Origin of the sequence: Clostridium sp. AUH-JLR23 (assembly GCF_964238065.1) — a bacterium.
GTDB classification, from domain to species: domain Bacteria; phylum Bacillota_I; class Bacilli_A; order Erysipelotrichales; family Coprobacillaceae; genus Allocoprobacillus; species Allocoprobacillus merdigallinarum.
In genome coordinates, this window is record NZ_CAXSKY010000018.1 from 1 (window position 1) to 54,864 (window position 54,864).

50 protein-coding genes, 1 tRNA gene, 1 pseudogene and 1 other annotated feature are annotated in these 54,864 nt (G+C 32.1%); of the genes and pseudogenes, 46 read left to right on the forward strand and 6 right to left on the reverse strand.

The genetic code is table 11. From position 1 onward, the window contains the following. Window positions 1–180: 180 nt before the first annotated feature. From ACESR5_RS09265 to ACESR5_RS09280, 4 genes are all read left to right on the forward strand, one after another. Window positions 181–768 (forward strand): ECF transporter S component, encoded by a 588-nt coding sequence (locus ACESR5_RS09265; protein ID WP_168083040.1) that lies wholly within the window; start codon window positions 181–183, stop codon window positions 766–768. Window positions 769–807: 39 nt separating this feature from the next. After that, window positions 808–884 (forward strand) — tRNA-Thr (locus ACESR5_RS09270). Between the two features lie 46 nt (window positions 885–930). Further along, window positions 931–1,800 (forward strand): YitT family protein, encoded by an 870-nt coding sequence (locus ACESR5_RS09275; protein ID WP_373155224.1) that lies wholly within the window; start codon window positions 931–933, stop codon window positions 1,798–1,800. Window positions 1,801–1,868: 68 nt separating this feature from the next. Continuing rightward, the gene (locus ACESR5_RS09280) at window positions 1,869–2,711 is read left to right on the forward strand and encodes an HAD family hydrolase (protein ID WP_373155225.1); all 843 of its coding nucleotides are present in this window, start codon (window positions 1,869–1,871) and stop codon (window positions 2,709–2,711) included. A gap of 288 nt (window positions 2,712–2,999) precedes the next feature. Here the strand turns inward: ACESR5_RS09280 and ACESR5_RS09285 are convergent, their stop codons facing one another. Further along, entirely contained in the window at window positions 3,000–4,214 is a 1,215-nt protein-coding gene (locus ACESR5_RS09285) for an O-antigen ligase (RefSeq protein WP_087298194.1), read from the reverse strand. Between the two features lie 147 nt (window positions 4,215–4,361). On the opposite strand from ACESR5_RS09285, the gene ACESR5_RS09290 reads away from it, so the two are divergent. Further along, window positions 4,362–5,228: a TRM11 family methyltransferase gene (locus ACESR5_RS09290; RefSeq protein WP_373155226.1), complete on the forward strand. Its 867-nt coding sequence runs from the start codon at window positions 4,362–4,364 to the stop codon at window positions 5,226–5,228. Window positions 5,229–5,239: 11 nt separating this feature from the next. Continuing rightward, window positions 5,240–6,103, forward strand: a complete 864-nt coding sequence (locus ACESR5_RS09295) for a diacylglycerol kinase family protein (RefSeq protein ID WP_373155227.1) — start codon at window positions 5,240–5,242, stop codon at window positions 6,101–6,103. 203 nt (window positions 6,104–6,306) lie between these two features. Here the strand turns inward: ACESR5_RS09295 and asnB are convergent, their stop codons facing one another. Further along, window positions 6,307–8,133 (reverse strand): asparagine synthase (glutamine-hydrolyzing), encoded by a 1,827-nt coding sequence (gene asnB, locus ACESR5_RS09300; protein ID WP_191492515.1) that lies wholly within the window; start codon window positions 8,131–8,133, stop codon window positions 6,307–6,309. 77 nt (window positions 8,134–8,210) lie between these two features. Next, window positions 8,211–8,402, reverse strand: a complete 192-nt coding sequence (locus ACESR5_RS09305) for a hypothetical protein (RefSeq protein WP_087243864.1) — start codon at window positions 8,400–8,402, stop codon at window positions 8,211–8,213. A 150-nt stretch (window positions 8,403–8,552) separates the two neighbouring features. Between ACESR5_RS09305 and ftsE the strand changes: the two genes are divergently transcribed. From ftsE to ilvB, 31 genes are all read left to right on the forward strand, one after another. Further along, window positions 8,553–9,245 (forward strand): cell division ATP-binding protein FtsE, encoded by a 693-nt coding sequence (ftsE, locus tag ACESR5_RS09310; RefSeq protein WP_087243863.1) that lies wholly within the window; start codon window positions 8,553–8,555, stop codon window positions 9,243–9,245. Further along, complete coding sequence (ftsX, locus tag ACESR5_RS09315; protein ID WP_087243862.1) at window positions 9,232–10,137, forward strand: permease-like cell division protein FtsX; 906 nt, start codon at window positions 9,232–9,234, stop codon at window positions 10,135–10,137. Before ftsE ends, ftsX begins: the two co-directional genes overlap by 14 nt. A gap of 40 nt (window positions 10,138–10,177) precedes the next feature. Beyond that, window positions 10,178–10,681: an AAA family ATPase gene (locus ACESR5_RS09320; protein ID WP_373155228.1), complete on the forward strand. Its 504-nt coding sequence runs from the start codon at window positions 10,178–10,180 to the stop codon at window positions 10,679–10,681. 63 nt (window positions 10,682–10,744) lie between these two features. Continuing rightward, complete coding sequence (locus ACESR5_RS09325; protein ID WP_373155229.1) at window positions 10,745–11,302, forward strand: CDP-alcohol phosphatidyltransferase family protein; 558 nt, start codon at window positions 10,745–10,747, stop codon at window positions 11,300–11,302. 64 nt (window positions 11,303–11,366) lie between these two features. Continuing rightward, a complete protein-coding gene (locus tag ACESR5_RS09330) occupies window positions 11,367–11,768 on the forward strand; it encodes a hypothetical protein (protein WP_168082283.1) in 402 nt (133 codons plus the stop codon). A 29-nt stretch (window positions 11,769–11,797) separates the two neighbouring features. Further along, entirely contained in the window at window positions 11,798–11,977 is a 180-nt protein-coding gene (locus ACESR5_RS09335) for a hypothetical protein (RefSeq protein WP_373155231.1), read from the forward strand. A 68-nt stretch (window positions 11,978–12,045) separates the two neighbouring features. After that, window positions 12,046–13,563, forward strand: a complete 1,518-nt coding sequence (gene gpmI / locus ACESR5_RS09340) for a 2,3-bisphosphoglycerate-independent phosphoglycerate mutase (protein WP_373155233.1) — start codon at window positions 12,046–12,048, stop codon at window positions 13,561–13,563. Between the two features lie 113 nt (window positions 13,564–13,676). Continuing rightward, on the forward strand, window positions 13,677–14,288 hold the full coding sequence (locus ACESR5_RS09345; RefSeq protein WP_191341507.1) for a hypothetical protein: 612 nt from the start codon (window positions 13,677–13,679) through the stop codon (window positions 14,286–14,288). After that, complete coding sequence (locus tag ACESR5_RS09350; RefSeq protein ID WP_373155235.1) at window positions 14,285–15,673, forward strand: hypothetical protein; 1,389 nt, start codon at window positions 14,285–14,287, stop codon at window positions 15,671–15,673. Before ACESR5_RS09345 ends, ACESR5_RS09350 begins: the two co-directional genes overlap by 4 nt. Before the next feature lie 169 nt (window positions 15,674–15,842). Further along, the gene (locus tag ACESR5_RS09355) at window positions 15,843–16,352 is read left to right on the forward strand and encodes a hypothetical protein (RefSeq protein ID WP_373155237.1); all 510 of its coding nucleotides are present in this window, start codon (window positions 15,843–15,845) and stop codon (window positions 16,350–16,352) included. Between the two features lie 3 nt (window positions 16,353–16,355). Further along, window positions 16,356–17,159, forward strand: a complete 804-nt coding sequence (locus ACESR5_RS09360) for a zinc ribbon domain-containing protein (RefSeq protein WP_087297229.1) — start codon at window positions 16,356–16,358, stop codon at window positions 17,157–17,159. A gap of 190 nt (window positions 17,160–17,349) precedes the next feature. Continuing rightward, window positions 17,350–18,153: a Cof-type HAD-IIB family hydrolase gene (locus ACESR5_RS09365; protein ID WP_129736130.1), complete on the forward strand. Its 804-nt coding sequence runs from the start codon at window positions 17,350–17,352 to the stop codon at window positions 18,151–18,153. Then, window positions 18,137–19,192 (forward strand): histidinol-phosphate transaminase, encoded by a 1,056-nt coding sequence (hisC, locus tag ACESR5_RS09370; RefSeq protein WP_373155239.1) that lies wholly within the window; start codon window positions 18,137–18,139, stop codon window positions 19,190–19,192. The genes ACESR5_RS09365 and hisC overlap by 17 nt, the downstream gene beginning before the upstream one ends. A gap of 50 nt (window positions 19,193–19,242) precedes the next feature. Further along, window positions 19,243–19,896 (forward strand): pyrophosphatase PpaX, encoded by a 654-nt coding sequence (ppaX, locus tag ACESR5_RS09375; RefSeq protein ID WP_373155241.1) that lies wholly within the window; start codon window positions 19,243–19,245, stop codon window positions 19,894–19,896. Further along, window positions 19,893–20,795, forward strand: coding sequence for a thioredoxin-disulfide reductase (gene trxB, locus ACESR5_RS09380; RefSeq protein ID WP_373155243.1), 903 nt, complete (start codon window positions 19,893–19,895; stop codon window positions 20,793–20,795). Before ppaX ends, trxB begins: the two co-directional genes overlap by 4 nt. Before the next feature lie 95 nt (window positions 20,796–20,890). Beyond that, window positions 20,891–21,739, forward strand: coding sequence for an RNase adapter RapZ (gene rapZ, locus ACESR5_RS09385; RefSeq protein ID WP_087243848.1), 849 nt, complete (start codon window positions 20,891–20,893; stop codon window positions 21,737–21,739). A gap of 12 nt (window positions 21,740–21,751) precedes the next feature. Next, window positions 21,752–22,699, forward strand: a complete 948-nt coding sequence (gene whiA / locus ACESR5_RS09390) for a DNA-binding protein WhiA (protein WP_087243847.1) — start codon at window positions 21,752–21,754, stop codon at window positions 22,697–22,699. A 2-nt stretch (window positions 22,700–22,701) separates the two neighbouring features. Further along, entirely contained in the window at window positions 22,702–22,938 is a 237-nt protein-coding gene (locus ACESR5_RS09395) for a helix-turn-helix domain-containing protein (RefSeq protein WP_087243846.1), read from the forward strand. A gap of 43 nt (window positions 22,939–22,981) precedes the next feature. After that, entirely contained in the window at window positions 22,982–23,257 is a 276-nt protein-coding gene (locus tag ACESR5_RS09400; protein ID WP_087297224.1) for a DUF4834 domain-containing protein, read from the forward strand. Between the two features lie 12 nt (window positions 23,258–23,269). Next, window positions 23,270–24,463 (forward strand): DUF5050 domain-containing protein, encoded by a 1,194-nt coding sequence (locus tag ACESR5_RS09405; RefSeq protein ID WP_373155246.1) that lies wholly within the window; start codon window positions 23,270–23,272, stop codon window positions 24,461–24,463. Window positions 24,464–24,630: 167 nt separating this feature from the next. Further along, window positions 24,631–25,983, forward strand: coding sequence for a UDP-N-acetylmuramoyl-tripeptide--D-alanyl-D-alanine ligase (gene murF / locus ACESR5_RS09410; RefSeq protein WP_373155248.1), 1,353 nt, complete (start codon window positions 24,631–24,633; stop codon window positions 25,981–25,983). Further along, complete coding sequence (locus tag ACESR5_RS09415) at window positions 25,980–27,017, forward strand: D-alanine--D-alanine ligase family protein (RefSeq protein WP_373155250.1); 1,038 nt, start codon at window positions 25,980–25,982, stop codon at window positions 27,015–27,017. Before murF ends, ACESR5_RS09415 begins: the two co-directional genes overlap by 4 nt. A 690-nt stretch (window positions 27,018–27,707) precedes the next feature. Further along, a complete protein-coding gene (locus tag ACESR5_RS09420; RefSeq protein WP_373155252.1) occupies window positions 27,708–28,598 on the forward strand; it encodes a hypothetical protein in 891 nt (296 codons plus the stop codon). A 547-nt stretch (window positions 28,599–29,145) separates the two neighbouring features. Continuing rightward, window positions 29,146–29,400 (forward strand) — a binding site (T-box leader). A 59-nt stretch (window positions 29,401–29,459) separates the two neighbouring features. Next, complete coding sequence (gene leuA, locus ACESR5_RS09425) at window positions 29,460–31,145, forward strand: 2-isopropylmalate synthase (protein WP_373155254.1); 1,686 nt, start codon at window positions 29,460–29,462, stop codon at window positions 31,143–31,145. Between the two features lie 3 nt (window positions 31,146–31,148). Beyond that, on the forward strand, window positions 31,149–31,664 hold the full coding sequence (gene ilvN / locus ACESR5_RS09430; RefSeq protein ID WP_087935617.1) for an acetolactate synthase small subunit: 516 nt from the start codon (window positions 31,149–31,151) through the stop codon (window positions 31,662–31,664). Between the two features lie 4 nt (window positions 31,665–31,668). Beyond that, window positions 31,669–32,685 (forward strand): ketol-acid reductoisomerase, encoded by a 1,017-nt coding sequence (ilvC, locus tag ACESR5_RS09435; RefSeq protein WP_087297218.1) that lies wholly within the window; start codon window positions 31,669–31,671, stop codon window positions 32,683–32,685. Window positions 32,686–32,767: 82 nt separating this feature from the next. Then, complete coding sequence (leuC, locus tag ACESR5_RS09440; protein WP_373155257.1) at window positions 32,768–34,039, forward strand: 3-isopropylmalate dehydratase large subunit; 1,272 nt, start codon at window positions 32,768–32,770, stop codon at window positions 34,037–34,039. A gap of 1 nt (window position 34,040) precedes the next feature. After that, the gene (gene leuD / locus ACESR5_RS09445; RefSeq protein ID WP_087243837.1) at window positions 34,041–34,535 is read left to right on the forward strand and encodes a 3-isopropylmalate dehydratase small subunit; all 495 of its coding nucleotides are present in this window, start codon (window positions 34,041–34,043) and stop codon (window positions 34,533–34,535) included. A 3-nt stretch (window positions 34,536–34,538) separates the two neighbouring features. Beyond that, entirely contained in the window at window positions 34,539–35,621 is a 1,083-nt protein-coding gene (gene leuB, locus ACESR5_RS09450) for a 3-isopropylmalate dehydrogenase (protein WP_373155259.1), read from the forward strand. Between the two features lie 11 nt (window positions 35,622–35,632). Beyond that, window positions 35,633–37,300 carry a dihydroxy-acid dehydratase gene (gene ilvD / locus ACESR5_RS09455; protein ID WP_373155261.1) on the forward strand — a complete coding sequence of 556 codons (1,668 nt, stop codon included), beginning with the start codon at window positions 35,633–35,635 and terminating at the stop codon, window positions 37,298–37,300. Between the two features lie 10 nt (window positions 37,301–37,310). Beyond that, window positions 37,311–38,987, forward strand: a complete 1,677-nt coding sequence (gene ilvB / locus ACESR5_RS09460; protein WP_373155263.1) for a biosynthetic-type acetolactate synthase large subunit — start codon at window positions 37,311–37,313, stop codon at window positions 38,985–38,987. 174 nt (window positions 38,988–39,161) lie between these two features. On the opposite strand, the pseudogene ACESR5_RS09465 reads toward ilvB, so the two are convergent. Further along, window positions 39,162–39,500: pseudogene (locus tag ACESR5_RS09465) on the reverse strand (5'-methylthioadenosine/S-adenosylhomocysteine nucleosidase); the annotation flags it as partial. 628 nt (window positions 39,501–40,128) lie between these two features. On the opposite strand from ACESR5_RS09465, the gene ACESR5_RS09470 reads away from it, so the two are divergent. From ACESR5_RS09470 to eno, 4 genes are all read left to right on the forward strand, one after another. Continuing rightward, window positions 40,129–42,450 (forward strand): HAD-IC family P-type ATPase, encoded by a 2,322-nt coding sequence (locus tag ACESR5_RS09470; RefSeq protein WP_289527277.1) that lies wholly within the window; start codon window positions 40,129–40,131, stop codon window positions 42,448–42,450. Between the two features lie 202 nt (window positions 42,451–42,652). Further along, a complete protein-coding gene (locus ACESR5_RS09475) occupies window positions 42,653–43,546 on the forward strand; it encodes a haloacid dehalogenase-like hydrolase (RefSeq protein ID WP_373155265.1) in 894 nt (297 codons plus the stop codon). Window positions 43,547–43,656: 110 nt separating this feature from the next. Then, window positions 43,657–45,246, forward strand: a complete 1,590-nt coding sequence (pckA, locus tag ACESR5_RS09480; RefSeq protein WP_191340889.1) for a phosphoenolpyruvate carboxykinase (ATP) — start codon at window positions 43,657–43,659, stop codon at window positions 45,244–45,246. 189 nt (window positions 45,247–45,435) lie between these two features. Next, window positions 45,436–46,728 carry a phosphopyruvate hydratase gene (gene eno / locus ACESR5_RS09485; protein WP_373155267.1) on the forward strand — a complete coding sequence of 431 codons (1,293 nt, stop codon included), beginning with the start codon at window positions 45,436–45,438 and terminating at the stop codon, window positions 46,726–46,728. 64 nt (window positions 46,729–46,792) lie between these two features. Here eno and ACESR5_RS09490 read toward each other — a convergent pair whose 3' ends face one another. Beyond that, window positions 46,793–47,086, reverse strand: coding sequence for a rhodanese-like domain-containing protein (locus ACESR5_RS09490; RefSeq protein ID WP_158093943.1), 294 nt, complete (start codon window positions 47,084–47,086; stop codon window positions 46,793–46,795). Between the two features lie 230 nt (window positions 47,087–47,316). Between ACESR5_RS09490 and pgk the strand changes: the two genes are divergently transcribed. The 4 genes from pgk (at window position 47,317) to ACESR5_RS09510 (ending at window position 53,735) form a co-directional block, all read left to right on the forward strand. After that, the gene (gene pgk / locus ACESR5_RS09495; RefSeq protein WP_373155269.1) at window positions 47,317–48,501 is read left to right on the forward strand and encodes a phosphoglycerate kinase; all 1,185 of its coding nucleotides are present in this window, start codon (window positions 47,317–47,319) and stop codon (window positions 48,499–48,501) included. Window positions 48,502–48,517: 16 nt separating this feature from the next. Continuing rightward, window positions 48,518–49,261 (forward strand): triose-phosphate isomerase, encoded by a 744-nt coding sequence (tpiA, locus tag ACESR5_RS09500; protein WP_087244921.1) that lies wholly within the window; start codon window positions 48,518–48,520, stop codon window positions 49,259–49,261. A gap of 231 nt (window positions 49,262–49,492) precedes the next feature. Further along, window positions 49,493–52,168, forward strand: coding sequence for a bifunctional acetaldehyde-CoA/alcohol dehydrogenase (adhE, locus tag ACESR5_RS09505; protein WP_373155272.1), 2,676 nt, complete (start codon window positions 49,493–49,495; stop codon window positions 52,166–52,168). 97 nt (window positions 52,169–52,265) lie between these two features. Then, window positions 52,266–53,735, forward strand: a complete 1,470-nt coding sequence (locus tag ACESR5_RS09510) for a glycoside hydrolase family 1 protein (RefSeq protein WP_087244332.1) — start codon at window positions 52,266–52,268, stop codon at window positions 53,733–53,735. Window positions 53,736–53,799: 64 nt separating this feature from the next. Here the strand turns inward: ACESR5_RS09510 and ACESR5_RS09515 are convergent, their stop codons facing one another. Then, complete coding sequence (locus ACESR5_RS09515) at window positions 53,800–54,120, reverse strand: PTS sugar transporter subunit IIB (RefSeq protein ID WP_087244331.1); 321 nt, start codon at window positions 54,118–54,120, stop codon at window positions 53,800–53,802. Between the two features lie 156 nt (window positions 54,121–54,276). Between ACESR5_RS09515 and ACESR5_RS09520 the strand changes: the two genes are divergently transcribed. Further along, window positions 54,277–54,627 (forward strand): NusG domain II-containing protein, encoded by a 351-nt coding sequence (locus ACESR5_RS09520; protein WP_087297206.1) that lies wholly within the window; start codon window positions 54,277–54,279, stop codon window positions 54,625–54,627. Window positions 54,628–54,864 lie beyond the last annotated feature (237 nt).

Sequence of the window (54,864 nt, forward strand, 5' to 3'; positions counted from 1 at the left end):
TAGCTACCATAATCAAATCATTTAACATTTTCAAACTTTTTCATCAAATGACTTGAATTTTATATAGTTAGCTCCTTGATATTATTATACTCAATCTGGATATATAAAAAAATACAAAACTGGATATTTTCATAAGGCCAATAATCATATATACTGTTAGTCATATAGGGAGTGATAGATATGAATACAAAAATATTGAAAATTGTTTTAGTTGGTTTAATGGCTGGCTTATGTTATATATCATTTATGTTTTTACAGATTAAGATTCCCACACCAGGTGGTTTTACATCTTTTCATTTAGGAAATACTTTTTGTGTGTTGGCAGCTTTATTGCTAGGGGGATTACCTGGTGGTATTGCAGGTGCTATTGGTATGGGAATTGCAGATTTGTTGGATCCGGCTTATGTGATTGTAGCGCCTAAAACAATTATTTTGAAATTAGGGATTGGTATCATAACTGGTTTGGTTGCACATCGTATTTTTCATATCCAGCATAAGCAAGGGAAAGCGTTATGGAAAGCAGTTATTTTATCAGCTACAGCAGGTATGTTATTTAATGTGATTGGAGAACCTATTTTTTCTTATTTTTATACTGCTTTTATTTTAGGTGCTCCTGATAATGCAGCAAAAGCATTAGCTTCATGGAATGCTATAACAACGACAGTGAATGCTTTGATGGCCATTGTTATTTCATCAATCCTGTATATGGCTATGGCTCCAAGATTACGAAATAATGGTTTATTAAAGAAAATTGCGCCAAAGGAATAGTAGAAATCTATTCCTTTTTGTATTATAATAATACAGGATGCCGACATAGCTCCAATCGGTAGAGCAGGCCACTCGTAATGGTCAGGTTGCAGGTTCAAGTCCTGTTGTCGGCACCATATGTAAAAACGCAACTGCGTTTTTTTCTTTATAAGGGGGATCGATATGATTTTGAATCAGGAAAGTAAAAGATATTTTTTCATTATATTAGGGGCATTTATTTTTGCATTGGGAGTAAATTTATTTGTAGTACCTGTGCAATTATATAGTAGTGGGGTATTAGGAATTGCTCAAATTATAAGAACACTATTAGAACAAATCAGTAATGGCATGTTTCCATCTTCAATAGATATATCAGGAATGATTAACTTTGCGATTAACATACCTCTATTTATGTTAGCTTATCGTACCATTTCTAAACGTTTTTTTGTCAGAACGCTATTATCTGTTATTTCTCAAACTATCTTTTTAACATTCATCATGATTCCAACAACACCACTTGTTGATGATATTCTTACCAATTGTATTATTGGTGGAATTGTGACTGGATTTGGTATAGGTCTAACATTACGCTGTTCTGGAAGTGGTGGAGGATTAGACATTTTAGGTGTCTATTTTACAAAAAAGTTACCACATTTTTCAGTAGGAAAATTATCATTATTTATTAATTTATCAATCTATGTTGTGTGTGCATTTTTATTTCATATTGAAATAGCCATTTATTCTGCCATTTATACGACATGTTTTACACTTGTTTTAGATAAAACTCATTATCAAAATATCAATGTAACATGTGTTATTTTTACAAAACAATTAGAAATTCAAAATAAAGTTTTATCTGAAATGGGACGTGGAATGACTTTTTGGCAAGGAAAAGGTGCTTATACAAAAGAAAATACTTATGTTATGGTAACAGTGATTAGTAAATATGAAGTGAATCAACTCAAACATATTATTAAAGGTCTTGATCCACAAGCATTTACTTTATTTTTTGAAGGTATGTCAGTGGATGGACACTTTGAAAAGAGATTATAGATTTGCAGTATTTGAAACAAATTTGGTTTTTATAGAGATTTGATTATAATGAAAATAGGGGGGATTTGATGGACAAGAAATTAATCTTTTTAGATGCAGATGGAACATTGACATTGCCAGATGGACGAGTATCACCAAAGGTGCAAGAAGCTATTCATCAAGTTCAAGAAAATGGACATGAAGTCTTTTTATGTACAGGAAGAAGTTATGCAGGAGCTAGACCACTTTTTCCAATTGGTTTCGATGGTATTATCAGTAGTGCGGGTGGATATATTGAGGTGCATGGTCAAAAAATCTTTGAATCATGTTTGAGTCAAGAAGATATTCAACTGGCAAGACATATTTTTGATCAGCATCACATTTTATATAATTTAGAAGCTAATCATATGACTTTTCAAGATGAAAAGATGAATTATGAATTTGTAAAACATCGTTTAAAAGATGGAGAAAATTTAAATTCTGAATTACAGAGATTATTAAATGAACAAAAAGAACATTTTAATATTCATCCATTAAAGGAATATGATGAAAATCCTATTCCTATTCAAAAGCTATGTTTTATGTGTGAAAAAGAGGAAGATTTAGAAGAACCTAAACGTGTTCTATCAGATAAATTTCATTTTGTCATTCATGAAATCTTTTCTCAAGATGTCATTAATGGTGAAATTATTATGAAAGGAACAGATAAGGGAACAGCTGTTGAAAAGGTATGTGAATATTTAAATGTTCCTATTCAAAATACAATTGCTTTTGGAGATAGTATGAATGATTATGCGATGATTCAGACTTGTGAATATGGTGTTGTCATGGCAAATGGATCAAAAGAACTCAAACAATATGGAAATGCTATATGTGAAAGTGTACAGGATGATGGAATTTATCATGAATTGCATCGTTTAGGTTTATTTTAAAAAGTTGTCATAAAACGTTTATAACGTCTTTTGACAACTTTTTCTTTCTTTATATGCCATAGCTTCTCTTTGAAAATGTTTATAACCAAGATATGAAAAAATAATGAGGACAAGAGAATAACCAAGTGCAATTATCAAATCGAACTTAATGAAAAGCACAATGATAGCAAGAATCAAAAGCCAAAGTGAATGTTTATAACGCTGAAATTTTTCTTCAGGGTTTAAAAAATACCAGAACCATTTATGCATAGATATCGCACTCCTCTTATTTATTATAACATAAAAAACCTACTTACGTAAGCTTTCATAAGCTTTTAAAGCATGTTTATGAACATCAAAAGAGCTGGCAATTAAAAGGTATAAAAATCCAGTCTGAACAAAGAAAATAGTATAATCTAATATCCCGTGAATAAAGATCATCACTGTAAAGGATACAATCAATGCAACCAATGTCTTATCAACTTTTAATTTCCATAAACGATATAATCTTTGAATATTAGAATAAATATATGGAGCAATAGTTAATAATCCGACAATTCCAAAACAAAGCAATGGATCCAAATAAATACTATGAGCATGTTCGGTTGGATGACCATGATATAATGGATAGATATGCATATAAGTCATAGGGCCTTCACCAAACAAAGGATGTGTTATAATATTTTGAATAGCAACTTCCCAGATACCAGCACGTGTCATGAAATAAGCAACAATATTATCAACACGTGGGAATTTTGATGGATTTAATAGGAAATAAATACAAGCCACAATAACAAGAGCTAATATGCATGCACATGTTTTATGATGCTTGTCTACAATCAACATAATTAAAATGCCACCAGCTAATGCAGGCCATGCAGTTCGACAGGCAGTCAATAATAAAACAAAAAGATTTAATCCAATGACTGCGACATAATAAATAAATTTTTTCCATTCTAATTTTATATCTTTAATTTTTAATATTTTATAGAAAGTTAAACAAACAAAGAATTCAATCATCATAGCATAGTAATTAGCATTAAAGAAAACGGAATTAATACGATCTTGAGGACGATTGAATATCATGATTTCAAACTGATCAATATTGTAAGAATTCAAAATACCAATATATTCAATTAAACCATATAAAGCTGCAAAAATACTTAAAACAATAATACAGTTTGTTATATATTCAAATAATCGTGAATCAATATGAATACGATAATATAAAACAAAAGATAAAATCACTAAAATACCAATGCTACAAACAAAACCATAATAGTTTTGATAAAACAGAGAAACAATAGCACTTAATAAACTAAAATAAATAATAAAACGACTTTTAGGTATTTGTCTATAAGCTTCCTGTATTTCCCCTTTCCATAATAAACGAAGTGTTAAAAATATTAAAATCCCTCCACACATATAAAAAGGTAAAAACATTGAAAAAACAGCAACAATGATATATCTTTGATGATGTGTAAAATGTGTTTTTAAATACTGAATCCCAAAAATAAAAAACACCTCCCAAACGTATCTCTATTTTACAACATTTCTAAATTTATGTATACTATAAATAATCAAGATAACAAAAATGTAAGAAATGAGGGAAACAAGCTGAAATATTTATATATTTATAATTATTCGCCACATGAACAGAACTTATGTGAAATGGAATTTAGACATATTTTTCATGAAGATATGCAAACAAAATATTATATAACGAATCAGGATTTTGATTATTCCAGAAGTGCTTATATCAGGGGAAAATTAAATATTTTATATGAAAGTGCCTGTTTTGATGAAATAGTCAATTTTATTGAACAACAGAATTATTGTTATTATGATTTTAAAGTCATCTATTTAAAAAACGAAATCACACATGTGCCATATCAGGAATCAATTGATAAATGTAAGCAGATTGCCTTGCCTATTGCTGGTTCAGTGAATATGCATCATCCTCAAACAATCTTTGCGATTACAAAAATTCATGAAATATGGTATTTTGGTATTTATCAAAATGATATGAACTGGAATCAACATAATGATAAACCTTATTCATATTCACATTCATTAGCCTTAAGAGATGCCAGAGCAGTTGTTAATATTGCTTTAGGAAATGATTTATTTAAAACGATTGTTGATCCATGTTGTGGAGTAGGAACTGTTGTTTTAGAAGGATTGAGCATGAATGCTCATATTGTTGGTTATGATATCAATAAATATGTGGCTTATCAGGCAAGATTGAACTTAGAACATTATGGGTATGATCCATTATTGATTCAAAGATGTGATATGAGAACATTAAAGAAAACATATGATGTCTGTATTTTAGATATTCCTTATGGTGTATATAGTCCATTTACATATCAGCAACAATGCGAACTTTTAGAAAAGACCAGAGATATTGCATCAGAACTGGTTTTAATTTCACATGTTCCAATGCAAAAAGAATTAATAAATATAGGATATCATATGAAAGATCAAGCTATGATACAAAAAGGGAGCTTTCAAAGATATATAACACATTGTCTATAGGAGTGGGAAAGATGAAACATATTTTTATGATGCATGATACAAAGCGTCATCATGATTTAGAAGGCATGATTCATGATATCATGCAGGAATATGTATATGAAATTGTTTATACAACATCAATGCAAGATAGTCAAAAATACATTCAAAATTGTTTAGAACCATCAAGATTTTATGCAGTTGGTGGAGATGGAACAATCAATGGCTTGTTGCAGGCGTTAGTACATAGGGAACATGAGCTCGTTATTTTACCTTTTGGAACGGGGAATGATTTTTGTCGTACACTTACAAAAGAAAAGGATATCCGTCAACTATTAATTCAATCATTAAAGCAAGAAAGCCAAAAAGTTGATACCATTCAAATCAATGACAGATATTATCTTAATGCAGCATGTTTTGGATTAGATAGTATGATTGCGAATAAAGTCCATGATATTCCAGATATTCCATTTGTACCTGAATCACAGAGTTATATTATATCTATTTTTAAACAAGTATTTCGTTATGATAATCATCATGTAAAGATTGTATCAGATGGAAAATGTCTTTATGATAATCAGATGATTCTCTGTACATTAAATAATGCGCAATATTATGGTGGTGGTTTTCAAATCACACCTCAAGCTCAAATTCAGGATGGTTATATGGATATCTGTGTTGTTGATTGTGTACCAAAGATCAAAATACCTTATCTAGTCACTTATCTTTTATCACATCAATTACATAAACGACATGAAGTCCATTATTATAAAGTGAAAGAAGCAACAGTTTACTGTCGCCATAGCTGTAATATTGATGGTGAAGAATATAAAGCAGACAGTTATTATTTTCAAGTATGTCCACAATCATTAAACTTAGTGATGTACAAAAAAAGCTGATATGAATAAGTCGTTCATTGTGACTTACTCAATCAGCTTTTTCATTTCATATAACTATAATGATTTTCTTTTTTATTAACAACAAGAATTCCTACACTAATAAGTGCTAATGAAGCGATAAAGTAACCTTACCATTAGCATCAACTAAGATTTGAGTTTTTCTTTCTTCATAACTATAACAAAAAAACACTAAGATATTTAACTTAGTGTTTGTATTCTTCTGCAAAGAAAACCTGATGCCATAATGAGAAGCAATAGACAGTCCAGATTTTTTTATAATAGTCATGTTTATGATTTTTATGGTCTTCTAACATAGATAATAGTTTTTGATCATCAAACAATTGTTTAATAATAGGTGTCTGTAAACCATCATAAACTTTTTGATAAAGATCATCTTCACGCATCCATTCTCTAAGTGGAACAGGGAAACCTAATTTCTTTTTCTTGTAAGCTTCATTAGGAATAACTTTTTTAGCAGCTTGTCTTAATAAGACTTTTGTATTTTCTTTTGTGACTTTTTGATTATCTTTTAATTGACTTGCGACTTGGAAAACTTCTTTATCTGTAAAAGGAACACGGCTTTCAATAGAATGAGCCATTGTCATTTTATCACCTTTTTGCAAGATGTCTTTAATAAACCAAGTTTGTAAATCAAAAGCTTGTCTTTTTTGAATATTTGTTGCTTTTTGAACACGATCAAAGACATTTCCAACAATATCTTTATGACTATGTAAATGACTTGTATCTTTTAATAAATGTTTACAATCATTATCAGAGAAAACAGGATTAACACCTACATAATAATCTTCAATACGTTCACCATTTCTAATTAAGAAAGGAATACCTTTAAATGTGGGTAGATGTTTACATATAGATGCAATAGCATGACGAATGAAGAAAGGAATTTTTCCATACAATCCACTATCAATATCCCCACGATAAGTATTATAACCACCAAAGAATTCATCAGCACCTTCACCAGATAAAACAACTTTGACATCCTGACTGGCAAGTTGACTAACAAAATATAAAGCGACTGCAGCTGGATCGGCAGTTGGTTCATCTAAATGATACATAATCTTTGGTAAGACTTCCAAATATTCTTCTTTAGTAATAATTTTGCTTTTGTTTTCAATACCTAATTGTTGTGTTAAATCTTTAGCGTAGTTAATTTCATTATATCTTTCATCATTATATCCAACTGTATAAGTATGTTGAGGTCTCGCTAATGAAACAAGATATGATGAATCAATCCCACTGCTTAAGAATGATCCAACTTCAACATCAGCAATCAAATGATGTTGGATAGAATCTTTCATGATTTGATCAATAGCTTGAATCATTTCCTGATCAGTTTTATATTGATCTTTGAATTCAATATGATAATAACGTTTAATTTGAATCTTTTGATCCTTATAAATAAGATAATGTCCTGGTAACAATTGTTTAACATTTTTAAAGAAAGTCTTTTCACCAGCTACATAATTCATTTTTAAATAAATATCTAAGACTTCAGTATTTAATTCTTTTTTAAAATCAGGATGATCTAAGAAACCTTTGATTTCACTTGCAAATAAGAAATGAGCAGGATCATCATAATAATAGAAAGGTTTAATTCCAAAATGATCTCTGGCACAGAATAACTCATGTGTCTCAGTATCATATAATGCAAAAGCAAACATCCCTCTTAAATAATTCACAACATCATAACGATATTCTTGAAAACCATGTAAAATAACTTCTGTATCACTATGAGTTTGAAAAACATGCCCTTTGGCTTCTAAATCTTTTTTTAATTCTAGATAATTATATATCTCTCCATTAAAGACAACGACCAAATGATCAGATTTCATAGGTTGCTGACCACCAGCTAAATCTATAATAGATAAACGACGATGTCCTAAAGCTACATAATCATCAATGAACTGCCCTTCACCATCAGGCCCTCTATGAGCAATACGATCCATCATCTTTTTTAGTATTTGACTTGCATTTTCATTAACAGGTGCGAATCCAACTATTCCACACATCGTAATCACTTCCTTCGTGAAAGCATTATAACATGCTTTTTCATATAAAAAAATAAAAAAGTAAAGAAAAAGAGGACTTAATCCTCATTGATGTCTACATATAATTCAACATATCCACAAGATTTACATAATGCCGCTTTTAAAGCATATTCCTTTTTCTTCAGGTTTTCATTTTTTTCGATGATTGTAAAGTCGCTAATAGGTTGTGCAGTATCTTTAATATAACAATCTTCTTTCATTTCTTTATGACATCTTGGACATTTTCTCATGCATACCACCTCTTTAATATTATTATACAAAATTTTAAAAAGAAAACAAAGAAAAACAGAAAAATGTGTTCATTATGATTTTACAAGAAATCCATTATTTCCCATTTTATTCGTTGAAATATATGTTATAATATGTCGAGAGGTGATTGGATGATAAAACTTGAAAATGTAACAAAAGTATATAAAACCGGTGTAAGAGCCGTTAATAATATGAATGTTGATATTGGTGATGGTGAGTTTGTTTATGTCATTGGTCCAACTGGTGCAGGTAAATCAACTTTCATCAAATTATTGTATCGTGAAGAAAAAGCCAGTTCTGGTAAAGTTATAGTAGCAGGACAGGATGTCTCTAAAATTAAAGATCGTAAGGTTCCTTATTTTAGAAGAAATATTGGTGTTGTTTTTCAAAACTTTAGATTATTACCTAAAAAAACAGTCTTTGAAAATGTAGCTTTTACATTAGAAGTGACTGATACACCTAAAGTTCAAATCAGAAAAAAAGTGAGAAGAACATTAGAACTTGTTGGATTAGAAGATAAAGCCAATGCTTTTCCTCATGAATTATCTGGTGGTCAACAACAACGTGTAGCGATTGCCAGAGCGATTGTGAATAATCCTAAAGTTTTGATTGCTGATGAACCAACAGGAAACTTGGATCCTGATACTTCTCATGAAATTATAGAATTATTAGAGCGAATTAATGAAATTAATCATACAACAATATTAGTTGTCACACATGATAAAGAAATTGTTCAAAAACATAAAAAAAGAACAATTTTAATTGAAGATGGTTGTATTAAAACGGATACAAGTGTAGGAGGTTATGTTGATGGAATTCATTAGTTGTATAAGAAACTTTCCTAAACACTGTAAAACAGCTTTTCAAAATATTTGGCGTAATGGCGTTATGTCTGTATCATCTATTTTTGCAGTGACTATAACCTTATTATTAATTGCAGTGATTGGAGTTATTGCGATTAATATTCAGGATATGACTTATAGTATTGAAGATAGTTTAACAATCTATGTACAGATGGATAGAGAAATCAGTGATAAAGAAGCACAACAGATATTGCCTGAAATTGAAAAAATTGATGGCGTTAAAAAAGCAACTTTTTCATCTAAGGAAAATGAGTTAGATAAGTTAATTGAGATGCAGGATGAAGATGGGAAAAAATTGTTTGAAAGTTATCGTGAAAACAATCCTTTAGGAGCAGCTTATGTTGTTGAAGTAGACGATGCCAAAGAAATAGATACGGTAGCTGATCAGATTAGTGGTTTAGAACATGTCAATCAAGCGACATCTGGTGGAGACTCTACAAATTCTTTAGTGAATAGTTTAGAAACAGTTAGAAATGGTGGTGCTATTTTCGTTGTAGGACTGACTATTATCGCATTGTTTATGATTGCCAATACAATCAAGATTACAATTACATCACGTCAAACAGAAATCAGCATTATGCGTATGGTTGGAGCAAGCAACTGGTATATTCGTTTACCATATATGCTTGAGGGTGTTTTTATTGGTTTATTAGGTTCTATTGTTCCTATTCTGGTGATGTATTTTGGATATAATTGGATATACAGTGGAGCTGTGGATTTATTGCCAGCCATGTTATCAATGCGTGAACCATTCCCATTTATTTGGCATTGTTCAGGAATAATGGTTGCTTTAGGATGTGGTGTTGGTTTGATTGGAAGTTTTGTATCAGTTAGAAAATTCTTGAAATTTTAAAAGCTTTGGGAAAAGACCCGAAGCTTTTTTTGGAGGTTATATGAAAAGGTTTATTATGATTGGTGGAACGATGGGAGTTGGCAAAACAACCACGAGTCAACTTTTAAAAAAGAAATTAAATCATAGCGTTATGTTAGATGGTGATTGGTGTTGGAATATGCATCCTTTTATTGTGAATGAAGAAACCAAAGCCATGGTCATCAATAATATTGTATATCAGTTACAGTCTTTTATTGATTGTTCAGTGATTGAAAATATTATTTTTTGTTGGGTGATGCATGAACAATCTATCATTGACCAAATTTGTGATCGTCTTTGTTTAGATGACTGTCAGGTTTATTCAATATCCCTTGTCTGTGATGAACAGACATTAAGACAACATCTTCAAAAAGATATTGACTTAGGTCTAAGAGAAGAAAGCATCATCAAAAGAAGCTTAGAGCGTATGTCTTGTTATGATAAGTTATCTACACATCAGATAGATATTTCTTCATTGAAGCAAGATGAAATTATTCAGGATATTATCGAATATATTCAAAAATAACATACGTTGACTTCACTATCTATTTTCCTTATAATAGGGAATATATAAAGGCAGGGACACATGATGTTTACAAAAAAAGAGATATTCAGTATTCCAAATATATTATGTTATTTTCGTATATTACTTCTACCCGTATTTTTGTGGGCATATTTTGATTTGCAATCAGATAAGGGACACTTGGTGGCTGCTGGGGTGTTAGTGCTATCGAGTTTAAGTGATTTTCTGGATGGATTCATTGCTAGAAAATATCATATGATTACAGAACTTGGTAAGTTAATTGATCCTGTGGCTGATAAACTGACACAGTTCGTCGTTGCATGCACATTGATGTATACATATCCAGCTTATGCCTTATTAGTTGCGATTATTGTTTTAAAAGATGGTATGTTACTATTTGTAGGGTATTATATCTATCGTAAAAAAGATAAACATTTATCTCAGGCACAAATGCCTGGAAAAGTTGCGACTGCAGTATTCTTTGTTGTGTCTATTATATTGGTCGCATTCTATATTCCTCGAACATTGTTATCATCAGTATTGATTTATTCAACTCTAGTGTTAATGATTATTGCGATGATTTACTATGGTCATGGTTTATATTGTTTGTATCGTGAAGATTAGTCAGCGAAAGCTGACTTTTTTGTATAATGGTTTGATTTCATGTATAATGAAATAGGGTGATACTATGTCTAGTAAAAGGGAATTAAAGCGTTTATGTTATATGGAAGCTTTAGAAGATAATGTTGTCAGTGTTGAAATGATTTTAAATCGTTTTAATCAGATTGATGATAAAAAGGGAGTTTTTGATTCTTATATTTTGACTCATGATAGAACCAAAGCAACTTTGGATTTAGAACTTTCATTAGCAACACTGTGTATTTTACTTAGAAAAATGTCAGAAAATTTAATGATTGTGACACCACCAGAGTTACGTAGAGATATGAATAGTATTATTCATTCTAATCGTTTTGAATATAATCGACTGGAAGTGATTGTCTATTCACAAAAAGGTAGAGAACCTGTTGATTTAAGAGGCTTGCTACGCTTTTGTCATTCCTTACTTGATAATGACAAACTTCGTAAATAGGAGATGCTAGAATAATATTGGTGATAATAATGAATCTAAGAAAGAATATAGGTATCATAATGATGATGTTGGGTGTATTATTAACAATTAATCAAGGACAGCAAAATGAGTTTATGAAGCAATTAGAATCAAGTATTAGGGCTTATTGGCCATTGCTGATTAGCTTTATTGGTATTTATATGATTTCTACACCTAGAAAAAGAAAATAAAATGTATATATAACTTTATTTTTTAAGTCAAATTTTGTATAATGAACGCGTATGGAGGTATAGAGAATATGAAAAAAAGACCTGTAGTTTTATGTATTTTAGATGGGTATGGATTAACTGATCGTGTTGATGGAAATGCTGTTAAATTAGCAAATACACCTAATTTAGATGATTTAATGGCCATGTATCCAACAACAACTTTAAAAGCTTGTGGAAATGCCGTTGGATTACCTGAAGGACAAATGGGAAATAGTGAAGTTGGGCATTTAAATATTGGTGCGGGAAGAATTGTGTACCAATCATTAACACTCATTAATAAAGCTGTAGAAGATGGAACATTCTTTACAAATGAAGCTTTCTTAAAAGCAATTCAACATGCAAAAGATAATGGTTCTAAGTTACATATTTGGGGATTATTATCAAATGGTGGTGTTCACTCTTCAAATGAACATATTTATGCATTGTTAAAACTTGCAAAAGATCAAGGTTTAGAAAAAGTTTATGTCCATGCATTCTTAGATGGTAGAGATGTAGCGCCTGATAGCGGTGCTGATTTTGTGAAAGAATTACAAGATCAAATGGATGAAATTGGTGTTGGTCAAATTGCTTCTATCTCTGGTAGATATTATGCTATGGACAGAGATAAAAGAATGGATCGTATTGAATTAGCATATAACGCATTAATTGGAAAATCTGGTGAAACTTATAGTGATCCAGTTCAATATGTCAAAGATTCATATGCGAAAGAAGTTTATGATGAATTCGTGATTCCTGGATATAATCCAGATACAAATGGTGCTATTGCAGATAATGATGCTATTATCTTTGCTAACTTCAGACCAGATAGAGCAATTCAAATGTCTAATGTGTTCACTGCTGATGTTTATGATAACTTTAAACCAGCAGATAAACCACAAAATATTCATTTTGTATGTATGATGAGATATGCTGATACTGTTAATGGAGATATCGCATTCCATTCATTGGATTTATCAAATACTTTAGGTGATTATTTATCAGCTCAAGGATTAAAACAATTAAGAATTGCTGAAACTGAAAAATATGCGCATGTCACATTCTTTATGGATGGTGGAGTTGATAAAGAAATTGAAGGAGCAACTCGTGTTTTAATTAATTCACCAAAAGTTGCCACTTATGATTTACAACCAGAAATGAGTGCATATGAAGTTAAAGATGCATTAATTGCTGAATTAGATAAAGATATCTATGATGTTGTGATTGTCAACTTTGCAAACTGTGATATGGTTGGACATACTGGAATTATTCCTGCAGCTATCAAAGCAGTCAGCGTCGTTGATGAATGTGTTGGAGAAGTTTATGAAAAAGTTCTTGAACTTGGTGGAACAATGTTAATTACTGCGGACCATGGTAACAGTGAAAGACTATTGGATGAAGAAGGAAATCCATTTACAGCTCATACAACAAATCCAGTACCTTTAATTCTAACAAATACACACTTAGAATTAAAAGAAGGTGGAAAACTAGGAGATTTAGCTCCAACAATCTTACAGTTATTAGGATTACCAATTCCTAAAGAAATGACTGGAGAAAGCTTATTAAAATAATAGAAATGAAGGCTAAGACGAATCAAAACGTCTGGCCTTTTTTTTGTAGACAACATGAAAATAAGTCTATCTATGTCAAAATATGATATAATAAGTAAAAGGGAGGGGTTATTATGAAACCAAAATTAAAATATGCTCCATTGGCTATCGCAACGGCTATTGTCAATGTTATAGCACTCATTGGAACATATATGATTTATTCACCGTTAAACAGTCTTGCAAATGCATCAAGTTCGGGTGATTATGCAAGCTTGGCGAATTTTTCAACAGATTCATTGACAAATGCTTCTTTGATTTTTTTATTAGGCATTGTCGCAACAGCAGTCATTGCGATTTTATTACTTGTATTCTTTATTTATGAAGAAAGAAAAATAGCCATCATTATCAGTTGTGTTATAGGGGCAATTGAATTTGTTTTATTCTTACGCTTCTTTGATACAATCATGTCAACAGTCATGGGAGGATTAGGATCATTGATATGGGGGTCTACACAATCAGAAAGTAATATGGTTGCATCAATTCTAGGAAGTTTACAATTGACATTGGTTGTGACATTCATTGGTGCTATCTTCCACATTATTATTCTTTTACAGATGTATCATGTGATTCATCTTTCATTCTTACAGCCATATACACCATCACTACTTTGTGGTGAGGTTATAAACGTTAATCAGGAGAGTTCTTCTCAAGAATCAAATCCCGATGAAGGAGGGGAATCACAATGAAAAAAACATATTCTTTTAAACCGCTATGTTTATTGATTCTCATATTTGACTTGATATTATCTATCAGTTTATGGAGAATTGCGACTATGGCATCAGATGTATTCAGTTTGATGGGTTCATTATCAAGTCTTATAAATTGGGCTATCTTTTTGATGGTTGGTGTATTAGGTGTGATTGTTGTGACTGTACTTTTATATCTTTATTATTTAAAGACAGAAAAAGTTCAGGGTATTTTATGGGATGCTATTTTACACACAGTCTTTTCTGTATTTTTTGGATTCCAGATGATAGATCTAGGTGATTCATTACAAGGTTTGGGTGGAAATCAAACTTTCACAACTATCATGGGTATTCTTGTTTTTGCTTCAGCATTATTACATTTATTTATCATGTTGCGTTTAGATCAAGTGATTCATGTGACTGTTTTAGATGCTTATTTACCAGCAGGTAAAGGACAGACGATTCAATCACCACCACCAGTCCATCAAACAGTTACAGAAGATACAGCAGCTCCAACACAAGAAGTGAAGACACCTGCAGAACCCGTCATTACAAAAGAAAAAGCTATTGCATTTTTGAAAACAAAAAATGGGAAAATGATTTTAGGTGCTGTCATTGTTGTTGTGCTTGCTTTTGTAGGATATAAGATTTGGGATACATTCTTCAATAAAACAGTTATTGATGCTTTTGCAAACATGACCGTATCATATGATGGATATGATGGTGCTGGGGAAGCCTATATTGATGAGTCAGATATTGACTATGATATGACTAATGCTCAGTTAGCACAGTTTGTTGGTGATATTTCATTTGATATTGAAAATAATGGAGAACTTTCTAATGGTGATAAAGTAACAGTAACAGCTGTATATTCAAAGGAAACAGCTAAACAATTAAAAGTTGTTTTAAAAGAAGAATCAAAACAATTTGATGTTTCAGGTTTAATTGTGAAATATCAAAGTGCTTCTGAAATTGATAAAACGCTTTATCAAAAAGCATATGATGCTGCATTACAAGAATCAACAAATTCATCTTATTATGATACTGATTCAAAAAGAACTTTCTATAAGTCTTATTATATTAAAGAAAATACAGAAAATATTGAATATCAAAGAAATTATTTAGTCTTTGTCTTTAAAGAAACTTATCAGGGTTATGACTATTCAACACATCAAGATGTTGAAAAAACGAGATATATGTATTATTACACAAACTTTGATTCTAGTTATGATAGTGATGATGAATATATGGGAGAATCACGTTTATATAATGATTCATTTGATTATGTTGAAAATGAAGCTGATGTATTGACATCACTCCAAAAACAGTCGATTGCTGATTATGGAAATTCAAAAGTAGAAGAAGTCACTATTCCAGTTTCATAGATATAAATGAGTTTAGATAATGAAAACGCACGTTTGTGCGTTTTTAAGTACAATAAATTTATAAAGTTAATATAGAGTTTAAAAAGTCATGATAGATTTTGAAAATGGAAAGACATAAGTTGATTATTGATGAGTCTTTATGTTATATTAAACAAAAGTGGTGATAATCATGAAAAAATGGATATGCCTATTTATAACATGTCTATTATTAATAGGATGTCAACATACACAAACAGAGAAATTGGTTATTCAAGGTATTCAAGAAATACCTTATGAAGAATTGAAAGAAAAGCTTGATCAAAAAGTCACTTTTTTATTATATATAGGTAGACCAGACTGTGGTGATTGTCAGGATTTTTATCCGGTATTAGAAGAGTACATCAATGAGCATGAAGGAACAGGTATTTATTATTTGAATATTAAGGAATATCGTGATCGTGCTCGAGATGATGATGCAACACAGGCAGAAAAAGACTTTTATGAAAATATTTATCAAAGATTAGATTTTGATTGGACACCTACAATTGAGGTTATTAGAAATGGGAAAATAGATGAAACTTATCAGTATTTGGATGAGGACTATTTTGATATCCAAGATCGTGAACAACAACAAAAAAGGAAACAAGCGTTTTTAGATGAATTTGAAGTCTTTATGAATGATTATTTTGAGGAGGAATAGAATATGAAAAAATGCCCGAGATGTGGACACGAATTAAAGGAGAATGAGAATTTTTGTTCTCATTGTGGATTAGATTTAAGGAACAATTATCGTTATCAAAAACCCCAAAATAAAGCAATGACTTATTTGTTGTATGTCATTATTTTCTTTTCATTTATAACTATTCCTTTATTATATAGTCGCGTTCTTAATAATATGGTGAGTGATGAAACCATCCAACACAATGAGCGAGTGGAGCTTCCTGAAATTCAGGGTGATGCAATGAGAGTGATTGCTGTTTATGATACATTAGCTGATTTTCAAAATCAGTTTACAAATGTTGATGGTATTGTTGATGATATAGAAAAATTTGAAGCTTCATTATCACAAAAGCAAGCTGGATCATGGACAAAAAAATATCAGATTCAAATTGCAGATAATTACAATATTTTTTATGATTTGACTTATCAGATTCAAATAGATGAAAACCTCACACTTCAGGTTCAACGTACATTTGATAGAGCACATAATTATAATGATGAGAAAATTACTTTTATCAAAGATCATGCGACAACTTTTGATGAATTATTTTTGACAGAAGACCAACAAAAACTTGTACAAACATTTACTGGTCAACAAAGCACAACAACACAATTGATGCAGGATTTTAAAGAACGTCAAAAAGAATTTGAAGAGAAAAAAGAAAGACTAGGTCATTATGGTATGGGAAATTATGATGGACAATCTTCATTTGTTGTATACCGTAGAGATCAATCTTATTATTCAAAGTTGACTTATGTGCATACACCTCAGGATTATATTGCTTAAAAATTTAAAAGAAGGGTTGGTTTCTATATGGCATAGAAGTCAATCCTTTTTGCATTATAGGATTATATGGAAAATAGGATTGTATGGAAAATATGATAAAATCTATTTATGTGCAAGAATAACAATATACAAAATTTCACTTTGCTTTTTGATATAGGTTAGATATAATAGGAACAATAGGTGATATGTAATGAAGATATTGATTAGTGATGTAGATGGAACATTGGTTCATGACAATCAAAATATAAGTCAAGATAACATTGATTGGATGAAAGAACTACAAAGACAAGGACATAAAATAGCACTCTGTACAGGTCGACAACTTTTTGAAATGAAATGGATTTTAAATGAGATTCCATTTCCTTATGATTATTTAATATTAAATAATGGAGCTCAAATTCTAGATAGAAATCATCGTGTTTTATATGAAAAAAAGATGGATGCGTATACAGGGAGAGCTATTTTGGATTATGTGACACAGTTTGATGATCTATATTCTTTTTATAGTGATGGAGCAGTCAGTTATGGTTTTAGTCATGGACAGTGTGTAGAACATATGACAAATCTTGAAGAGCCAGTTGATGTTTCATTTCAGGAACTTTATCAGAATGCACCACATTTTGATATTATTTCTTTTCATCAGGATAATCAGGAAATGACAATCACCAAAGCCTGTTATGAATATATTCAAAAGCATTACGGGGATAAGCTCAGTGTGTATTATAATTTGCATTATGTTGATATTGTCGCAAGAGGATGTTCTAAAGGCAATGGTATGACATGGCTTTGTCAGCATTTAGGTATCAATGAACAGGATATTTATGCGATAGGTGATTCATATAATGATTTGTCTATGCTGCAAGCTATCAGACAGGGATATACTTTTAAACATGCTCATGAAGATATCAAATCAATGGTACCAAGACATGTTCATTATGTTCATGAAGTGATTCAAGATATGTTAGGAGGGAAAAATAATGAGTTGGCAAGATAAGTTAAGAAATGTTCAACCTTATGAAGCAGGAGAACAACCACAAATTAAAAATTTAATTAAATTAAATACGAATGAAAATCCATATGATCCAGGTGAAAAAGTGAAACAGGCGATTTTGCATTTTGATTCTTCACATTTGGCTTTATATCCACGTCCAGATGCGGATGCATTAAGACAGGCATTAGCTGATTATCATCATTTAGATACACGTCAGGTTTTTGTTGGAAATGGTTCAGATGAAGTGCTGGCACTGATCTTTTTAACATGTTTTAATGGTCAAGAACCAGTGCTGTTTCCTGATATCAGTTATTCTTTTTATCCAGTTTATTGTGATCTATATCAGATAGCTTACAAAAAAATTCCTTTAAATCAAGATTTTGAAATCAACAAAGAAGATTATATTCAGCCTAATTCTGGTATTATTTTCCCTAATCCTAATGCCCCAACAGGACTGTGTGTTTCATTAGATATGATTGAAGATCTTTTAAAACATAATCAGGATAGTATTGTTGTGATTGATGAAGCATATATTGATTTTGGTGGGCAAAGTGCTGTTCCATTGATTCAAAAATATCCAAATTTATTGATCACACAAACATTTTCTAAATATCGTTCATTAGCGGGAATTCGTTTAGGGGTAGCTCTAGGAAGTCAGGAAGTAATCGCTAAACTATATGATGTGAAAAACTCATTTAATTCTTATCCTGTTGATAGTTTGGCACAGGCTATTGGTGTTGCGAGTATGGAAGATAGTGATTATATCCAACAAAATGCTCAAAAAATCATAGAAACACGAGAATATACAAAGTCTGAATTGAAAAAGTTAGGTTTTGTAATGCCTGATTCAAAAGCCAATTTTATCTTTGTGAAACATCCTCAGTATGATGCTCAGAAGTTATTTTTACAATTAAGAGAAAAAGGTATACTGGTTCGTTATTTTCATCAACCAAGAATTGAGCAATATTTAAGAATAACAATAGGCACAATGGAACAAATGAAAATATTGGTTCATGAAATCGAAAATATTTTAAAAGCATAATCATATAAGCTTTGTGATATTCATGATATAATACATATAAAGGAGTTACTATGAAAAAAGATTTTGCAGTTATTTTTGATTTAGATGGGACATTATTAAATACAGATTTGTTAATTAGAAAATCTTTTGAACATGTCTTTCATCATTATAAGCCAGACTATCAAATTAGTGATCAGGAACATTTATCATTTTTAGGCCCAGCCTTAAAAGATACATTTTCTAGATATTTTCCTGATGAGATGATTGAGGAACTGATTGATTATTATCGTGCATATAATCATGCTCATCATCAGGATTATGTGACCATTTACCCTCATGTTGAAGAAACCTTAAAAGCATTATCAAAACAAGGTTATCCATTAGCGGTTGTCACAACAAAATATCGTCAGGCTGCTTTGATTGGGCTGGATTTATTTGAAATTACTCCTTATTTTGATATGATTTTAGGAATGGATGATGTTGAACATGTCAAGCCAAATCCTGAAGGTATTTTAAAAGTAATGAATACATTTCATTGTTTAAACGGTTTATATATTGGAGATAATGTGACTGATATACAAGCTGGAAAAAATGCGGGTATTTATACAGTTGGTGTCAAATGGACACCTAAAGGTTATCAGGATATGCAAGCTTTAGCTCCTGATTTACTGATAGATGATATGTCAGAAATTATAACATTTGTAGAAAGGAAGATGAATGGATGACTGATTTAATTGTTGTGGGTGCTGGTCCAGCTGGTTTAACAGCTGCCTTATATGCCACACGAGCAGGAGCCAGTGTTTTGGTTTTAGATGGTGGAGCACCTGGTGGAAAGATGAATTTAACAGCTGAAATAGAAAATTATCCTGGATTAATAACAAAAGGGCCAGAACTGGCTTATGCCATGTATGAACAATGCTTATCTTTTGGTGCTCAATATGAATATGGTGAAGTGACACGTATTGAACATCATGAAGATCATCAAGTTGTTTATGTAGGCGATAAAACATACGAAGCACGCTATGTCTTTATTGCGACAGGTACAAAAGAACGTCATATGGGAATCCCTCATGAAGAAGAAATGAGTGGAAGAGGTGTGTCTTATTGTGCTGTCTGTGATGGACCTTTCTTTAAAAATAAAGATGTCTGTGTTGTAGGTGGCGGAAACAGTGCTATTGAAGAAGCTATTTATTTAAGTGATATTGTGAATCATGTGCATGTTATTGTGCGTCGTGATGTGTTGCGTGCTGATCAATATTTAGTTAATAAATTACAAGAAAAAGACAACATTGAAATCCATTATTTAAAGAAACCTCATGAAGTGAAAGTTGAAGATCAAAAAGTTGTGGGGTTGATTGTAGAAGATTCTCAAACAGGAGAACTTTCTACAATTGAAGCACAAGGAATTTTTCCATTTATAGGATTAGATCCTATTACAGAATTTGTAAAAGATTTGGGAATAGTGAATGAAAAAGGGTATATTGAAGTTGATATGAATCAGGAAACAAAAGTTGCTGGTATTTTTGCTGGTGGGGATGTGACTGATAAACAACTGCGACAAGTTGTGACTGCTGCTAATGATGGTGCTATTGCAGGACAATATATTGCTTCATTATTCAAATAGAGAGAAGGGAAATAGATTCTTTTCTCTTTTTGTATAAAAAAAGAGTACACTTATAATGTGATTTTTGATATATTATAAAAGAGAAGGTGAGTTATATGAATAAAATTGAAGTTATTGTTGTAACGGGGATGTCTGGGGCTGGTAAAACTCAGGCAATGGCTATCTTTGAAAATATGGAGTATCGCTGTATAGATAATTATCCTATTCCATTATTAAAAGAATTTGGAGATTTAATGCGTACTTCTACGAAATATTCTAAAGTGGCTATGGCAGTATCGCTAGGTGATGCGATTTTGGCTGTGAGAATCTTATCAAACATGGATTGGGTAGATTTGACAGTTATTTTCTTAGACTGTGACGATAAAGTTTTACTTTCACGTTATAAACAGACAAGACGCTCTCACCCACTCATGATTAGTAATGTGGCATCATCTTTGGTTGAAGCTATTGAATTTGAACGTGAAATGGCAGATCCTATTAGTCAGTTAGCTAATATTGTGATTGATACAACATTATTAAAGCCATCAAAATTACAAGATAAATTAGAAAGTTATTTCCACAAAGGAAATCGTGATACATTTAGAGTTTCTTTTATTTCATTTGGATATAAACATGGAATTCCACGTGATGCAGACTTATTATTAGATGTACGTTTTTTACCAAATCCTTTTTATATTGAAAGCTTAAGAAAATTAACTGGAAATGATAAAGAGGTTTATGATTATGTGATGTCACAAAGTGAAACACAGGAATTTGTTCGTAGAACAATAGAATATTATGATTATTTATTAAAGAAATATGAAGAAGAGGGTAAAATGCAAATGATTATTGGAATTGGATGTACTGGGGGACAGCATCGTTCAGTCACACTTACCAATTATTTTGCAGAGTATTATTCAAAATATTATCAAGTTTATAAATGGCATCGTGATGCTGATCATTAAGGAGGTTTTATGATGATTTCTTTTTCAAGAGTCGTCAAAGAAGAAATTGTATTCAATGATTTTGATCAACCGTGTGAAAAGGCAATACTTTGTGCAATGATTAAAATTCTTGGGACATTGTCACTCAATCAGTCAGGCTTAACGCTAACATTAAGAACTGAAAATGCGAAAATCGCATCTAAATTGCATAAATTCTTAAAGGATTTATATCAACCACATATAGAATTTCGTGTTTCTAGAAAAATGAAATTGAAAAAAAATAATATTTATACATTGATGGTTTCTAAGGCAAGAGAAATCTTAGAAGACTTGCATCTTATGGAAGGCATTGGTATACAAAGTTTTCCAGATATTCATTTTTTAGAAACAGATGCCAAGAAAAGAGCTTATCTGGCTGGGGTCTTTTTATCTTGTGGAAGTGTGAATAATCCAGATACATCTAACTATCATCTGGAAATGAGTGTGAATGAACCAGAATATGCTTCATTTATTATGGAGTTGATGAATTGTTATGACTTGCATGCCAAAATGATTAAAAGACGTAATAAATATGTTGTGTATTTAAAATCAGCAGAGAAAATCGGGGATTTTTTAAGAGCCATAGGTGCTTCACAATCAGTTATGAATTTTGAAATGACACGTATTGACCGTTCTATGGCCAATACTGTCAATAGATGGAATAATTGTGATATTGCTAATGAAGTGAAGGCGATGAGTGCTTCTACAGCTCAAATTGAAGATATTGCCTATATCATTGATAAAGTAGGCATTGAAATTTTAGATGATAAGACACGTACAGTGGCTTTATTACGTTTAGAAAATCCTGAGTTGACTTTAAATGAATTGGCAGATACATATTATCAGCAGACTGGTCAAACCATTAGTAAATCAGGATTACATCATCGTTTTAAAAAGATTAAGGAAGAAGCTCAAAAAATACGACAGATGGAGAATGAGTGAGTATGGAAAATATAAATATTCGTTTTGGGAGAAGAATTAAAGAACTCCGTTTGATGCAAAATGTTTCTCAGGAAGAACTTGGATTTCGCTGCCAGTTATCTAAAAACTATGTTTCAGATGTTGAAAGAGGTCGTAGAAATGTGTCTTTAAAGGTTGTTGAAAAGTTTGCATCAGGTTTAAAAGTACCAGTTTACTATTTGTTTGTATGGCATGAGGAGGAAGACGCAGTTCATTTATAGTTTATATTTATCATATAGACTATATCGCAAAAGGAGAAATGATATGGGATATAATTTTATATATTTGTTATGTGTGCTTGTATTAATTATGTTAGCTTTAAGATTATTTTTACCAATCCTTATTGTTTTGATTGGGGTTATTTTGGTTATCTGGATAATAAGAAAGCTTTTCTTTTCACGTCGTCAGTCACATGAAGATAAAGAAGATCAGGAATATTATGAATCTCTTTATCAGGATTACCAAAATCAGGATAGTGATGTTATTGACGTTGATTATAAAGTTGTTGATGAACATGAAAATCCTCATCAACAGTCGTAGGAGGATTGAGATATGATTTGTCCAAATTGTCAAAATGAAGTCAGCAATGATATGAATTATTGTCCATATTGTGGTCATCCATTATACAAGTCACAAGAACAAAATGATGGATATTATGAACCACTGTTTTTTGATGAAGAAACTGTTGAAAAGGAAACAAAGACATCGTCTTTTAAAGATATACCAGTCAATAAAAAAGTAAATAAGTTACTCATTTTAGTGAGTGTTATTGTTTTGGCTGTTTTAACAGTTGTATCTTATGAATATGTTTATCATGGACCAATGCTTAATTATACGTCTTTTCATGATACATCATCAGATACGTTACCACAACAACCTATGACAATATCAGGAAAAACAGGTTTTTCAAGTTTGGTTGGAAATATCAATCAAAATGGTGAGGCTTATTTTGATGGTGAAACGCTTTATATGTGTAATGATCAGGGGTATCTTGTATCCATGGATCAAAACTTAAATAACCGTCAAACATTGGTTACAGAGAAATGTCAAAATATCATGATTCATAATGATAAGATTTATTATACAAATCAACAGAATTATTTATGCGAAGTTTCATTAGATGGTAAAAATCAAAATCAATTCATAACTAAAGCTATTTATTATCCATATATAGATAATGATCGCATCTACTATCAATTAGATGAGGATAATGAATCAATCTATGTTTATGATATCAATACACAAAAACAGACAAAGCTTAATGATAGACAATCTTATTGTATTAATGTTGTAGATGATTATATTTATTATACATCTGATGATGGTATTTATCGTATGAATAGAAATGGAGAAAATGATGAAAAATTATTGAGTGGATCATTTTATAATTTAATTTATTTAGATGGAAAACTTTATTATTTATCATCAGATGGTATCTGTTTGTTAGATATAAATAGTAAAAAGACAGAGGTATTAAAAGCGAATGTTGTTAATTTCTTAAATATGAATGAACAGTATTTATTTTATCAGTCTATGGATGGCAGTGTTGTTAGATATGATTTATCAACACAGCAAGAAAAGACAATTTACAATGGATTGGTTGATACAGGATATATTGTTGGTGATAAATTGATTGTGAAAACATATGTATCAGCTTATCAACAAGAAAGCTATTATGTCATTATGGACTTTGATGGTGCTCAGCAACAAAGATTGTTCTTTGATGGACAAGGTGATTATATTTAATTGTCACTATATTGATTTGAGCTAGATAAAATATCAATATATATGAATATGAAAAGAAATAGTTGTTTTAAACAGCTATTTTTTATTATATAAGAACAATAAAATTTCATAGCTTTCCTAGTGAACTGGTGCTATAATAGTGCATATATTAAAAATGAGGTAAAATTATGCTAATAAGAGAGATTATTGAAGCCACTGGTGGCACATTGTTGAGCGGAAATATCAATGATGATATTCATGGATTTACGCAAGATACAAGACAGATTCATGAAGGAGATATGTATATTCCGCTGGTTGGAGAAAAAAATGATGGACATCAGTTTATTAAACAGGCTTTTGAAGCTGGCGCAAGTTCTGTTATAACATCTCAGCCCATAGATTATCCTGATAAAAACGTGATTTTAGTGAAGGATACTTTACAGGCATTAACAGATATGGCAGCTTATTTAAGAAAACATCGTGCTGTTAAAGTTGTGGGAATTACAGGGAGTGTTGGAAAAACAAGTACCAAGGATATGATTTATGCTGTGATATCAATGCAATATAAAACTCTGAAAACTTTAGGTAACTATAACAATCATATCGGTTTACCTTTAACAGTTTTAAGACTTCAGGATGAAGAAGTCATGGTATTAGAAATGGGAATGAATCATCTTGGTGAAATTCGCCATCTGACACATATTGCAAGACCTGATATTGCAGTTATTACAAACGTTGGAACAGCACATATTGGAGAACTAGGGTCACGAGAGAATATTCTAAAAGCGAAGATGGAAATTGTTGAAGGATTAACTCAGCAGGGACGCCTTATTATCAATGATGATAATGATATGTTGCATACTGTACAATCTCAAGATTATCCTATTATTCGTGTTGGTGAAAATAATGACTGTTATTTAAAAGCTTGTCATGTTGAGTTATTATTAGAAGAATCTTATTTTGATTTGGATTATCAGGGAAAAACTTATCATGTTCATGTGCCAGTTTCTGGTCAGCATTTTGTGATGAATGCGTTGATTGCGATTGCGGTAGGGTTAAGCTTAGATATTGATATTGAAAAATGTATTAAAGGTATTGATCAATTTGAACTGACAAAAAATCGTATGGATATGATCGAACTAAGTCATGGAATCAGATTGATTGATGGCACATATAATGCCAACTTAGATTCAATGAAGTCAAGTCTTGATGTTTTATCAAAATATCCAAATAGAAAAATAGCCATCTTGGCAGATATGTTAGAGCTAGGAGCGTATGAACAGGCATTTCATCAGGAAGTTGGACAATATGTTGCTAAAAAGCATATAGATCAATTAATGTGTGTAGGACCTGCAAGCCAGAATATTGTTTTAAAAGCACAGGAAAATGGTATAGAAGCTTATCATTTTGAAAGTAATCAAGATTTAATTCAAGCTTTAGAGGGATGTATACAGGATGATGATGTCATTTTATTAAAAGGATCACATGGCATGCATCTTGATGAAGTTGTAGACTATTTAAAGGAGAAATATAAAAGATGAGAAAATTAATGATTATATGTGGAGGACAATCTACTGAACATACCATTTCAAGAATGTCTTGTACATCTGTTTTAAAAAATCTTCATAGAGATCGTTATGAGTTGACTTTGGTTGGTATTGATCAGTCTGGAGAATGGTATCTTTTAGATGCCGGTCAGGAAGATTTAACTTTAGATTCATGGTTAGATCACTCAACACATATTGAAGATGTTTATCATTTGTTGAAACAACAAGATGTTATTTTCCCTGTTCTTCATGGACAATATGGTGAAGATGGAACGATTCAGGGGTTATTTGAATTGGCTGGTGTTCCATATGTAGGATGTAGAACATTGGCTTCAAGTGTGGCCATGGATAAAATTTATACCAAAAAGATTTTAGAAACAGTAGGAATTCCACAAGTGAAATCTTTATATGTGAAAAAAAGATATGATGGTCAATATGTTGTTGTGAATCATCAATTTGATGAAACTGATGATATATTAACAGCAGTGAAAAATCAGTTAGGGTTTCCTTGTTTTGTGAAAGCAAGTCGTTCTGGTTCCAGTGTAGGATGTTATCGTGTAGATCATGAAGAAGACTTGCTAGAAATATTATATCAGGCAGGACAATATGATAGTCATATTGTGATAGAAGAATGTATTGATTGTATTGAATTGGAAACAGCAGTATTAGGTAATGATGATCCTATTGTTTCTCGTGTTGGTCAAATTATGCCTCATGGAGAGTTTTATACTTTTGAATCAAAGTATGAAGATGAAGAAAGCAAAACATGTATTCCTGCATTAGTTGATGCTAACATTCAAGAAAAAATTCGAGAATATGCATTAAAAGTTTTCAAAGCTGTTGATGGACATGGACTTTCTCGTGTGGATTTCTTCTTGGATAAGAAAACAAATCAGATTTATCTTAATGAAATTAATACGATGCCTGGATTTACAAAGATTTCGATGTATCCTCAGTTAATAGCTGATTTAGGCATCACTTATAGTGATTTAATTGATCGTCTTATTGATTTAGCTTTTGATCGATAGAATAACCTTTGGGGTTATTCTTTTTTGTATTCAATTAAAATCCACAAACTATCGCGTAGTAACGAGATTTAAAAATGAGATGTGATTCCTAAAGCTAAAAAGTAAGATAATCAAAAAGTGTATAAAATAATATAAAAGTGGTATTGATGATTGTTGTACAGTAAAAGGATAAGGAAAGCATACAAGAATATTTCAAAAATTCATTGAAAGAAGATGAAGAGGCAGAACAATTAATGAAATGATCCATTCAACAAGAAATAATGCAAGATGCTAGGATAGGTCGCATAAAATGAAGGAGATTCAGCTTTTGTTCTAGAAACAGGCTTGTTCTCATAAAAAACACGAGATGAGTTGATAGGTATTTATTAAAAGTAAAAATATAAATTCAATTTGTTTATATTTGTGAAAAGATAGATGAATTGTTAAATAACTGATTTTTCATTTTCAACATATATTTTCTATAAAAGATTGTTAAAGTTTATTTAAGTGAATATTAAGTATAAATGAATGGTATTTATGTTTTTCTTGATTTATGATTAAATAATGTTGTAGTGCATTATATATAAATATTTGAATAAGAAGGGAAAATTGTAGATTAAAAATCTTCAATATGATAGAAAAATGAATATAAACTTGAAAAAAATATCAGTATCATTATTAGCGTCTGCTTTTCTATTCTCGGTGATAGAAATGCAGAATGTTTCAGCTTTTTCTAATGATGAAAAAGAAATTGTATTAGATAGTAATGGAGATGAAACAAACACAACAATTGATGAAATCAATGCAATTATTGATTTGCAAAATGAAGCATTTGTTGAGGAAAATTTCAGTTCTGTAAAAGAATATGAAAATCAATTGAATAGTTTAGGTGTCCAAACTGTTACGGGATCTGAATTGACAAAAATCATTGGTGAAGATCAAGTTGGAGGTATTGCTAAAGTTAAAGGTGCAACAATGAAAACAGTATATAGTAAATATACTACTGGAGGAAAAACATATGATGTCATGAGAGTGCTTGCAACTCCCACGACAAGTAGTAATTTATACAAAACTGGTGTTACTGCTTTGAAATCTAATACCTCAGCTCAAGCAAAAACGTTTAGTGTTTTAAAAACAATTGGAAAAACAGTAGCTGGTGAAAGTAAAGCTGGAAAAGCTATTTCAGCATATGATTTTATTAAATCAGTTGCATCTGATATATCAAGTACAACAACTGTTACAAGTATAAGTAGTTCATATACTTGGAATACTGCTGAAACATGCTCTTTTGTCTATTTTAAATCACCAAGTGGATTATGGGTTCATTCGGCTTCTTATACAAAAGCATCATGCACGGTGACAGTTGTTGTTCCTACACTTAAATATGGAGCTAATGGTGCAAAAACAGCTCATAGAACTGCTACTTATACTAGCACGTTTACTCCAGCATATTATGACAGTACATCTAAGGCTTATGCAGGATATAAAGGTTCAACATATATATCACAGAGAATTAAATCAGTAAATATTACTGGAGTATCAGGAAAAACAGTAAAAAATGTTGCCTTGACATGTCCATATAATACGACTATGGTAAATTGAGTTAATGAAACGAAGATATAAAAAATTTGTCATTTATATGCTAGTATATGACTTTTTGGCGATTCTTGTGGTATCAGCTACCACAGTTGTTCCCGTTAATATTAATCTGGATATATTCTATTATGTATTATGTTTCATTGGTTTTATTGGAACGGTAGCTATTTATGTCTTATATCCTTTTATATGGAGATGTCATTTTTGTGGTAGTTTACTGGATATGAGTAGCATATTTTCTGGTAAGAAGTGTTCACACTGTGGCACAGATATATTTGATGACTAGAATTATTAAAAATGATAAAATTGGGTGCTATGATAAGGCTTCAAATAAAGCTATATATCTATTTTGATATATAGTTTTTTATCTTTTATATAGGAATTGATTGCTTATGATGGGGTAAAAGATATTTTTTTGTTGTGTTTTATTTTTTGAAAAAGGCGAAAAATAGAATATAATATTTCATAAAACCAAAAAAAGAAATGCTTAAAAATATAAAATATGGTTGACTATATTTATAAAAAGGTATATGATATATCCAACAACTCTATAATAAATACAGTGATAGGAAATAGTAAATAACAAATGATGCATAGAGAAGTTCTGGCTGGTGGAAAGAACTGTGAAAGTGTTATTGAACTCGTCCTTGAGTGGAGCACTGAAAAATAAAGTAAGCTGCTACGGAATGCGACCGTTATCACGCTAGAGTATGAACTTATATGAATAAGCGTACTTGATAAGGTTATTGTCGTGAGGCAATAATGAATATGAGGTGGAACCACGAAGTCATGAACTCTCGTCCTCAACTATGATGTTTTTCATGGTGAGAACGAGTTTTTTTATTATAGGAAAGGGGAGGAAAATATATGAACTATAAAAAATATAGAAGATTTGAAACAATTAAATTGGCAGATCGTACATGGCCAGATCATGAAATTGAACAAGCGCCTATCTGGTGTTCGGTTGATTTACGTGATGGGAATCAAGCTTTAATTACACCAATGGATATTAGTGAAAAAGTAGAAATGTTTCAAATGCTTGTTGATTTAGGCTTTAAAGAGATAGAAGTTGGTTTTCCATCATCATCACAGATTGAGTTTGACTTTTTAAGATTACTAATAGATAAAAATCTGATACCTGATGATGTGACAGTGCAGGTATTAACACAAGCGAGAGAACATTTGATTAAAAGAACATTTGAATCCTTAAAAGGATTAAAAAAGGCGATTGTGCATATTTATAATTCAACATCTATTTTACAAAGAGATGTTGTGTTTCATAAGAGTAAGGAAGAAATTAAGAAAATTGCTGTTGATGGAACAAAATTAGTCAAGGAGTTATCTCAGGATTTTGATGGAGAAGTTATTTTAGAATATTCGCCTGAAAGTTTTACTGGTACGGAAGTTGATTATGCGATGGAAGTCTGTGAAGCTGTTTTAGATACTTGGGGTGCTTCAAAAGAACATAAAGTGATTATTAATTTACCATCTACAGTTGAAATGGATACACCAAATGTATACGCCGATCAGATTGAATGGATGTGCCGTCATTTTAAAGATAGAGAAAGAGTTATTGTGAGTGTTCATCCACATAATGATAGAGGTTGTGGTGTGGCTTCTACTGAACTTGCTTTATTGGCAGGAGCTGATCGTGTTGAAGGAACATTGTTTGGAAATGGGGAAAGAACAGGAAATGTTGATATTGTGACATTGGCTTTAAATATGTTTACACATGGCATTGATCCAAAATTGGAATTAGGTCAAATGAATCAAATTAAAGATGTTTACGAAAAATGTACAAAAATGGAAATTCCACCAAGACAGCCATATGCTGGAGAACTTGTTTTTACTGCCTTTTCTGGCAGCCATCAAGATGCCATTAATAAAGGTATGTATGCTTATCATCAACGTGGAGATGGTATTTGGGAAGTCCCTTATTTACCAATTGATCCAGCTGACTTAAATCGTCAATATGAGCCAATTGTACGTATTAATTCACAATCAGGTAAAGGTGGAGTGGCTTTTGTTATGGATACAGTCTTTGGATATCATTTACCAAAAGCTTTACAGGCTGATTTTGCAAAAGCTATTCAAAATATTAGTGAAATTGAAGGAGAAGTTTCTCCAGAACGTATTTATGACACATTTAAAAAGGAATATATAGATTTGGAATATCCATATAAATTTATTAAACAGAGATTAATAGATATTAGTGATGAAGATAATGAATATGAAAGACGCGCTGAAGTGACAATTGAAGATCATGGTGAAGTGAAAACTTTAATTGGATATGGCAATGGACCTATTGATGCAGTTAAGAATGCATTCAATGCCACAGATGATTTTCTATATACAGATTTAGTGGATTATAGTGAACATGCTTTAACATCTGGTTCAAATTCTAAAGCTGCTGCCTATGTCCAATTAAGACCACAAGGTGAAGAGCTTTGTGAATATGGGGTAGGAGTGCATTTGAATATTACAACAGCGACGATTAAAGCTATGATTTCAGCTATGAATCGTATTTATAAAAATATAAAAAAGGAAGGATAATTTATGGAAGAACTTATTTTATCAATTCTTGTACACAATAGTGCAGGAGTTCTGACACGTGTGAGTGGTTTGTTTTCAAGACGTGGTTATAACATTGATAGTTTAACCGTAGGACCAACAAACACAGAAGGGATTTCAAGAATGACAGTGGTTGCACATGGGAATCAGCAAATTCTTGAACAGATTGAAAAACAGCTTAGAAAATTAGAAGATGTCATTGAAATCTTTGCCTTACCAAGCGAAGCATCTGTTTACCGTGAACTTGTCATGATTAAAGTAGAAGCTGATTGTCATACACGTGCAGATATTGTTTCAATCGTCGATATATTTAGAGCTAAGATTGTGGATGTGTCACCAGATTCAATGGTTATTGAAGTAACAGGAACACATAATAAAATCAATGGTTTATTAGCAATGTTAGATGGCTTCAATATTGTTGAGATCGTGCGTACTGGTTTAGCTGGTATTTCAAGAGGTCTTAATAATTTTGAAATAAATAAGAAAGAAAACAGGGGGTAAAAAAATGTCAAAAATTTATTATGAATCAGATTGTAATTTAGCTTTATTGGATGGAAAAACAGTCGCTATTATTGGTTATGGATCACAAGGGCATGCTCATGCATTGAACTTAAAAGAATCAGGAGTGCATGTTATTGTAGGACTATATGAAGGTTCAAAATCTTGGGCAAAAGCTGAAGCTCAAGGATTTGAAGTTTATACTTCAGCTGAAGCTGCTAAAAAAGCAGATATTATTATGATTTTAATTAATGATGAATTACAGGCAAAATTATATAAAGAATCAATTGAACCAAATTTGGAAGAAGGAAACATGTTGATGTTTGCACATGGATTTAATATTCATTTTGGTCAAATTGTGCCACCAAAAAATGTTGATGTGACAATGATTGCACCTAAAGCACCAGGACATACAGTACGTAGTGAATATCAGGCTGGAAAAGGAACACCATGTTTAGTAGCAGTAGAACAAGATGCAACAGGTCGAGCTTTAGATATGGCTTTGGCTTATGGTTTAGCTATTGGTGGGGCAAGAGCAGGTATTTTGGAAACAACATTCAGAACTGAAACTGAAACTGACTTATTTGGTGAACAGGCTGTATTATGTGGTGGTGTCTGTGCATTAATGCAGGCTGGTTTTGAAACATTAGTAGAAGCAGGATATGATCCAAAGAATGCATATTTTGAATGTATTCATGAAATGAAATTGATTGTTGATTTGATCTATCAATCAGGATTTGAAGGAATGAGATATTCTATTTCAAATACAGCAGAATATGGAGATTATATTACTGGACCAAAGATTATTACTGAAGATACAAAGAAAGCTATGCGTCAAATCTTAAAAGATATTCAAGATGGAACATTTGCGAAAGATTTCTTATTAGATATGTCACCAGCTGGAGGACAAGCTCATTTCAAAGCTATGCGTAAATTAGCTAAAGAACATCAAAGTGAAAAAGTTGGAAAAGAAATCAGAAGTTTATATAGCTGGTCTGATGAAGATAAATTAATTAATAACTAAAATACACACACTTTGTGTGTGTTCAGTAAAGAGTCAAATGACTCTTTAGTGAGGACATACAAAGTCATAAGGGGGAATATATATGTCAATGACAATGACACAGAAAATATTAGCTGGTCATGCAGGATTGAAAGAAGTTGTGGCTGGTCAGTTAATTGAAGCAAAACTAGATGTTGTAATGGCTAATGATATTACAGGGCCAATGGCTTTGCCGATTTTTAAACAAATGGCTGATCATGTTTTTGATAAGGATAAGGTTGTTTTGGTTCCTGATCATTTTACGCCTAATAAAGATATGAAATCAGCAGAAAATTCAAAGGCCATCAGAGAGTTTTCTAGAGAACAGTGTTTAACACACCATATGGAACAGGGGAAATGTGGTGTTGAACATGCGATTTTACCAGAACAGGGAATTGTCGTTGCTGGAGAGTGTATTATTGGGGCTGACTCACATACTTGTACTTATGGAGCGTTAGGGGCTTTTTCAACAGGTGTTGGAACAACTGATATTGCGACAGGTATGGCTACAGGAGAACTTTGGTTTAAGGTGCCAAGTGCTATTAAGTTTGTTTTAAAAGGAGCATTACAGCCGTATGTCAGTGGTAAAGATGTGATTTTACATATTATTGGACGTATTGGTGTTGATGGTGCTTTATATAAATCTATGGAATTTACTGGGGAAGGTGTTTCTTCTTTAACGATGGATGATCGTTTTACAATTTGTAATATGGCGATTGAAGCAGGCGCTAAAAATGGTATTTTCCCAGTTGATGAGAAAACAAGAGAATATATGAAACAACATTCAAAGAAAAGTTATAAAGAGTATCAGGCAGATGAAGATGCAGAATATGATGAAGTCATTGAAATTGATTTATCAAAAATTACACCAACTGTGGCTTTCCCTCATTTACCAGGAAATGCACATACAATGGAAGAAATCAATGAAAGTGAAAAGATTTATATTGATCAAGTTGTGATTGGTTCATGTACGAATGGTCGTTTAAGTGATTTGCGTAAAGCTGCGGCGTTATTAAAAGGAAAGAAAGTCGCTGATACAGTTAGAGTCATGGTCATTCCTGCAACACAGAAAATCTTTGTGGAATGTATTCGAGAAGGTTTGGCAGAAATTTTTGTGGAAGCAGGATGTGCATTCAATACACCAAGCTGTGGACCATGTATGGGTGGTCATATGGGTGTTATGGCAAAAGGTGAAAAATGTGTTTCTACAACAAACCGTAACTTTGTAGGAAGAATGGGAGATACAGAATCTTTGATTTATCTAGCTTCTCCTGAGGTTGCGGCAGCGAGTGCTATTGCAGGATATATAGCTGATCCAAGAAAGGTGGGAAAATAACATGAAAGCCCAAGGAACTGTTTTGAAATATGGGGATAATGTGGATACGGATGTGATTATCCCTGCACGTTATTTAAATTCATTTGATGCAAAAGAATTAGCCAGTCACGCCATGGTGGATATTGATCCAACATTTGTAGAAAGATTAAATCCAGGAGATATTATGGTGGCTGGAAAGAATTTTGGGTGTGGGTCTTCACGTGAACATGCTCCATTAGCTTTAAAAACAGCTGGAGTCAGTTGTGTTATTGCCCAGTCTTTTGCTCGTATTTTTTATCGTAATTCGATTAATATTGGATTTGCTATTTTGGAATGTCCTGAAGCTGCTCAAGACATAGATGAAGGCAATCAGGTAGAAGTTGATTTTGATACAGGAATCATTAAAAATATAACAAAAAATAAACAATATCAGGCACAGCCATTCCCTGAATTTTTACAAAAAATGATTCAGGCAAATGGATTGGTGAATTATGTTAACGAAAAGAAAAGAGGATAATCTATGGAAAAAACAATTGCAGTCATTAAAGGTGATGGTATTGGTCCAGAAATTGTCAATGAAGCATTGAAAGTCTTAGATGCTATTGCCAAGAAATATCATCATACTTTTCATTATCAATATATAGATATGGGTGGTATATCCATTGATAAATATGGTGTGCCTTTGACTGATGAAGCTATTGAAATGGCTCAAAAAAGTGATGCCGTTTTATTAGGCTCTATTGGTGGGGATACAAATACTTCACCATGGTATCAGTTAGAACCATCATTAAGACCAGAAGCCGGGTTGTTAAAGATGCGTAAAGCTTTGGGGTTATTTGCCAATTTAAGACCTGCTTATTTATATAAAGAATTAAAAGGTGCCTGTCCATTAAAAGAAGAATTAAGTCAGGATGGTTTTGATATGATCATTGTTCGTGAGTTAACAGGTGGACTTTATTTTGGTGAAAGGGAAACCAAAGAGATTGATGGACAGATGGTGGCTCATGATAATCTGATTTATAGTGAAGCAGAAATTCGTCGTATTGCTAAACGTGCATTTGATATTGCCATGAAGCGACGTCATAAAGTGACAAGTGTCGATAAGGCTAATGTTTTAGATACTTCTCGTTTATGGCGAAAAGTTGTCAATGAAGTTGCCAAAGATTATCCAGATGTGAAATTAGAACATATGCTTGTGGATAACTGTGCAATGCAGTTAGTCAAAGATCCACGTCAGTTTGATGTCATTTTGACTGAAAATATGTTTGGAGATATTTTAAGTGATGAAGCTAGTATGATTACCGGATCAATTGGTATGTTATCAAGTGCATCATTAAGAGAAGATAAACTGGGTATGTATGAACCAAGTCATGGAAGTGCACCAGATATTGCTGGAAAGAATATTGCCAATCCTATCGCAACAATTCTTTCAGCAGCAATGATGCTTCGTTATTCATTTGATATGGATGAAGAAGCAGATGATATTGAACAAGCTGTAGAAAAAGTTTTGGAAAAGAACTATCGTACAACAGATATTATGTCTGAAGGAAAACAACAGGTGACATGTTGTCAAATGGGACAATATGTTGTAGAGAACTTATAGGAGGTAAATGCATGAAAAGTGATCAAGTGAAAAAAGGAGTAGAAAGAGCTCCACATCGTTCATTATTTAATGCTTTGGGAATGACTGAAGAAGAATTAGATAGACCACTCATTGGAGTGGTAAATTCTTATAATGAAATTGTTCCAGGTCATATGAATTTAGATAAAATTGCTGAAGCAGTGAAAAAAGGAATTTATTTAGCAGGTGGAACACCTGTTGAAATACCAGCAATTGCTGTTTGTGATGGTATTGCTATGAATCATACAGGAATGAAGTATTCATTAGTCACAAGAGAATTGATTTGTGATAGTACTGAATGTTTAGCCAACGCACATCAGTTTGATGGTTTGGTAATGATTCCAAACTGTGATAAAAATGTTCCTGGTTTATTAATGGCAGCCGCAAGAATTAATGTGCCAACAATTTTTGTGAGTGGTGGACCAATGCTGGCTGGAAGAAGATTAGATGGCAAACAAACATGTTTATCATCATTATTTGAAGCTGTGGGACAATATAATGCAGGGAAAATCACTGCTGAAAAATTAAAAGAATTTGAAGAAAAAGCATGTCCAACATGTGGTTCATGTTCAGGTATGTATACAGCTAATTCTATGAATTGTTTAACTGAAGTTTTAGGAATGGGATTAAAAGGTAATGGAACTATTCCAGCTGTCTATAGTGAGAGAATCAGATTAGCTAAACATGCCGGTATGCAAATTATGGAATTAGTCAAAAAAGATATTAAACCAAGAGATATTATGACAAAAGATGCTTTTTTAAATGCATTAACTGTTGATATGGCTTTAGGTTGTTCAACAAACTCCATGTTACATTTACCTGCTATCGCATATGAAGCTGGAGTTGAGTTAAATTTAGAAATTGCTAATGAAATCAGTCAACATACACCAAACTTGTGTCATTTAGCGCCTGCAGGGGATACATTTATGGAAGATTTAAATGAAGCTGGTGGTGTGTATGCTGTGATGAATGAATTAGATCAATTAGGTATTTTACACACAGATGTTTTAACTTGTACAACAAAAACATTAAAAGAAAATATTGAAGGATGTGTTAATTTAGATCCAAACATCATTCGACCAGTAGAAAATCCATATATGAAGACAGGTGGAATTGCTGTTTTAAAAGGAAACTTAGCACCTGATAGCTGTGTTGTGAAACAAAGTGCAGTAGCTCAAGAAATGTTACAACATACAGGTCCTGCAAGAGTTTTTGATAGCGAAGAAGAAGCTATTCAAGCTATTCGTGCTGGAAAAATTGTTGCTGGTGATGTTGTTGTGATTCGTTATGAAGGACCTAAAGGTGGTCCGGGAATGCGTGAAATGTTATCACCAACTTCAGAAATTGCAGGTATGGGATTGGATAAAGATGTTGCTTTAATTACAGATGGACGTTTCTCTGGTGCAACACGTGGAGCATCTATTGGTCATGTTTCACCAGAAGCAGCAGTTGGAGGACCAATTGGGCTTGTGAAAGAAGGAGATATGATTGAAATTGATATTATCAATCATCGTATTGAATTATTAGTTAGTGATGAAGAATTAGAAGAAAGAAGAAAGAATTTTAAACCAAAATTACCAGTTGTTAAAGGATATTTGAAAAAATATGCGTCTATGGTGACATCTGCAAACACTGGTGCTGTTTTAAAAGTCAAGGAATAGGGGGAAGTATATGTTATTAACTGGAGCCGATATTGTCATTGAATGTTTATTAGAACAGGGTGTTGATACTGTTTTTGGTTATCCTGGAGGAACAATTTTAAACGTTTATGACAGTTTATATCATTATCGAGATCGAATTAATCATGTTTTGACTTCTCATGAACAAGGGGCTTCACATGCCGCTGATGGCTATGCCAGAGCTACAGGAAAAGTAGGTGTCTGTATGGCTACAAGTGGACCAGGGGCGACAAATCTTGTGACAGGAATAGCAACAGCTTATATGGATTCTGTACCTTTGGTTGCTATTACAGCCAATGTGGGTGTGCCATTGTTAGGAAAAGACAGTTTTCAGGAAGTTGATATTACAGGTGTGACAATGCCTATTACAAAACACAATTATATTGTCAAAGATGTAGAAAGTTTAGCACCAACAATTCGTAAAGCTTTTCAAATTGCAAAAGAAGGAAGACCTGGACCCGTTCTTGTGGATATTACAAAAGATGTCACAGCTGCCAAATGTGAATATCAATCACAAAAACCAGAAAAAATTGAAAGACGCAGTTATACTTATCCAACATCTACTTTAAAACAAGCTATTGAAATGATTGAAAAAAGTGAAAAGCCATTTGTTTTTGTTGGAGGAGGTGTTGTCAGATCTAATGCTTCCCAGGAACTACGTGAGTTTGTAGAAAAGATTGATGCGCCTGTTACCGATTCTTTGATGGGAAAAGGTGCTTTTGATGGAACCAATCCACGTTATACAGGAATGCTTGGAATGCATGGAACAAAAACAAGTAATCTTGGTGTTTCTAACTGTGATTTATTAGTGGCAATAGGTGTCAGATTTAGTGACCGTGTGATTGGAAATGCTCAAAAATTTGCGAGACATGCTAAAATTATTCATATTGATGTTGATGAGGCAGAGATTAATAAAAATGTCAATGTTGATTTAGGTATTGTGGGTGATGCGAAAAGTGTTTTAAATGCTTTGAATTTATTGTTAAAGCAACAAAATCATTCACAGTGGTTAAAGGAAATTAGAGCTTTAAAAGAACAATATCCATTATCTTATGATAGTGATAAATTAACAGGACCATATGTGATTGAACAAATTGAAGCATTAACAGATAATAATGCCATTATCTGTACTGAAGTAGGTCAAAATCAAATGTGGGCAGCTCAATATTACCATTTTAAAAGACCAAGTCAGCTCATTACCAGTGGTGGACTTGGAACAATGGGTTATGGCTTAGGGGCTTCCATTGGTGTAAAATATGGAAAACCTGATCAATATGTCTTTAATATTGCTGGAGATGGATGCTTTAGAATGAACATGAATGAATTAGCAACAGCTTCACGTTATCAAGTCCCTATTATTGAAGTCATTTTAAATAATCATGTTTTAGGAATGGTTCGTCAATGGCAGACATTATTTTATGGAAAACGTTATTCAGCAACTGTACTTGATGATAAAGTTGATTTCTGTAAAACAGCAGAGGGGCTTGGATGTAAAGCCATAAGAGTCACAAAGAAAGAAGAAGTGGCTCCAGCTATTTTGGAAGCAATGGATAGTCAGGGACCAGTAGTGATTGAATGTATGATTGAAGAAGATGATAAAGTCTTCCCAATGGTTGCTCCTGGTGCACCAATTGATGATGTTTTTGATCAAAATGATATACAGGAATAGTCAAAAACTATTCCTTTTTGTATACAATAAATATCCACCAGTTGCTGATGGATATTTATGATTATATTATTTTTAATACAGGCATAGTTAATAATGATATGCTCTTACATAAATAAAGTTGACTTCGAAGATTTTTTAAATGGCATATTTCATCTTTTTCTTATTTTGTCGTTTTCATTTATGCTGATTCCTATATTCTTTTAATATAGCTAAAGTCATATTTTTTGCGATTATAGAAGATTTGACACAATTTTTTTCAAAATTTTCAACACCTTTGTGTTCAGCAGTATCAGTAATACAGCGAATTGAAAGAAATGGTATCTTGTTTACATAGCATACATGAGCGATACTGGCTGTTTCCATATCAACTGCCAAAGGTGCAAATTCATCATTGATTTTTTTACGTCCCATATCTGTTATAAAAGCTTCTCCTGTAACAATTCGTCCCCAAAATACTTTGTTTCTTGATTCTATGTTTTTTACAGCTCTTTTTGATATTTTTATTAAGTCTTGATCTGCTTTAAAAACGGAGAAAGTTCATCATCAGTGGCACATACAATTCCGATTTTCAATTTTATTCCCTTCTTTCGTTTATGAAAATTAAAATTTATCTAAAATAATTATCATCAATTTCTCCAAATAAGAATTTGTAAAATATTTCTATCTCATTATTTTTTGTTCCTATTTATCGTAGGACAAATATACCTTTATTTTTTAATTTAGATAGACTGATTTGAAAATTTATTGTTATATTTTTAAGTGTTGGATAAAAATTGGCTTTTTCTCACATACAAAAATGGAAAAATAATTTGTCTTTAATCGCATTATATCATGTGCTTATAAGTATTTTTATTTCTTTTTCTACTTTTGAAAAGATACTTCATACTATATTGCTGATACAGGTTCTTCTATAACTTTATTATTTATTTTTTATAGATAATCTGACACTTTTGTTGAAAATATCTTAGCTTATTCTTTCAAATAATTTTATTAAAACACAAAACTAAGAATTGCTTATATAAACCAACTGATTTAAATGGTCAATGAAGTTTATTTAGAAAAACTTTAGAAAAAATACATGGCTTTTCCATATAAATATGATAAGATTAGAAATAGTTATATATTAAAAATGGGTGATATTATGAGTGAAGTGAAGGGATTAACAAGTCAGCAGGTGAAAGAACAAGTTCAGTTAGGACATGTGAATGTTTCACCAAAACCTTTAGTTAAGACAAATAGACAGATTTTTTGTGAACATGTGTTTACACTTTTTAATGTTTATAATTTTGTGATTGCCTGTGCTTTGATTTATGTTAAAGCATGGTCAAGTTTATTTTTTGTATTGATTGTCACAATGAATACAGTGATTCATATTTATCAGGATATTCGTTCACGTAATATGGTGGCACGTTTAAATTTAATTATTTCACCAAAGACAAAAGTTTTACGTGATGGCTGTATTCAGGAAATAGATAATGAAGAGATTGTTTTGAATGATGTTGTTTTCTTGGAAACAGGAATGCAGATATCATCAGATTGCATTGTGCTAGATACGCAGGTAGAAGTTGATGAGTCATTATTAACTGGTGAGGCTGATCCGGTTTTAAAAGATATCGGTGATCATCTTTTATCAGGAAGTTTTATTATTTCTGGAGCATGTCATGCTTGTGTTGAACATGTGGGTATGGATAACTATGCAACAAAGATTGCTAGTGAAGCACGTAAACGTAAGCCAGTGACATCAGAGTTGGTGAAGACTTTTAAGAAAGTCACACGTTTTACAAGTATGCTTGTATTACCAATCAGTATTTGCTTGCTTTATCAGGCTATGGGTATCAGAAATGAAACTTTGAATACAACCATTGTCAATACGTCAACAGCATTATTAGGTATGTTACCTATTGGTCTGGTTTTATTAACAAGTGTATCTCTGGCTACTAGCGTTGTAAGACTAGGAAAAAGAAAAGTGTTAGTTCAGGAAATGTTCAGTATTGAAACATTATCCCATGTCGATGTGTTATGTTTGGATAAAACAGGAACATTAACACAGGGAAAAATGCAAGTTCAAGATGTTTATACTTTTGATACACAATGGAGTCATCAATTTTCTTTGATTATGAATTCATTTGTGAAAGGAACTCTTGATAATAATGCAACGTCTTTGACTTTACAGGATTATTTTCAAGGTGAAGCCCCTTATTCCACATTAAGAAGAGTCTCTTTTTCTTCAGCAAGAAAATGGAGTGCACTAGAATTAGAAAATATAGGAACGATTATTGTTGGAGCACCTGAAATCATCTTGCCTGATTTTGTTTTACCAACCCAAATTGAAGAGGCTAAACATCAAGGCGCTAGAATTTTATTGATTGCTAGACATCATGATTTTGATACTTTTCAGGAAGATATGATGCATAGTGTTCCATTGGCAGTGATTGTTATTTTAGATCCATTAAGAGAAGATGCTAAAGAAACAATACAGTTTTTTAAAGATAATGATGTTGATGTGAAAGTTATATCTGGGGATAATCCTGTCACTGTTAGTGCTTTAGCGAGTCAGGCTGGTATTGAAAATGCTCAAAATTATATTGATGCCTCTACATTATCAACGCCACAAGAATTAGAAGATGCCATTTTAAACTATCATGTGATAGGACGTGCCTCACCATCACAGAAACATGAGATGATTTTATGTTTACAAAAACATAAACAAAAGGTTGCGATGACTGGTGATGGCGTGAATGATGTTTTGGCTTTAAAAGATGCTGATGTATCTATTGCTATGGGTTCTGGATCAGATGCCGCTAAACAAATTTCACAATTTGTTGTCATCAATGGTGAACTATCAACAATGGTAGATGTTGTGAAAGAGGGAAGACTGGATATTAATAATGTGACACGTTCTGCTTCGATGTATTATTTAAAAACAATCTATACAATTTTGATATCTATCACATGTATTCTTTTGAATATGCCTTATCCATTTATTCCTTTTCAAATGACATTACTAGATAACTTTGTAGAGGGATTCCCATCATTTATGATTTTATTTGAAAAGAATATCTCTAAACAAAAAGAATCTATTGGTAGATACACAATGCGCTATTCATTTCCAAATGCTATTGCGATTGTTTTATGTGTCATTGCTTTAAAACTATTAGCACCGACATTATCATTATCTTTAAATCAGGCTTTTACAATTCTCTACTATACAACAGCTATTTTATCCATTCATATGATTTATCGTATTTATAGTCCTATTAATCTTTATCGAACAGTCGTTTTAATTGTTGATATTGTAGCTTTTGTGCTTGTTTCTTATATCACATATGATTTATTGCAACTTGCGCCAGTGACTTCACTGTTGCTTCAGTATCTTATCATGACACTTCTTTTTGGTTTGATTGTGTCAACATGTTTATCAAAAATAGTTGTCCATTATTTAGACACACATCCTCAAGACTAGGCTTAGCCTAGTTTTTTGATAATCAGATATAATATCTATTTTAAAGATGTTTATTGATGGATCATAATGATTTTCAATGGAATTGGTATCATAATCATGTTGAGATATTTTATGATATTTTTGAATCCTGAAAAAGTCTTGAGAAATTAAGTTGAAAGCGTTTTGATAAAGCGATATAATATGTGTCAGGAGGATACGGGAAATGAAAAGATTATTAAATTGTACAACAAGTGAAATGTTATCAATGAACAAAGATGAATTGAAACAATCTATTCTAGCCAGTGAAGGAAGAACAATTATGACTGAAACAGTTGTGGCTTGTCCAGCTTTACTTGGTGATTTAACAAATGCTGAATTAGCTGTTTCTTTTGGAAGTGATATGGTTTTATTAAATGTTTTTGATTGCAATAATCCTCATATCAATGGATTACCTGAAACAGATGAACCTGTGAAATTATTAAAGAAATTAGTAGGTAGACCAGTAGGATGTAATCTTGAACCAATTGATGAAAATGCCAAAATGATGGAAAACAGATTAGAAATTTCTAGTGGTCGTCATGCGACAAAAGAAACATTTATAAAAGCTAAAGAATTGGGATTTGATTTTATCTGTTTAACAGGAAATCCTGGAACAGGTGTAAGTAATGCATCTATTGAAAATGCCATTAAACTTGCAAAAGAATACTTTGGTGGAATGATTATTGCAGGTAAAATGCATTCTTCAGGAATTGATGAAGCATTAGTTGATTTAGATAGTATTGAAAGATTTATTGATGCAGGTGCTGATATTATTTTAATGCCTGCTGTTTATACAGTACCTGGTTTATCAGAAGAAGAAGTGACTGCTGCTTGTAAATTAATTAAATCTAAAGGAGCTTTATCATTAAGTTCTATTGGAACTTCTCAAGAAGGTAGTGATGAAGGAACAATTCGACAAATTGCATTAGTCAATAAACGTTGTGGTATTGATATCCAACATATTGGTGATGCTGGTTGGTGTGGTATTGCTTTGCCTGAAAATATTATGGCATTATCAATTGCGATTAGAGGTAAACGTTGGACATATCATAAAATTGCATCTTCAGTGAATAGATAGGATTCTAAAGAGTCCTATTTTTTTATTTGAAAAAACGAGTTTTCTTGTGGTGAGAAATTATTTTTTATAAAATAAAAGAAAGAAGTCTTAAAAAAGAAAGGAGTGTTTGTATGGATGATTATGGAATTAAAAAATATGGGATTAGTACGACAGGAAATGTTTTTAGAAATATTCCAGCGGGATCATTGATTGAAAAAGCTTTAATTAAAAAAGAAGGACGTTTAAGTCGAGCTGGATGTTTATGTGTGGAAACAGGTCAAAGAACGGGACGTTCACCTCATGATAAATATGTTGTAGATACGCCAGCTGTTCATGATAAAATTGCTTGGGGAAAAGTGAATCAACCTGCATCTAGAGAACAGTTTGAAAAAGTTTATCAGGCAATTATTCAACATTTTCAAGATAAGGATTTATATATTTTTGATGGTTATGCTGGCGCAAATCCAAAGTATTCTTATGGTTTTAGAATTATTAATGAAAAAGCAAGTCAAAATCTTTTTATTTCTAATTTATTAATTAAACCAACACCACGTGAATTACAACATTTTCAAGAGGATTATTTAGTATTGGTTGCTCCTGATTGTCATGTTGATGCATCAGTTGGTTTAAATAGTGATGTGGCTGTTATGATTGATTATGAAAAACAGATTGTTTTGATTGCAGGAACTGGATATTCTGGAGAAATCAAAAAGAGTATTTTCTGTGTCATGAATTATATGTTACCTCAACGCAATGTTTTTACAATGCATTGTTCAGCTAATATTGGGGAAGATGGAAATACGGCATTATTTTTTGGATTGTCAGGAACAGGAAAAACAACGTTATCAACAGATCCTCATCGTCAATTGATAGGTGATGATGAACATGGTTGGTCACGGACTTCTGTTTTTAATTTTGAAGGTGGATGTTATGCAAAATGTATCAATCTTTCACAAAAAAATGAGCCAGATATTTGGGATGCTGTTAGATTTGGGGCTATGGCAGAAAATGTCTGTTTATTTGAAGATACAAGAATTATTGATTTTGATGATGACTCTATTACAGAAAATACACGTGTGGGTTACCCACTTGAATTTATTAAAAATATTGAACCAAGTGGTATGGGACCTATCCCTAAGACAATATTCTTTTTAGCTGCTGATGCTTTTGGTGTTTTGCCACCTATTTCTAAATTAGATCAAAATTCAGCTGTTTACCACTTTGTATCAGGTTATACAAGTAAACTGGCTGGTACGGAAAATGGTATTACTGAACCACAGGCAACATTCTCTACATGTTTTGGAGAACCATTTTTACCAATGGATCCACTACTTTATGCGAAACAATTTCAAAAACGCATGACCAAAGCAGGATCTAATGTCTTTTTGATTAATACTGGATGGGTTGGCGGTTCTTATGGTATAGGACGTCGAATTCCATTAAAATATACTAGAGCAATGATTGAAGCGGCCATTAATGGAGAATTAGATTATGTTAGCTATGAAGTTGATCCATTCTTTAATTTAAACATTCCACTCTTTTGTCCGGGAGTTCCTCAGGAATTATTAAACCCTCGAACAACATGGGTTAGTAAAGATGCTTATGATATGACAGCTCAAAAGCTTGTTGAAATGTTCCAGGAAAACTTTAAACAATATACAAATTTCCCAGAAATGATTATCAATGCTGGACCAGGAGGAAAGATTAACAATACGTTTTAAAAAATAATGGGTTGTCTTTTTTAACTTGTATAGAACAATGAAGATATGTAAATACTATGAGTGATAAGTGATTTTGAAAGTATAAAGATTGCACAAGATCAGAAAATGTGTTATTCTATTGATAGTTAGTTATAACTAACTTATATGTGATATAGATCATACAATGAAACTTATTAGGAGGAAAGTAAAATGAGTCAAATCGTCAGTGTCTATGCAAGAGAAGTCTTGGATTCACGTGGGAATCCAACAGTAGAAGTAGAAGTGAAAAGCGAAAGTGGTGCTTTTGGTAGAGCCATTGTTCCAAGTGGTGCTTCAACAGGTGTCCATGAAGCTGTTGAATTAAGAGATAAAGATGCCAACAGATATTTAGGATTAGGTGTTTTAAATGCTGTTCAAAATGTCAATGATGAAATTGCAAAAGCAGTTGTAGGTGAAGAAGTCACTGCACAAAGAAAAATCGATCAGATGATGATTGATTTAGATGGAACACCCAATAAAGGTCGTTTAGGAGCCAATGCGATTTTAGGTGTGTCATTAGCTGTTGCCAAATGTGCTGCTCATGAATTAAATATTCCTTTATATCGTTATATTGGAGGAGCGAATGCTCATGTGTTACCTACGCCAATGATGAATATTATTAATGGTGGGGCACATGCGGATAATAATGTGGATTTCCAGGAATTTATGATTATGCCAGTCAATGCACCTTCGTTTAAAGAAGCTATTCGTATGGGAGCTGAAGTTTTCCATGCATTAAAGAAAGTTTTAAAAGGAAAAGGATTAAACACTGCCGTTGGTGATGAAGGTGGTTTTGCGCCTAACTTAGCATCTAATGAAGAAGCGATTCAAACAATCTTAGAAGCGATTGAAACAGCTGGATATAAACCTGGTGTTGATGTGAAATTAGCTATGGATGTTGCAAGTAGTGAATTCTACAAAGATGGAAAATATACACTACCAGGAGAAAACAACAAATCATTTACGTCTCAAGAACTTGTTGATTTCTATGTTGAACTTTGTGATAAATATCCAATTATTTCTATTGAAGATGGATTAGATCAAGATGATTGGGAAGGATGGGATTACTTAACTGAAAAATTAGGTGATCGTGTTCAATTGGTTGGTGATGACTTCTTTGTGACAAATACAAAACGTTTACAACAAGGTATTGAAAAAGGTGTTGCTAACTCTATTTTGATTAAAGTGAATCAGATTGGAACTTTAACTGAAACATTAGAAGCTATTGAAATGGCTCAAAAAGCAAACTATACAGCTGTTGTTTCACATCGTTCTGGAGAAACAGAAGATACAACAATTGCTGATATTGCAGTAGCGACAAATGCTGGTCAAATTAAAACTGGTTCTGCTTCTCGTACAGACCGTATTGCAAAATACAATCAGTTGATGAGAATTGAAGATGAGTTAAAAGATCAATCTTGTTATGCATCAACAGAAGCTTTTTATCAATTAAATAATCAATAATATTTTATTGGTCATAGATAAAATGGAAAGACTTGAGTATCAATCATAAGTCTTTCCTTTTTTATTAAAAATATTGTTCATTTTTTAAAATCAGTAAGGATTGAAAGCTATGTGGAAAATATTGACATTGAAAACCTAATTGTTGGCATTGTTCTGCCATCTTTTTAGCAGTTTTTCCAGTATCACAGATAAAATATAGAAGTTTATCATGAGGTAAATAAGGAATTTGACTTTTTAAATCATCCCCAGGAATATTGATAGCATTTTTTAAATGAAGTTGACGAAAAGAAAATTCATCACGTAAATCAATAATGAGAGTTTGTGGATTATAGATATGTTGAAGGATATCATCATACATAAAATCACCACTATTAATATATGTCAATATAATGTGTTGGTGAAAGTGTTTTTATAGAATGAGTCAATAAATGACGATTATACGGAGATTATTTTGAGTTCACATAAAATATAAAAACAGCTTTTTCTATTTTTACAAAAAATGACAATTCTTATTGCTTTAACAACTATAAAAGCAATTGAAAATCAGTTATAAGAATGTTATAATTTGCACATGGAGGGTTGAGAAAAATGGACAAAAAAACAATTAAAGATATTGAAGTCACTGGAAAAACTGTCTTAGTTCGTGTTGACTTCAACGTACCTAGAAACAAAGAAACAGGAGAAATTACAAATGACAACAGAATTGTTGCCGCATTACCTACTTTAAAATATTTGTTAGAACAAAAACCAAAAGCTATCGTATTGTTCTCACATTTAGGTAAAGTAAAAACTGAAGAAGATAAAGCTAAAAATGATTTATCTGTTGTAGCTCCTAGATTATCTGAATTATTAGGAGTAGATGTGAAATTTGTAAACTGTACAAGAGGACCTGAACTTGAAAAAGCTGTTAAAGAAGCTGATAATGCTCAAGTCATCTTAGTACAAAATACACGTTATGAAAAAGGTGAAAGCAAAAATGATCCTGAATTAGGTAAATATTGGGCATCACTTGGAGATGTATTCGTTGAAGATGCATTCGGTTCAGTACATAGAGCACATGCTTCTACTGCTGGGATTCCTGCTCATTTACCATCTGCTGCTGGATTCTTAGTTGAAAAAGAAATTGCTTATATTGGAAAAGCTGTAAGTGATCCTGAAAGACCAATGGTTGCTATTTTAGGTGGAGCTAAAGTTTCTGATAAGATTTTAGTTATTGAAAACTTATTAAAGATTGCTGATAAAGTTATCGTTGGTGGAGGTATGACTTATACTTTCATGAAAGCTATGGGACATGAAATTGGTAATTCTTTAGTTGAAGATGATAGAATCGAAGTTGCTAAAGAAATTATTGAAAAAGGTGGAGATAAATTAATCTTACCTGTTGATTCAGTAATCAATAATGCATTTGCTGCTGAAGGTGATATTAAAGTATGTGGTGAAGATATTCCAGAAGGATACATGGGATTAGATATTGGACCTAAATCAGTTGAAAATATCAAAGCTGCTTTAGAAGGAGCTAAAACTGTTGTATGGAATGGTCCAATGGGTGTATTTGAAATGGAACCATTCGCTAAAGGAACTATCGCAGTATGCGAAGCTTTAGCAAACTTACCAGATGCTAATACAATCATCGGTGGTGGAGATAGTGCTGCTGCTGTAATGCAACTTGGATATGCTGATAAAGTTTCTCATATCTCAACTGGTGGAGGAGCTTCATTAGAATATATGGAAGGTAAAGTATTACCTGGTATTGCTGCAATTGATGATAAATAATAAGGGGATTATGACAATGAGAAAACCAATTATCGTAGGAAACTGGAAAATGAATAAAACAATTGCCCAAACAAAAGCTTTTGTTGAAGCAGTTGATGGAGCATGCACTGATAAAGCTGATTGGGGAATTGCAACTCCATATTTAGCTTTACAGACTGCTAAAGGTGCAGCTAAAAACTTAATTGTTGCTGCTCAAAACTGTCATTTTAAAGATAGTGGTGCTTATACTGGAGAAGTGAGTGTAAGCATGTTAAAAGAAATTGGAGTAGAATGGGTTATTTTAGGTCACTCTGAAAGAAGACAATATTTTGGTGAAACTGATGAAACAGTGAATGCAAAAATGCGTCAAGTTTTATCAAATGATTTAACTCCAATTGTATGTGTTGGTGAAACATTAGAAGAATATGAAGCAGGAACAACTAAAGATGTTGTGAAAACTCAAACAGTAGCTGCATTTAAAGATGTATGTCCAAACTGTGCAAGTCGTGTTGTTATTGCTTATGAACCAGTATGGGCTATTGGTACTGGAAAAACTGCAACTAATGAAATCGCTCAAGATGTTTGTGCATATATTAGAAGCGTTGTTGCTGAATTATATGGACAGGAAGTTGCTGATCAAGTGAGAATCCAATATGGTGGATCTGTAAAACCAGAAGGATTAAAAGCTTTATTAGAACAACCTGATATTGATGGAGCATTAGTAGGTGGAGCTTCTTTACAAGAAGATTCATATAAAGCTATGATTGCTGCATTAGACTAATTGTTTATTGAAAAGTCAACCTATAAATATGGGTTGGCTTTTTTTGAAAATGAAAATAAAAGATATGGAAAATATTGATTTTTATTGGGAAAAATAATTTTATAAATTGAAAAGGTTTACATTGTTTTTTCGCTTTTTTTATTATGAAAAATATATACTCTTGCTTGTTTTTTCACAAGGAATATAGTATATTAGACGTGTAAATAATTTTATGATGTCGGAGGAAATGTTATGGCAGAAAAAAAAGCTGTAAAAAAAGAAGCCCCAAAGGCTGAATGGACTAATGAACAAGTCGATGCTCATATTGATGAGTTAGTACAAAAAGCATTAGTTGCATTAGACAAATTTGAATCTTTTGATCAAGATGCTGTAGATTACATCGTTGCAAAATGCTCTGTTGCTGGATTAGATCAACATGGTGTTTTAGCAGAAGCAGCTGTCAAAGAAACTGGAAGAGGTGTCTTTGAAGATAAAGCTGTTAAAAACTTATTCGCCTGCGAATATGTAACAAGTAATCTTCGTCACTTGAAAACTGTAGGAATTATTAATGAAGATCCTTTAACTGGAATTACTGAAATTGCTGAACCAGTTGGTGTTATCTGTGGTATTGTTCCAACAACAAACCCAACTTCAACAGTTATCTTCAAATCATTAATTTCATTAAAGACAAGAAACCCAATCATCTTCTCATTCCATCCATCTGCATATGAATGTTCAGTTCAAGCTGCAAAAGTAGTGAGAGATGCTGCAATTGCTGCTGGAGCTCCAGAAGATTGTATTCAATGGATTGGTGTACGTGGATCAATGTATGCAACTAACGCATTAATGAACCATCCAGGTGTTGCAACAATCTTAGCAACTGGTGGTAACGCAATGGTTAAAGCTGCTTACTCTTGTGGTAAACCTGCTTTAGGTGTTGGTGCTGGTAACGTACCTGCATATGTTGAAAAATCTTGTATCTTAAAAAGAGCAGTTAATGATATCGTATTATCAAAATCATTTGATAATGGTATGATTTGTGCTTCTGAACAAGCTGCAATCGTTGACCAAGAAATTTATAATGAATTTAAAGAAGAAATTTCTCGTTTTAAAGTATATTGGGTAAATGCTGAAGAAAAAGCTAAACTTGAAAAATATATGTTTGGTGCTGAAGCATACAGTGATAAAGTTAACGAAGTTGGAACTGTTAATGCTGCAGTTGTTGGTAAACCAGCAACTTGGATCGCTGAACAAGCTGGATTTAAAGTACCAGAAGATACTCAAATCTTACTTGCTGAATGTAAAGAAGTTGGTCCAAATGAACCATTAACAAGAGAAAAATTATCTCCAGTATTAGCTGTATTAAAAGCAACTTCAACTGAAGATGGTATTGCTAAATCTGCTGCTATGGTAGCATTCAACGGTTTAGGACACTCTGCTGCTATTCATACACAAAATCATGATATTTCAGTAGAATTTGGTTTAAAATGTAAAGCAATTCGTGTTATCGAAAATGCTCCATCTACATTCGGTGGAATTGGTTCAGTTTACAATGCCTTCATTCCATCATTAACATTAGGATGTGGATCTTATGGTCACAACTCAGTATCTAATAACGTTAGTGCTGTAAATTTATTAAATATTAAGAGAATAGGGAGACGTAACAACAATATGCAATGGGTTAAACTTCCTCCAAAAATCTACTTTGAAAGAAATTCAATTAGATATTTAAGAGATATGAAATACATGGAAAAAGCCATGATTATTACTGATAGAGGTATGTACAATCTTGGATATGTTGAAAAGATTGAAGACGTTATCAGAAGAAGACGTAATAAAGTTGACTTAGAATTATACTTCGATGTAGAACCAGATCCAAGTATTGATACAGTTAACGAAGGTGTTGAATTAATGAGAAAATTCCAACCTGATGTTATCATTGCATTAGGTGGTGGATCATCAATGGATGCTGCAAAAGTTATGTGGTTAATGTATGAACATCCAGAAGTTAACTTCGATGATATCAAACAAAAATTCATGGATATCAGAAAACGTGCATTCAAATTCCCTGAATTAGGTAAGAAAGCAAGATTAATCTGTATCCCAACAACTTCAGGAACAGGTTCAGAAGTTACACCATTCGCAGTTATTACTGATAAGAAAGCTAATAAGAAATATCCATTAACTGACTACGCATTAACTCCAACTGTAGCTATCGTAGATCCAGAATTCGTTATGAGTTTACCACCAGCAATTGCTGCTGATACTGGTATTGACGTATTAACTCATGCTGTTGAAGCTTATGTTTCAATCTTAGCTTCTGACTTTACTGATGGATGGGCTAAACAAGCTGTTAAGATGGTATTTGATTACTTAGAAGAATCAGTTACAAAAGGAACTCCAATCGCTAGAGAAAAAATGCACAATGCTGCAACTATCGCAGGTATGGCATTCGCTAACGCATTCTTAGGAATGAACCACTCATTAGCTCATAAGATTGGTGGAGAATGGCATATTCCTCATGGACGTACAAATGGTATCTTATTACCACATGTTATTAGATACAATGGTACAGTTCCAACTAAATTAAATATCTGGCCAAAAATTGAAAACTATAAAGCTGATATTAAATACATGGAATTAGCACAATTAATTGGATTAAAACCAAAAACTCCTGAAGAAGGTGTTCAAATGTTCGCTGATGCATGTGAAGAATTATGTGTTAAAGTTGGTGTTGCAACTAACGTTAAATCTCAAGGTATTGATAAAGCTGCTTGGGAAGAATCAATTCATAGAATTGCTATGAACGCATATGAAGATCAATGTACTCCAGCTAACCCAAGAATGCCAATCGTAAAAGATATGGAAGAAATCTTACGTACTATTTACGATTATGAATCAAAATTTGCACCTAAAGATGCAAAATAATATAAATCGAGCATAACCTTATGGCTATGCTCTTTTTTCTTACAAATAGAAAAAAATATTGTATAATAAAGTTATAAGGAAATGGAGGTAATAAAAAATGGGTTTTCCTAAAGGATTTTTATGGGGTGGAGCAGTTGCTGCCAACCAATGTGAAGGTGCTTATCTAGAAGATGGAAAAGGTTTATGTGTGCCTGATATGTTATTAGGTGGAGATGTGAATACACCAAGAACATTTTTACCAAAAACAGATCCTACAGCCTTTTATCCAAGTCATGAAGCTGTAGATTTCTATCACCATTATAAAGAAGATATTGCTATGTTTGCTGAAATGGGATGGAATGTTTTTAGATTTTCAATTAACTGGGGACGTATTTTCCCTAATGGTGATGATGAAGAACCAAATGAAGCAGGTTTGAAGTTTTATGATGATGTGATTGATGAATGTCATAAACATGGAATGGAACCTTTGATTACTTTATGTCACTATGAAATTCCATGGAATATTGTCACAAAATATAATGGGTTTACTGATCGAAGAGTGATTGATTTATTTGTAAAGTATGCAACAACATGCTTTAAACGATATAAGGATAAAGTGAAATATTGGTTAACTTTTAATGAAATCAATATTGCATGTATGGGTGAAGGAGGAATTGGAAATCTTTATGGTTTAGGAATGATGGATCCTGAAGATGTCAATTCAGATCATCGTATTCCATTGGATGAATTAAAGAGTGATCCACAAAAAATGTTTGAAGCATTACATAATGAATTTGTTGCCAGTGCATTAACTGTGAAAGCAGGACATGAAATTAACCCTGATTTTATGATAGGAAACATGATTGCTCATACAACAGTTTATCCATTGACACCAAATCCTAAAGATATTTTAGCTGCATATGATGAAGATGATTTCAAGAATAATTTCTGTGGTGATGTTCAGGTTCGAGGTGAATATCCATCATATATGTGGCGCTATTTTAAAGAAAACGGTATTGATACTTCTTATATTACTGAAGAAGATAAGAAAATTTTAAAAGAAGGAACAGTTGACTTCTATACATTCTCATATTATCAATCTAACTGTATCACTGTAAATAAGGATGTAGAAATGGCTAAAGGTAATATGACAGTTGGTGCTAAAAATCCTTATTTAGAAGCAAGTGACTGGGGATGGCAAATTGATCCAGATGGTTTACGTTATACATTAAAATTATTGAATGGCCGTTACCCACATACACCATTAATGATTGTTGAAAATGGACTTGGAGCATTTGATAAGGTTGAAGAAGATGGTTCTATTCATGATGATTATCGTATTGCCTACTTAAGACCACATATTGCTGCTATGAAAGAAGCTATTGAAGATGGTGTCCCATTAATTGGTTATACAACTTGGGGACCAATTGACTTGGTTTCAGCAGGAACAGGACAATATGCAAAACGTTATGGATTTGTTTATGTGGATAGACATGATGATGGAACAGGAGATTTCTCTAGAAGTCGTAAAGACTCATTTTATTGGTATAAAAAAGTTATTGCATCTAATGGAGAAGATTTAGATTAAGTAAAAAAAAGGACATTTAGAAATGTCCTTTTTAAGTATTCATATGTTAGCGAATGTTTAACGCTTATTTTTTCCAATCTTCTAGCATTTTTAAAGCTTGGTCTAAAACTTTTTCACCGTCCATCATACCATAAGTACGCATGTCAATAACATCAACAGGGATAGCGTTTTTAACTTGTTCTTTGATAGAATTTAAACGGAAACGAACTTGAGGTCCAATAAGTAAAACATCACATGGATCAGCAGCATATTCTGTTGTAAGAGCAGTTTCACTAACAGCCCAAATTTTAGCTTCTAAACCTCTTTCTTTTGCAGCTTTTTGCATTCTTGTGACAAGTAAGCTAGTTGACATACCAGCGCTACATGCTAACATGATTTTAACCATATCAAGATTCCTCCTTATTTATAATATTTCTATATAAATATTATACACCTATCTTATCAATTATGAAATAACAAAGATTAAATTTCATAAAATTATTGACTTATGTGTCACTCTTGATTACCATAATAAAGAAAATAAAAGTAAAGGAAATCATATATGAAAAAGAAAGACATTATTTTTATTATTGGCTTATGTATTGTGATTGGCGCAATCTATTTTATTTATCAACTGACTCAAGATAAAAAAGGTGGTATTATAGAAATCCATTATCATGATGAAATTATTGAAACAATAGATATATCAAAGAATCAGACATATACTTTTGAAGGAGATTATGGTGAATTTCATTTAGAAGTGCAAGATCATCAATATCGTGCAGTCAATGTTGATTGTCCTAATCATGATTGTGAAAAAGTTGGTTGGGTTAAAGAAGGAAGTTCAAAAAGTATTATATGTGTACCAAATCAGATTTATGTTGTACAAGCAAATGTAGAAGCACAATACTAATCAAGAAAAACTGTGAATTAAGAAATTGTTCATAGAGAATTCATAAGTTCTCGGTAGTATATAAGTGTCTTAAGACAAGACATATAATATGATAAAATATAGACGATCCCTCTCCCTATATACCAATTCGTCTATAAAAGTAAAAAGAACGTTTCCCCACGTTCTTTTTTTGTGTGTGCCACGCATGGCATAAAACTTGGTGGTGAAAGTCCACTGTGGAGGTTTCGTACTACCAAC

Excerpts from the sequence above, each read along its gene's own strand:
- ACESR5_RS09265 (WP_168083040.1), top strand. The coding sequence starts at position 181 with ATGAATACAAAAATATTGAAAATTGTTTTAGTTGGTTTAATGGCTGGC.
- ACESR5_RS09275 (WP_373155224.1), top strand. The coding sequence starts at position 931 with ATGATTTTGAATCAGGAAAGTAAAAGATATTTTTTCATTATATTAGGG.
- ACESR5_RS09280 (WP_373155225.1), top strand. The coding sequence starts at position 1,869 with ATGGACAAGAAATTAATCTTTTTAGATGCAGATGGAACATTGACATTG.
- ACESR5_RS09290 (WP_373155226.1), top strand. The coding sequence starts at position 4,362 with ATGGAATTTAGACATATTTTTCATGAAGATATGCAAACAAAATATTAT.
- ACESR5_RS09295 (WP_373155227.1), top strand. The coding sequence starts at position 5,240 with ATGAAACATATTTTTATGATGCATGATACAAAGCGTCATCATGATTTA.
- asnB (WP_191492515.1), bottom strand. The coding sequence starts at position 8,133 with ATGTGTGGAATAGTTGGATTCGCACCTGTTAATGAAAATGCAAGTCAA.
- ACESR5_RS09305 (WP_087243864.1), bottom strand. The coding sequence starts at position 8,402 with ATGAGAAAATGTCCAAGATGTCATAAAGAAATGAAAGAAGATTGTTAT.
- ftsE (WP_087243863.1), top strand. The coding sequence starts at position 8,553 with ATGATAAAACTTGAAAATGTAACAAAAGTATATAAAACCGGTGTAAGA.
- ftsX (WP_087243862.1), top strand. The coding sequence starts at position 9,232 with ATGGAATTCATTAGTTGTATAAGAAACTTTCCTAAACACTGTAAAACA.
- ACESR5_RS09320 (WP_373155228.1), top strand. The coding sequence starts at position 10,178 with ATGAAAAGGTTTATTATGATTGGTGGAACGATGGGAGTTGGCAAAACA.
- ACESR5_RS09325 (WP_373155229.1), top strand. The coding sequence starts at position 10,745 with ATGTTTACAAAAAAAGAGATATTCAGTATTCCAAATATATTATGTTAT.
- ACESR5_RS09330 (WP_168082283.1), top strand. The coding sequence starts at position 11,367 with ATGTCTAGTAAAAGGGAATTAAAGCGTTTATGTTATATGGAAGCTTTA.
- ACESR5_RS09335 (WP_373155231.1), top strand. The coding sequence starts at position 11,798 with ATGAATCTAAGAAAGAATATAGGTATCATAATGATGATGTTGGGTGTA.
- gpmI (WP_373155233.1), top strand. The coding sequence starts at position 12,046 with ATGAAAAAAAGACCTGTAGTTTTATGTATTTTAGATGGGTATGGATTA.
- ACESR5_RS09345 (WP_191341507.1), top strand. The coding sequence starts at position 13,677 with ATGAAACCAAAATTAAAATATGCTCCATTGGCTATCGCAACGGCTATT.
- ACESR5_RS09350 (WP_373155235.1), top strand. The coding sequence starts at position 14,285 with ATGAAAAAAACATATTCTTTTAAACCGCTATGTTTATTGATTCTCATA.
- ACESR5_RS09355 (WP_373155237.1), top strand. The coding sequence starts at position 15,843 with ATGAAAAAATGGATATGCCTATTTATAACATGTCTATTATTAATAGGA.
- ACESR5_RS09360 (WP_087297229.1), top strand. The coding sequence starts at position 16,356 with ATGAAAAAATGCCCGAGATGTGGACACGAATTAAAGGAGAATGAGAAT.
- ACESR5_RS09365 (WP_129736130.1), top strand. The coding sequence starts at position 17,350 with ATGAAGATATTGATTAGTGATGTAGATGGAACATTGGTTCATGACAAT.
- hisC (WP_373155239.1), top strand. The coding sequence starts at position 18,137 with ATGAGTTGGCAAGATAAGTTAAGAAATGTTCAACCTTATGAAGCAGGA.
- ppaX (WP_373155241.1), top strand. The coding sequence starts at position 19,243 with ATGAAAAAAGATTTTGCAGTTATTTTTGATTTAGATGGGACATTATTA.
- trxB (WP_373155243.1), top strand. The coding sequence starts at position 19,893 with ATGACTGATTTAATTGTTGTGGGTGCTGGTCCAGCTGGTTTAACAGCT.
- rapZ (WP_087243848.1), top strand. The coding sequence starts at position 20,891 with ATGAATAAAATTGAAGTTATTGTTGTAACGGGGATGTCTGGGGCTGGT.
- whiA (WP_087243847.1), top strand. The coding sequence starts at position 21,752 with ATGATTTCTTTTTCAAGAGTCGTCAAAGAAGAAATTGTATTCAATGAT.
- ACESR5_RS09395 (WP_087243846.1), top strand. The coding sequence starts at position 22,702 with ATGGAAAATATAAATATTCGTTTTGGGAGAAGAATTAAAGAACTCCGT.
- ACESR5_RS09400 (WP_087297224.1), top strand. The coding sequence starts at position 22,982 with ATGGGATATAATTTTATATATTTGTTATGTGTGCTTGTATTAATTATG.
- ACESR5_RS09405 (WP_373155246.1), top strand. The coding sequence starts at position 23,270 with ATGATTTGTCCAAATTGTCAAAATGAAGTCAGCAATGATATGAATTAT.
- murF (WP_373155248.1), top strand. The coding sequence starts at position 24,631 with ATGCTAATAAGAGAGATTATTGAAGCCACTGGTGGCACATTGTTGAGC.
- ACESR5_RS09415 (WP_373155250.1), top strand. The coding sequence starts at position 25,980 with ATGAGAAAATTAATGATTATATGTGGAGGACAATCTACTGAACATACC.
- ACESR5_RS09420 (WP_373155252.1), top strand. The coding sequence starts at position 27,708 with ATGCAGAATGTTTCAGCTTTTTCTAATGATGAAAAAGAAATTGTATTA.
- leuA (WP_373155254.1), top strand. The coding sequence starts at position 29,460 with ATGAACTATAAAAAATATAGAAGATTTGAAACAATTAAATTGGCAGAT.
- ilvN (WP_087935617.1), top strand. The coding sequence starts at position 31,149 with ATGGAAGAACTTATTTTATCAATTCTTGTACACAATAGTGCAGGAGTT.
- ilvC (WP_087297218.1), top strand. The coding sequence starts at position 31,669 with ATGTCAAAAATTTATTATGAATCAGATTGTAATTTAGCTTTATTGGAT.
- leuC (WP_373155257.1), top strand. The coding sequence starts at position 32,768 with ATGTCAATGACAATGACACAGAAAATATTAGCTGGTCATGCAGGATTG.
- leuD (WP_087243837.1), top strand. The coding sequence starts at position 34,041 with ATGAAAGCCCAAGGAACTGTTTTGAAATATGGGGATAATGTGGATACG.
- leuB (WP_373155259.1), top strand. The coding sequence starts at position 34,539 with ATGGAAAAAACAATTGCAGTCATTAAAGGTGATGGTATTGGTCCAGAA.
- ilvD (WP_373155261.1), top strand. The coding sequence starts at position 35,633 with ATGAAAAGTGATCAAGTGAAAAAAGGAGTAGAAAGAGCTCCACATCGT.
- ilvB (WP_373155263.1), top strand. The coding sequence starts at position 37,311 with ATGTTATTAACTGGAGCCGATATTGTCATTGAATGTTTATTAGAACAG.
- ACESR5_RS09470 (WP_289527277.1), top strand. The coding sequence starts at position 40,129 with ATGAGTGAAGTGAAGGGATTAACAAGTCAGCAGGTGAAAGAACAAGTT.
- ACESR5_RS09475 (WP_373155265.1), top strand. The coding sequence starts at position 42,653 with ATGAAAAGATTATTAAATTGTACAACAAGTGAAATGTTATCAATGAAC.
- pckA (WP_191340889.1), top strand. The coding sequence starts at position 43,657 with ATGGATGATTATGGAATTAAAAAATATGGGATTAGTACGACAGGAAAT.
- eno (WP_373155267.1), top strand. The coding sequence starts at position 45,436 with ATGAGTCAAATCGTCAGTGTCTATGCAAGAGAAGTCTTGGATTCACGT.
- ACESR5_RS09490 (WP_158093943.1), bottom strand. The coding sequence starts at position 47,086 with ATGTATGATGATATCCTTCAACATATCTATAATCCACAAACTCTCATT.
- pgk (WP_373155269.1), top strand. The coding sequence starts at position 47,317 with ATGGACAAAAAAACAATTAAAGATATTGAAGTCACTGGAAAAACTGTC.
- tpiA (WP_087244921.1), top strand. The coding sequence starts at position 48,518 with ATGAGAAAACCAATTATCGTAGGAAACTGGAAAATGAATAAAACAATT.
- adhE (WP_373155272.1), top strand. The coding sequence starts at position 49,493 with ATGGCAGAAAAAAAAGCTGTAAAAAAAGAAGCCCCAAAGGCTGAATGG.
- ACESR5_RS09510 (WP_087244332.1), top strand. The coding sequence starts at position 52,266 with ATGGGTTTTCCTAAAGGATTTTTATGGGGTGGAGCAGTTGCTGCCAAC.
- ACESR5_RS09515 (WP_087244331.1), bottom strand. The coding sequence starts at position 54,120 with ATGGTTAAAATCATGTTAGCATGTAGCGCTGGTATGTCAACTAGCTTA.
- ACESR5_RS09520 (WP_087297206.1), top strand. The coding sequence starts at position 54,277 with ATGAAAAAGAAAGACATTATTTTTATTATTGGCTTATGTATTGTGATT.